The organism is Deltaproteobacteria bacterium (assembly GCA_017302835.1).
In the GTDB taxonomy this organism is placed as follows: Bacteria; Bdellovibrionota; Bdellovibrionia; order Bdellovibrionales; family Bdellovibrionaceae; genus UBA2316.
In genome coordinates this window covers 115343-173013 of the sequence record JAFLCC010000005.1, presented here as the reverse complement: position 1 = coordinate 173013, position 57671 = coordinate 115343, and the positions used below count along the sequence as shown (strand labels likewise).

48 protein-coding genes (2 of these 48 running past the window's edge) are annotated in these 57671 nt (G+C 37.6%); 24 read left to right on the top strand and 24 right to left on the bottom strand.

Features of this window, described 5'->3' with window-relative positions:
• Positions 1-264: the final stretch of a hypothetical protein gene (locus tag J0M15_07385; protein ID MBN8536860.1), read on the top strand. Its footprint begins 615 nt before the window's first position; the window shows 264 of its 879 coding nt (coding positions 616-879); its start codon lies off the left edge, out of view; it ends in the stop codon at positions 262-264.
• On the opposite strand, the gene J0M15_07380 is transcribed toward J0M15_07385, so the two are convergent.
• The 4 genes from J0M15_07380 to J0M15_07365 form a co-directional block, all read right to left on the bottom strand.
• Positions 239-2512 carry an aconitate hydratase gene (locus J0M15_07380; GenBank protein MBN8536859.1) on the bottom strand — a complete coding sequence of 758 codons (2274 nt, stop codon included), beginning with the start codon at positions 2510-2512 and terminating at the stop codon, positions 239-241. The genes J0M15_07385 and J0M15_07380 overlap by 26 nt on opposite strands.
• Positions 2513-2599: 87 nt before the next feature.
• Complete coding sequence (locus tag J0M15_07375) at positions 2600-3766, bottom strand: DNA topoisomerase VI (GenBank protein ID MBN8536858.1); 1167 nt, start codon at positions 3764-3766, stop codon at positions 2600-2602.
• Between the two features lie 9 nt (positions 3767-3775).
• Positions 3776-5608 carry a DNA topoisomerase VI subunit B gene (locus tag J0M15_07370; GenBank protein MBN8536857.1) on the bottom strand — a complete coding sequence of 611 codons (1833 nt, stop codon included), beginning with the start codon at positions 5606-5608 and terminating at the stop codon, positions 3776-3778.
• A 145-nt stretch (positions 5609-5753) separates the two neighbouring features.
• A complete protein-coding gene (locus tag J0M15_07365) occupies positions 5754-6047 on the bottom strand; it encodes an HNH endonuclease (protein MBN8536856.1) in 294 nt (97 codons plus the stop codon).
• Between the two features lie 323 nt (positions 6048-6370).
• On the opposite strand from J0M15_07365, the gene J0M15_07360 reads away from it, so the two are divergent.
• Complete coding sequence (locus J0M15_07360; protein MBN8536855.1) at positions 6371-7090, top strand: hypothetical protein; 720 nt, start codon at positions 6371-6373, stop codon at positions 7088-7090.
• A 225-nt stretch (positions 7091-7315) separates the two neighbouring features.
• Positions 7316-8470 (top strand): Crp/Fnr family transcriptional regulator, encoded by a 1155-nt coding sequence (locus J0M15_07355; GenBank protein ID MBN8536854.1) that lies wholly within the window; start codon positions 7316-7318, stop codon positions 8468-8470.
• 38 nt (positions 8471-8508) lie between these two features.
• On the opposite strand, the gene J0M15_07350 is transcribed toward J0M15_07355, so the two are convergent.
• Positions 8509-9417: a LysR family transcriptional regulator gene (locus J0M15_07350; GenBank protein MBN8536853.1), complete on the bottom strand. Its 909-nt coding sequence runs from the start codon at positions 9415-9417 to the stop codon at positions 8509-8511.
• 94 nt (positions 9418-9511) lie between these two features.
• On the opposite strand from J0M15_07350, the gene J0M15_07345 reads away from it, so the two are divergent.
• A complete protein-coding gene (locus tag J0M15_07345; GenBank protein ID MBN8536852.1) occupies positions 9512-10228 on the top strand; it encodes a hypothetical protein in 717 nt (238 codons plus the stop codon).
• A gap of 5 nt (positions 10229-10233) precedes the next feature.
• Here J0M15_07345 and J0M15_07340 read toward each other — a convergent pair whose 3' ends face one another.
• A complete protein-coding gene (locus J0M15_07340) occupies positions 10234-11715 on the bottom strand; it encodes a YdiU family protein (protein ID MBN8536851.1) in 1482 nt (493 codons plus the stop codon).
• Positions 11716-11926: 211 nt separating this feature from the next.
• Between J0M15_07340 and J0M15_07335 the strand changes: the two genes are divergently transcribed.
• The 3 genes from J0M15_07335 (at position 11927) to J0M15_07325 (ending at position 14732) form a co-directional block, all read left to right on the top strand.
• Positions 11927-13159 (top strand): cation:dicarboxylase symporter family transporter, encoded by a 1233-nt coding sequence (locus tag J0M15_07335; GenBank protein ID MBN8536850.1) that lies wholly within the window; start codon positions 11927-11929, stop codon positions 13157-13159.
• A 96-nt stretch (positions 13160-13255) separates the two neighbouring features.
• Positions 13256-14332: a GHKL domain-containing protein gene (locus J0M15_07330; protein MBN8536849.1), complete on the top strand. Its 1077-nt coding sequence runs from the start codon at positions 13256-13258 to the stop codon at positions 14330-14332.
• Complete coding sequence (locus tag J0M15_07325; protein ID MBN8536848.1) at positions 14316-14732, top strand: response regulator; 417 nt, start codon at positions 14316-14318, stop codon at positions 14730-14732. Before J0M15_07330 ends, J0M15_07325 begins: the two co-directional genes overlap by 17 nt.
• On the opposite strand, the gene J0M15_07320 is transcribed toward J0M15_07325, so the two are convergent.
• The 3 genes from J0M15_07320 to J0M15_07310 form a co-directional block, all read right to left on the bottom strand.
• A complete protein-coding gene (locus tag J0M15_07320) occupies positions 14729-16087 on the bottom strand; it encodes an MFS transporter (GenBank protein MBN8536847.1) in 1359 nt (452 codons plus the stop codon). The two genes, J0M15_07325 and J0M15_07320, sit on opposite strands and share 4 nt — an antisense overlap.
• Positions 16088-16143: 56 nt before the next feature.
• On the bottom strand, positions 16144-17487 hold the full coding sequence (locus J0M15_07315; GenBank protein MBN8536846.1) for an OmpA family protein: 1344 nt from the start codon (positions 17485-17487) through the stop codon (positions 16144-16146).
• A 193-nt stretch (positions 17488-17680) separates the two neighbouring features.
• Positions 17681-18796 (bottom strand): hypothetical protein, encoded by a 1116-nt coding sequence (locus J0M15_07310; GenBank protein MBN8536845.1) that lies wholly within the window; start codon positions 18794-18796, stop codon positions 17681-17683.
• Positions 18797-18956: 160 nt separating this feature from the next.
• On the opposite strand from J0M15_07310, the gene J0M15_07305 reads away from it, so the two are divergent.
• The 8 genes from J0M15_07305 (at position 18957) to J0M15_07270 (ending at position 26832) form a co-directional block, all read left to right on the top strand.
• Positions 18957-20003 (top strand): helix-turn-helix transcriptional regulator, encoded by a 1047-nt coding sequence (locus tag J0M15_07305; protein MBN8536844.1) that lies wholly within the window; start codon positions 18957-18959, stop codon positions 20001-20003.
• Between the two features lie 97 nt (positions 20004-20100).
• Entirely contained in the window at positions 20101-20295 is a 195-nt protein-coding gene (locus J0M15_07300) for a cold shock domain-containing protein (protein ID MBN8536843.1), read from the top strand.
• 289 nt (positions 20296-20584) lie between these two features.
• The gene (locus tag J0M15_07295; protein ID MBN8536842.1) at positions 20585-21535 is read left to right on the top strand and encodes a hypothetical protein; all 951 of its coding nucleotides are present in this window, start codon (positions 20585-20587) and stop codon (positions 21533-21535) included.
• A 383-nt stretch (positions 21536-21918) separates the two neighbouring features.
• On the top strand, positions 21919-22383 hold the full coding sequence (locus J0M15_07290) for a hypothetical protein (GenBank protein ID MBN8536841.1): 465 nt from the start codon (positions 21919-21921) through the stop codon (positions 22381-22383).
• Between the two features lie 126 nt (positions 22384-22509).
• Positions 22510-23643, top strand: a complete 1134-nt coding sequence (locus J0M15_07285; GenBank protein MBN8536840.1) for a hypothetical protein — start codon at positions 22510-22512, stop codon at positions 23641-23643.
• Positions 23644-23709: 66 nt separating this feature from the next.
• Positions 23710-24516: a MotA/TolQ/ExbB proton channel family protein gene (locus tag J0M15_07280; GenBank protein ID MBN8536839.1), complete on the top strand. Its 807-nt coding sequence runs from the start codon at positions 23710-23712 to the stop codon at positions 24514-24516.
• A complete protein-coding gene (locus J0M15_07275) occupies positions 24491-25582 on the top strand; it encodes a hypothetical protein (protein MBN8536838.1) in 1092 nt (363 codons plus the stop codon). The genes J0M15_07280 and J0M15_07275 overlap by 26 nt, the downstream gene beginning before the upstream one ends.
• A complete protein-coding gene (locus tag J0M15_07270; protein ID MBN8536837.1) occupies positions 25579-26832 on the top strand; it encodes a hypothetical protein in 1254 nt (417 codons plus the stop codon). Before J0M15_07275 ends, J0M15_07270 begins: the two co-directional genes overlap by 4 nt.
• A 35-nt stretch (positions 26833-26867) precedes the next feature.
• On the opposite strand, the gene J0M15_07265 is transcribed toward J0M15_07270, so the two are convergent.
• A complete protein-coding gene (locus tag J0M15_07265) occupies positions 26868-28583 on the bottom strand; it encodes a hypothetical protein (protein MBN8536836.1) in 1716 nt (571 codons plus the stop codon).
• Positions 28584-28881: 298 nt separating this feature from the next.
• On the opposite strand from J0M15_07265, the gene J0M15_07260 reads away from it, so the two are divergent.
• Positions 28882-29262: a hypothetical protein gene (locus J0M15_07260; GenBank protein MBN8536835.1), complete on the top strand. Its 381-nt coding sequence runs from the start codon at positions 28882-28884 to the stop codon at positions 29260-29262.
• A 4-nt stretch (positions 29263-29266) separates the two neighbouring features.
• On the opposite strand, the gene J0M15_07255 is transcribed toward J0M15_07260, so the two are convergent.
• The 5 genes from J0M15_07255 to J0M15_07235 are packed head-to-tail and all read right to left on the bottom strand — an operon-like array spanning position 29267 to position 36652.
• A complete protein-coding gene (locus J0M15_07255; GenBank protein MBN8536834.1) occupies positions 29267-30514 on the bottom strand; it encodes a phenylacetate--CoA ligase family protein in 1248 nt (415 codons plus the stop codon).
• 7 nt (positions 30515-30521) lie between these two features.
• Positions 30522-33068 carry a hypothetical protein gene (locus J0M15_07250; GenBank protein MBN8536833.1) on the bottom strand — a complete coding sequence of 849 codons (2547 nt, stop codon included), beginning with the start codon at positions 33066-33068 and terminating at the stop codon, positions 30522-30524.
• Positions 33065-34255 carry an acyl-protein synthase gene (locus J0M15_07245; protein MBN8536832.1) on the bottom strand — a complete coding sequence of 397 codons (1191 nt, stop codon included), beginning with the start codon at positions 34253-34255 and terminating at the stop codon, positions 33065-33067. Before J0M15_07245 ends, J0M15_07250 begins: the two co-directional genes overlap by 4 nt.
• A complete protein-coding gene (locus J0M15_07240; protein ID MBN8536831.1) occupies positions 34245-35441 on the bottom strand; it encodes a GNAT family N-acetyltransferase in 1197 nt (398 codons plus the stop codon). The genes J0M15_07245 and J0M15_07240 overlap by 11 nt, the downstream gene beginning before the upstream one ends.
• Positions 35438-36652: an MFS transporter gene (locus J0M15_07235; GenBank protein ID MBN8536830.1), complete on the bottom strand. Its 1215-nt coding sequence runs from the start codon at positions 36650-36652 to the stop codon at positions 35438-35440. The genes J0M15_07240 and J0M15_07235 overlap by 4 nt, the downstream gene beginning before the upstream one ends.
• A gap of 130 nt (positions 36653-36782) precedes the next feature.
• Between J0M15_07235 and lipB the strand changes: the two genes are divergently transcribed.
• The 3 genes from lipB (at position 36783) to J0M15_07220 (ending at position 38583) form a co-directional block, all read left to right on the top strand.
• Positions 36783-37460, top strand: a complete 678-nt coding sequence (lipB, locus tag J0M15_07230) for a lipoyl(octanoyl) transferase LipB (protein MBN8536829.1) — start codon at positions 36783-36785, stop codon at positions 37458-37460.
• An 11-nt stretch (positions 37461-37471) separates the two neighbouring features.
• Positions 37472-38293 (top strand): hypothetical protein, encoded by an 822-nt coding sequence (locus J0M15_07225; protein MBN8536828.1) that lies wholly within the window; start codon positions 37472-37474, stop codon positions 38291-38293.
• A 62-nt stretch (positions 38294-38355) separates the two neighbouring features.
• Positions 38356-38583, top strand: a complete 228-nt coding sequence (locus tag J0M15_07220) for a hypothetical protein (protein ID MBN8536827.1) — start codon at positions 38356-38358, stop codon at positions 38581-38583.
• Positions 38584-38678: 95 nt separating this feature from the next.
• On the opposite strand, the gene J0M15_07215 is transcribed toward J0M15_07220, so the two are convergent.
• The 3 genes from J0M15_07215 to J0M15_07205 form a co-directional block, all read right to left on the bottom strand.
• The gene (locus J0M15_07215; GenBank protein MBN8536826.1) at positions 38679-39254 is read right to left on the bottom strand and encodes a prepilin-type N-terminal cleavage/methylation domain-containing protein; all 576 of its coding nucleotides are present in this window, start codon (positions 39252-39254) and stop codon (positions 38679-38681) included.
• Between the two features lie 210 nt (positions 39255-39464).
• Positions 39465-41810, bottom strand: a complete 2346-nt coding sequence (locus J0M15_07210; protein MBN8536825.1) for a hypothetical protein — start codon at positions 41808-41810, stop codon at positions 39465-39467.
• A 46-nt stretch (positions 41811-41856) separates the two neighbouring features.
• Positions 41857-42228: a DUF1304 domain-containing protein gene (locus J0M15_07205; protein MBN8536824.1), complete on the bottom strand. Its 372-nt coding sequence runs from the start codon at positions 42226-42228 to the stop codon at positions 41857-41859.
• Positions 42229-42783: 555 nt separating this feature from the next.
• On the opposite strand from J0M15_07205, the gene J0M15_07200 reads away from it, so the two are divergent.
• Positions 42784-44613 (top strand): thioredoxin family protein, encoded by a 1830-nt coding sequence (locus tag J0M15_07200; GenBank protein ID MBN8536823.1) that lies wholly within the window; start codon positions 42784-42786, stop codon positions 44611-44613.
• Between the two features lie 83 nt (positions 44614-44696).
• On the opposite strand, the gene dnaK is transcribed toward J0M15_07200, so the two are convergent.
• From dnaK to J0M15_07175, 5 genes are all read right to left on the bottom strand, one after another.
• Positions 44697-46637, bottom strand: coding sequence for a molecular chaperone DnaK (gene dnaK / locus J0M15_07195; GenBank protein ID MBN8536822.1), 1941 nt, complete (start codon positions 46635-46637; stop codon positions 44697-44699).
• Between the two features lie 113 nt (positions 46638-46750).
• Entirely contained in the window at positions 46751-47872 is a 1122-nt protein-coding gene (gene dnaJ, locus J0M15_07190) for a molecular chaperone DnaJ (GenBank protein ID MBN8536821.1), read from the bottom strand.
• 136 nt (positions 47873-48008) lie between these two features.
• Positions 48009-48557, bottom strand: coding sequence for a TlpA family protein disulfide reductase (locus J0M15_07185; protein ID MBN8536820.1), 549 nt, complete (start codon positions 48555-48557; stop codon positions 48009-48011).
• A 44-nt stretch (positions 48558-48601) separates the two neighbouring features.
• Entirely contained in the window at positions 48602-49273 is a 672-nt protein-coding gene (locus J0M15_07180) for a hypothetical protein (GenBank protein ID MBN8536819.1), read from the bottom strand.
• A gap of 107 nt (positions 49274-49380) precedes the next feature.
• The gene (locus J0M15_07175) at positions 49381-50724 is read right to left on the bottom strand and encodes a GGDEF domain-containing protein (protein MBN8536818.1); all 1344 of its coding nucleotides are present in this window, start codon (positions 50722-50724) and stop codon (positions 49381-49383) included.
• Between the two features lie 182 nt (positions 50725-50906).
• Here J0M15_07175 and J0M15_07170 point away from each other — a divergent pair, with 182 nt between their 5' ends.
• The 4 genes from J0M15_07170 to J0M15_07155 all read left to right on the top strand — a co-directional run bounded on the left by J0M15_07170 (position 50907) and on the right by J0M15_07155 (position 56890).
• On the top strand, positions 50907-51260 hold the full coding sequence (locus J0M15_07170; protein MBN8536817.1) for an ATP-dependent Clp protease adaptor ClpS: 354 nt from the start codon (positions 50907-50909) through the stop codon (positions 51258-51260).
• Between the two features lie 26 nt (positions 51261-51286).
• Complete coding sequence (gene clpA, locus J0M15_07165) at positions 51287-53629, top strand: ATP-dependent Clp protease ATP-binding subunit ClpA (GenBank protein ID MBN8536816.1); 2343 nt, start codon at positions 51287-51289, stop codon at positions 53627-53629.
• Positions 53630-53751: 122 nt separating this feature from the next.
• Positions 53752-54645, top strand: coding sequence for a protease HtpX (htpX, locus tag J0M15_07160; protein MBN8536815.1), 894 nt, complete (start codon positions 53752-53754; stop codon positions 54643-54645).
• A 7-nt stretch (positions 54646-54652) separates the two neighbouring features.
• Positions 54653-56890 carry a lytic transglycosylase domain-containing protein gene (locus J0M15_07155; GenBank protein ID MBN8536814.1) on the top strand — a complete coding sequence of 746 codons (2238 nt, stop codon included), beginning with the start codon at positions 54653-54655 and terminating at the stop codon, positions 56888-56890.
• A gap of 190 nt (positions 56891-57080) precedes the next feature.
• Here J0M15_07155 and J0M15_07150 read toward each other — a convergent pair whose 3' ends face one another.
• Positions 57081-57671, bottom strand: partial view of an AAA family ATPase gene (locus tag J0M15_07150; protein ID MBN8536813.1) — the end only. It continues 2802 nt past the right edge of the window; only the last 591 of its 3393 coding nucleotides appear in the window; its start codon lies beyond the right edge, outside the window — the gene reads right to left on this strand; its stop codon occupies positions 57081-57083.

Below are 57671 nucleotides of genomic sequence, written 5' to 3'. Positions count from 1 at the left end.
TTACAAATGGAGTTAGTCACGGGAGCGGCCCAAAGCTATCAAGTACAACTAGACGATGGCTCTTTCTCCACGCGAACAGAGGAAATAACGACAACCTGGTTTATTACAGATGGATCATTGAAATACTATCGTTCAAACGCCCAAGATACAAACGAGTTCACCGCCCCAGAAGCTCTTAATAGCCAACGAAAAAGCTTTCTCTTTTCAGTCACTAGAGACTCCCGAGGGGGTGTCAGTGTTAAGAGAGTGTGTGGCGGCTGCTGATTAAATTCAAGGCGCTTCCAGCTTTAAACCATTTAATTTGTTCATCGTTATAAGTGTGTTTGAGATCAATGGACTCTTGCTTCCCATCCTTATGCTGAATGACTAGTTTAACAGGTTTTCCTGGAGACATCGAATTCAATTCAACAAGATCCAAGGAATCGTCCTCGCGAAGCTTGTCATAGTCTGCAGTATTCATAAAATGAAGAGCTAGCACTCCTTGTTTCTTCAAATTAGTCTCATGAATTCGAGCAAAGGATTTGGCAATAACGGCAGTACAACCTAGAAACCGAGGCGACATGGCCGCATGTTCTCGAGAGGAGCCTTCTCCATAATTTTCATCGCCAACAATAATCCATCCTCTTCCTTGCTTTTGATAATTTCTAGCAATTTTAGCAAACTCAATTCCTGTCTCGTTAGTTAATTGATTTTTCCCCTTACCTATCTCTCCAGTGAAAGCATTATCCGCTCCTAAGAGCATATTGTTTGAAATATTATCCAGATGCCCACGGTATTTTAACCAAGGCCCTCCGGGAGAAATATGATCCGTGGTGCATTTGCCCTTGGCTTTAGCTAAAATAAGCTGCTGAGAATAATCCTGACCATTCCATTTGGTAAAAGGTTTTAGTAATTGCAGCCTGTCAGAACTGGGTGCCACTTTCACATCGGCACTTTTACCAAGAGGTTTCTGGTACCCATGCGTGTCCGCTACAAAACCTTTAGAGGGAAGCTCCGGAGCTTCTGGAGCGATGAGTTTGACTTTACCTTTGGGGCCAACCAACTCGTCTGTTAAGGGATTAAAATCAATTCTACCGGCTAATCCCAAGGCCATTACCACCTCTGGAGAGGCAATAAAAGCTAAGGTCTCGGCATTAGCATCGTTTCTCCCTCTGAAGTTTCGATTGAAGGAAGTCACAATAGTGTTTTTCTCTCCCGACTTCACATCATCCCGTTTCCATTGCCCGATACAAGGTCCACAGGCATTTGCTAAAACCGTAGCACCCACATCATTAAAAGTTTTCATTTGTCCATCACGCTCGATGGTGTTTTGAATTTGTGTCGACCCAGGAGTTACTAGGAAGGGCTGATTCATCTTGATCCCCACTCCCATCGCTTGCTGGGCCACAAAAGCCGACCTGCCAATATCCTCATAGGAAGAGTTGGTACAGGAGCCAATCAAAGCTGAAGAAATTTTTGTAGGCCATCCCTTCTCCTTCGCTTCCTTGGCCAAGGCCGAAATAGGCCGAGCTAAATCAGGCGTGTGAGGACCCACCAAGTGGGGTTCCAAAGTTGATAAATCGATTTCATAGACTTCATCAAAATATTTTTTCGGATCAGCAACCACTTCACTATCAGCCATTAAAATATTTTTATTTTGATCAGCCACTAATGCCAATTCAGTTCTGTTCGTCATCTTGAGATAAGCAGACATTTTTTCATCGTAAGGAAATACCGAACACGTGGCTCCCAACTCGGCTCCCATATTAGCAATCGTTGCTTTTCCAGTGCAGGAAATAGAAGTGGCTCCTTCACCAAAATACTCAACTATTTTATCGGTTCCACCTTTCACTGTTAACATCCCACAAAGTTTTAAAATCACATCTTTTGCCGAGGTCCAGCCCTTCATTTTCCCCTTAAGATGAATCCCAATTAATTGAGGGTTTTTTACTTCCCAAGCAAGACCTGCCATCACATCCGAAGCATCAGAGCCCCCAACTCCCACGGCACACATTCCCAAACCACCCGCATTGGGTGTATGAGAATCGGTTCCAATCATCAAACCACCAGGGAAAGCGTAGTTTTCTAGAAGAACTTGATGAATGATCCCAGCGCCTGGTTTCCAAAATCCAATATTGTATCGTGATGAAGAGGACGCTAGAAAGTTATAAACCTCTTCATTGGCACTCATGGCTGAGTTCATGTCTTTTTCTTTTCCTACATGGGCCTGAATTAAATGATCACAATGAACCGTCGTTGGAACCGCCGCTTCTTCTTTGCCCGCAAGCATGAATTGCAAGATCGCCATTTGCGCAGTGGCATCTTGCATCGCCACTCTGTCTGGTCTGAGCAACAAGAAACTAGACCCTCGAACCAACTCTTGATTTTGTGGGTCATCTAAATGGCCATAGAGAATTTTTTCAGCCAAAGTGAGAGGTCGATTTAGCCTTTTACGAACCACTTTCAATCTGTCATTTATATTTTGATAAACGCTTTTCACTAATTCGGGAGTTGTTTCAATTTTTGAAGACATTTTAAAAACCTTTCTTTTAATTAAACTATTCTATTTATATAAATATATTTAAACCTATATTTTAATTTAAATCTAAACATAACTTATTTAAACATAGGATCTATTTTTTATCTTTTCCAAAATGATCTTTTCCGTTTTAATGGGATCTTTAGGGTCCACCGAAAAAAAACTTTGTTGTTCACAACGAATTTTTGCACTCATCAACCATTTTAAAATATCAGAAAGCCCCTTATTTTTTCGGTCAGTAAAGAAGGGGTCATTTTCTAAAGCATCCTTAGCTTTTTTCAAAGCCCTAGCTTCGACAGGATCTGATTCCTTTACATTGTAACAAAATAAATCATATTTTTTGACATCCTCTGGCAACACTCCAAGGAACTTCACTTCAGGTGCAGAAAAATCGGCATTTCGAATAAGAGAGGCTGCTGATCCCGCCTTCAAGGTTCTAAAAATATTTTGCAGAGTGTAGGCATCCAGATCCCCAAAAAAGTACATGGGTACTTCCAACTCGTCTTGGATCAGTTTACACCAACCCCGCACTCCGTTGGAGGGAACCCCCTGAGCGCCAATCAATATACAATTGTTACGTCGCGTGAAACCCATGGTGTGCAAGGTATTCGCGGTACCTTCTGATTCGACAATCAAGGCAAAATCGATCTTCTTACGGGCGCGCAGTTTTAAAGATTGAGGTTTGTTTTTGGGTAAATACGGAGAAGTACCTAGGCTTGATAAATCAATAGTTGCCTTTGAGCCATCAGGCATCACTTCTTCCACAATCAGTTGATTGGAGTAAGTTTGCCCACCGCGGTCATTGGCAAAACAGTTCAGCTCTTCACGGTAAATTTGCATCATATCACCAATAAAATCGATAATAGAATCGGACTCTGTTTGGTCTTCAAAATCTAAGGGTTTATATTTCTTATCCCCTTTAATTAAACCTTTACAGATATAGTACAATTCTCTTTTAGTATTCACGGCGCCAATATCTAAATTTCTTAATAAAATTTCCAACATAAAAACAACGCGTGCTAACTTTTGTACGGAGGAAACATTTAATTCGGTTCGAACACGTTTATCACCTGGAGTTAGATAACCTACCTTGGAATTGTAAAAGGAATTATCTAACGATGTCTTCACCGCCTCCAAATAAGGTCTCTTTGAATTTTCCAAATCGCGAAGCATTTTGTCGGCAAGAATTTGGGCTTCCTTGGGAATATTTATCTTTAAATCTCGAACTCTAATTAAACCTGTTGCCATAAAAATTCCTTACTTCTTCGCCGTTGTTTGAGTTGTCGTCGCCACTGTCGCCACTGTCGCCGTCGTCGCTGTGGTTGCCGTCGTTGTTGCTGAGGTTGCGGTAGTTTTTGTGGTACTCGCTTGGGTGCCCGTAGATTTCGTAGTGCCAGCATCTATGTTTTCTTCGGAAAACATTAATTGTTCGCTGCCTTCTGGGTTACCTTCGTCGTCTCCACCGGTTAATTTAGCTTCCTTTTGCTTCTGAGCTTTTAATTTTGTCTGTGCCACTTCAAGTTCTTCGATGGCCTCTTGAGAGTCCCTACCTAAAATTTTTCTTAAACCCTCTTCAGCTCTTTTTCTTCTCGCTTCACTGGCGCCAGTGATCACGGCCAATTTCTCAACAAGAATCGGACCAAATTGCTCGATATGAGCCAACTTTCTTTCCAGATCGGCTTCTTTAAATTCTTTATTGATATGCCGAGATAATTTCTGGCCTGCCTGTTGCGCCGCCTTTCTGATTTCATCCACAAGTTCTTCAGAAGCATCTATAGTTTCTTTTGAGGCATTTTTAAATTTAATAAATGGCGAAACCACACTCACTGCAAAAATATAAGGTCCAATGGGTAAAGAATCTTTAGGTTGCTGCAATCCATAGGATTTCCAATTAACTGATTCGATAGCGCCTGTGATCGCACATCCTGACTTATCAAATTGCAAAGGAACTCGGTTTGCAAATCTCAATAGCTGAACCGGAGTGTCCATATCCCCGACTCGATCAATAAATCGAGCGAGGGCAACCTCTACCACGACGGGTTTAAAATCACAAATTTGCGGTTTCCTCGTAACCACCGAAAAAAAGTCAACCTTTCCCAATCTTAATATACTTTTAGATAAGGCCTCTTCCCCAACCGTTAATACTGATTTCGTCGATGGAGCCATGAGCTCGGAATTTTGAATCGCTGTAAAAATCAATTTAAAGCTATCTTCAGACAAAGATGAAATTGATTTTTCAAGTAAATTCTTAGGCAAGCCCTTGCTCACAAAATCAGATAAACTCTGATCTGAGACTCGCGAAAATCCGGTCTTTAAAAACTTGGATAGGGTCATTTTCCCAAAAAGAGTGGCGTAGGTGATAAACTCGCCCAATTTAAAAGTATGTGGATGGGGCAAGGTGGCCATGGGAACTTCGGGCACCTCTGTCGTCACACGTTCAATGCTCACCCAATCGTTATCTAATAATTTGTATTTTATCGTTAGATGAGGGTTCACCAACACCGTTCCCTCGATATAAGTTATCAAACCTCCATCCCCATTAAGCTGGATTCTACCATCCATTGCAAACTCAACACGAACGCCATTGGGCTTATTCCAATCAATGCTCTCTTTATTTTTTATCAATCCCGTATTTGATTTGATATCCACATCAACTTGGGCCTTGATGGCTTTTCTCATATTTTTAGTTTTTGAAACAACAACAACCCCACGGGCATTGGTCATTTGAGCCCAAGTTGTCGCTGCGGATATTCCAATACCCTGTTGACCTCGGGAACATTGCCCTTTTCCAAATTTGGAAGAAGCTAAATACTCACCAAAAACCTTAGCTAGATCATCGGGCTCAATCCCTGGTCCATTGTCCTCGACAACGATCCTGATTAAATCCGTATTTTTTGTAGATCCCGTTCCTATTTTAGTAATCTCTAAGGAGATCTCAGGCAATATTCCCTCTTGTTCGCAGGCATCTAAGGAGTTATCTACAGCCTCTTTGAGGGTTGTTAAAACGGCCTTTAAGGGCGATGAAAAGCCCACTTGCTGCAAGTTCTTAGCAAAGTACTCGGCGGTACTGCTTTTAGTAATTTTACTCACAAATCATTTCCTTTTTTTAATCAAACTTAATCCAATTGATAATAAACAAGGAAATTTAATAAGATGGCAAGGGCAAATTATAATTTAGCCTCATCCTTTGGCGTTATAAACGCGCTATGTTAGTTTTTGGTTCGACAGGTAAGACCTACTTTAATGACCGTTTCATTTCTTCCAACGTGATCTCAAAACTCGTCTTATGACTCTTACTCGAATTACAATCTTTACAACATGGCACGCAGTTTTTTTTGGTTGATTTTCCACCACGAGAAATGGGAATCACATGATCCATAGTGATCAGTTTTGGAGAAACTTTTTTTTTGCAATAATAACAAATTCCTGGACCTACTTGTTGTTTCCACCACTGACTTTTCTTCAGCTCGTAGGCTTTTGCTTTTTCCCTTTTCTGATGTTCTTCCGACGCCTTTTCAAAATATTCCATGACCAGTTATTACCACCAATAAAGAAAAAAGAAAAGACCTCGCATCTAAAACATCGGTTTTAGTGTCATAACTAAAAACCCGATGTTTTAAAGAAATCCAAAAAAACAGCTTCCCTTCGTTACCTCAGAGGACGGCGTCGGATTGGCAAATCCACCTTATTGAAAAAATCTACGAAAAGCACAAGTCTAATTGTTTTTATTTTTCAGGTGCTTTGGATGAAAAAACATCCCGAACTATCCAAAGATGGGTTCTGGAATGGTCAAAACTATAACCTCAAACTCAGCTCATAAAATATAGCAAAAATAATCTTAACTGGAAAGTTTTGTTCGAAGACATTGCTTTATTAGCTAAAGGCACTAAAAGCCCTTTGATCATCCTATTAGATGAGATTCAATGGTTAGCAAAATCACAATCTGGTTTTGTGAGTTTGTTTAAAGAAAGCTGGCTGGAACTTGAAAAACACTCTCAGCTTAAATTTATTTTATGTGGTTCTTCAAATAAATTTTTTGTCGAGAACTCTGGTGGTGAAGAGAAAATATTACGTGGGTTAGTTACCCATAGTGAGTTATGGTTAGAAGACCTGAATTTACATGATCTTCACAAAAACTTTGCTCCCCATTGGTCCCTCGAAGAGGTTTGTCTTGGCTCTATCTTACTAGGTGGAATTCCCTATTACTGGCAACAAATTCCCGAAGACAGATCTTTCATTCAATCAATAAACGAATTATTCTTCAGTCCTAACACTATTTTTTTAAATGAGGTCGATGAAATACTTAATTTAGAATTTAATAAAGCAGGCCTAAAAACCGTCAAATTAATTCTAAATTCGATTGGAATTCACCCAGCGACAACAACCCAAATTACAGAAAAAACCCGACTTCCGTTAACAACAGTCACTGATACCATCGAAAAATACTTTAAAATAAAAATCAGCAGCTTATTTTCAATACCCTTATTCATTCTGAAAATGGGCTTTCTATCCTCAATTATTCAACCTCTTTTGAAAAATCTAGAAAATATATTATTACCAATTGCCCACTAACAGAAAAACTCAAAATAATGGCAAAAAGTAATAAAATTAAAGTCATTAGCCTAATGTCTCTATAGGAAGCACCTTAACGCTGTATAAGAAGTATAGTTGTTACTTTTTCAAATTCAGATAGGGGCAGCAGGACGATAGGCCAGACAAATTATGTCTCCAACAATTTTCCCCTAAAAAGATTCAAGTACATGAATTCAATTTCCGAAGTTATTTGCAGAGGGAATAATGAATCAGAAAGTATATAAAAAAGGCGAGTTTATCTTTAAAGAGTCGGACAAAATTACCAACGTTGTCTTTGTTCAATCAGGGAGCGTCAATGTTTGTCTCTTAAGAGGGAAAAAAACTCTAGATATCTACCAAGTAGGTTCGCAATCAATTCTGGGAGAATCCTTTTTTAATGGACAAACAACACATATTTATTCCGCTCAAGCCAGGGCTGAAACCAAAACTCTTGAAGTTCCAATTGACACGATTAAAGCTCAATTCGAGGCAGGACCCCAATTATTTAAAATGGCAATAAAGAGTCTTACCGACAGACTCAAGTCTTCCTTTATGGAAATAAAATCCTTACGTTTAGAAAAAGATGCTCAACCCTGCGCTGAAGATCAAGTGGCTAAGGTTTTTGGTTCGATTTTTCATACCATAAATCACAAAGGCACTAAAAGAAAAGATGGACAGTTTGAGGTCTCTTGGCAAATGCTTCGCCAATATAGCCAGCGTGTTTTTGGAGAATCCTTTAAACGACTGGAACAAGCCTGTAATCTTTTAGTCAAACTTAAAATGGCCAGTTATGAGATTGGAAAACCTCCAGAGAGTCCAGAAGGACCTGATGAAATTCAAAATTTTATTGTCTCTGATCTATTACCGATTGAAAGTTTTTTTGAATTTTACCAATATTACTATTTTAAAAATGGTAAAACTGAAATGCTAAAACCAGATGACTTCACGATGTCCTTGGTCGAAGTATTTCTAAACATTGCAAAAACTAAAGAAGCGGATCGTTTTGGTGTTGTTAGTTTAGAATTCTCTCCCCTAATGGATTTAGTCAAAGATGAGACCGGAATCCAGTTAAATAATGACCATTTCGCAAGGCTTGAGCAAAAAGGCTGCATGACTAAAAGACGAACCGTTGCGAATGTGGTTAAGCTTGAGTTCGAAGTTAAAGAATTATCAAATTTACTCTTCGCTTGGAAAATATTAAAGGAAATAGAAAAGTGGAATGAGAAAGGTTTTGTCGACCCCAATGAGAAGATAGAAAAAATAGAAAAGAAACTCAAAAAACTAGAGGGGCAATGCCCCCAATGCTCTGCGGGCACGGCACCTCAACAGAAATTTTGCGTCGAATGTGGCCATCAACTTATTCCCGCTAAGGCTGGTTGATCTGCAGGGATTCCTCAGCCTATTCCCCTTCAACAGCTTTATCCTTTTTCTTGTTGAGATAGTGCCTGATAAAAAGTTTCGATCAATATTTTATTCGTAGAATTTTTTTTGTAGTAATAAACCAAATCCATTTCATAGCTTAAATCTTTAATATGAATCCGATTCATCCGTCCTGAACGTACCTGTTTTTTCACACTATGAGCTGGTAAGAATCCTAATCCAATTCCTGATTCGATGACTCTCTTCAGAGTTCCTACGTTTGAAGATTCAAAGATCACTGAAAGTTTCTTTCCAGAGGCCATCATCTTCTGAGTTAACAAGGCATCAAAATAAGGATATTCACCTGAAAAATGAACAATAGGATAATCACAAAGTTCAGAAATAGTCATTTGCTGTGGGATATTGGAACCTTTTCCTGAAGAAACTAACCACATTTCTTCTTTATTCAAAAACTTGGCCTCAACATCACTGTCCATGTTAACATTAAATTCTTTTTTCACCTCAGGTAGGATAATCACATCGATCGATCCCCGTTGAAAGGATCTCAACAACTCCTCACCTTTATTGTAATCAATTTTAACCATCAGATCTGGGTTATGCCTTAAAAGTCTTCCTATAATGGGACTCATCATGTGAAGCCCCAGAGAGTTTAAGCTACCAATAACTAAGTTTCCCTTTAGCTCGGCACCCATAGACCTAATGGCAATTTCAGCTTGTTGGACATGGTGAAGAATCTTTCGAGAATGTTCATAAAGAATTTCCCCCTGTGGGGTTGGCTTGATTTGCCTAACACCTCGCACAAGCAATTCGACCCCTAATTCTTCTTCCAGATTTCTAATCTGCTGACTAACTGCTGGCTGAGTGAGGAAAAGTTTGTCAGCAGCTGCTGTCATACTGCCTTCACTTATAACAGTTACAAAGGTGGTAAGTTGATATAAATTCATCATTTTGAGATTCCTCCTTGAGCTGGGAAGAAAAAAAACATTATAATGTAACAACATACTCAATAAATAAAATAGAACAATAAAATAAGGGGACTTAATGAGAGGCAACATTTTATTTCTAGTTAGTTTTCTGATAACAAGCTCCCACTTCGTCATGGCCAAGCAATTTAAGAATGCATATATTTCATTTGAGATTCCAGAGCGCTGGGAATGCCAATTAGAAGCTACGGAATGGGTTTGCCGAAGTAAAGAGACCAATGAATCTAAGGAGGCCATTATTATCTTAACAGCGAAAGAAGTCGGCCCCTCTGACAGTCTTTCCATTTATGAAGGGCACCTGAAATCACCTATTGCTGCGACTTTAAAAACAGGCGGAACCGTGCAAAGCATGGTCGTAACCGCCCCCCAACAAAAACAGATCAATAATTTAATTTGGATTGATGGGTTCCATTTAAGTAGCGAAATCCAAAATTACTACACACGGTATTTAGCCACGATAAAAGAAAAGATTGCTGTTTTGGTTACTTTCAGTGCTCATAAAGATTATTATTCTAAGTATGCTACCGATTTATTTAACGCCATTAATTCACTCAATGTGATTGCTACAAAAAATTCCATTTCCGATCCAAGCATTAAAGGTCCCGGCGGCTCCCTAGGGGCCATCAATACAGGACAAGGTGGCGGAAATGACTATGGCATTGAGCCCACCTCCCCCCAAGAAAACAAAAAGAGTAAACTCCTATTCCTGGCAATAGCCCTCGTTCTTGGTGGAATCGGCGTCTTTTTATTATTCAGAATGAAGAAGAAAAAATAGTACTTTCATGTCCCACAATAGGTTCTATAATGAGGATCTATTTTCTCAGGGGCCTTTTCGTACCTTTCAAAACCAACACCTTCATTAAAGGGAGTTTTTAAGACTTCCCATAATTTGAAAAAATGGTTTAAGTCTTTTTTATACACAGCCGACTCGATCGCCTCTTCAACAAGATGATTTCTGGGGATATAGCAAGGATTTACCCTTTTCATCTCATTGGATTTTTCCAACACCGATTTGTTTGTTAACATCACCACTTTTTTCCATTCACCATACCAGTTCTGAAACGAAGAAAGCTCCTTCGCGAAAGATCCTAATAAAAATTGAAAGGCTGTTGGGTCTATTAAACTCTGCGATAACCTTCGAAATGAAAGAGTTAGATCTGCTTTGCAAGAATACATTAAATGATAAAACTGCTGAATCAAAGAATCATGGCTTTTTTCACTAGGGTCAAATCCAAATTTTTGATTTTGAATATGGCGCCAATAAAACTCATAGGTTTGATCAAAATCATCAATTAGTGGTTTTACCATTTCTACACTTCTTCTTAAATCTGGATCCACTAAAGGTAATAAACACTCTGCAAATCGAGCTAAATTCCATTGAATGACTCGTGGTTGATTCCCAAAGGAATATCTTCCTGATTGGTCAATAGAACTAAAAACGGTGTCAGGATCATAAACATCCATAAACGCACAAGGACCAAAGTCAATGGTTTCACCACTAATTAAAATATTGTCCGTATTCATAACTCCATGAATGAATCCGACTCCCATCCACTGAGAGATCAAAGAGGCCTGGAGCTGACAAACTTTTTTTATTAATTGAAAATAAGGATTCTCTCCATTTTGAATTTCAACTTTAAAATGCCTTTCAATAGCATAATCAGCCAAGATTTTTAATGATTCAAAATCATTTTTATTTGCAAAATATTCGAAAGTTCCAATTCGAATGTGACTTTTTGCTACGCGTGTGGAAATTCCACCGGGTAATGCTGTTTCTCTTTGGACCGTTTCACCGGTATCTACAACGCCTAAGGTTCGTGTCGTTGGAATTCCCAAATAATAAAGCGCTTCAGAAATCAGAAATTCCCTTAATGCCGGTCCAAGTGCTGATCGTCCGTCTCCACGTCGAGAAAATTTAGAAGGACCTGATCCCTTTAATTGGATATCATAACGGTTTCCTTTAGAATCAATGTGCTCTCCAAGTAAGAGCGCTCTGCCATCTCCTAATTGAGAAACAAAGTTTCCGAATTGATGTCCAGCATAGGCCAAAGCTAGGGAATGAGCGCCTTTAGGTAACAAATTTCCAGAAAAAATCTCAGTCACTTTTTTAAATTCTTCAGAGCTTTTATTTAATTCTAATTGATCAACTAATTGGGAGTTAAGAACAAGTATCTTTGGAGCCTTGACGGGCGTTAGGAATTGAGAATCAAAGAAAATCTGAGGCAGCTTAAAGTAGGAATTGTCAAAATAAAAAAGACTCATATATTATAAGCTAAATCATATAGCTCTTTGATTCTATTTTCAATCTTCATTCCAACTATATTCAATTGACCAACAATAATTCCGCAACCTAGAATGAGCCTGTCCACAAAAGGTCATCTGCTTCGATTAAGTCAATCAAATATATTGTGATGCCTTTCATTCAATATTAAGTTAGGCTTTGCTTGGGCCATTTTTTTTAGGGAGATTCTGGATGAAGAAAAAAAGTAAATCTTCGAAGTTAACAATTTGGATCTTAGTTTCTTTAGTATTTGGGTTTCTGATTGGGATTTGGTTTCCAGAAATAGGTCATGGACTAAAGCCATTGAGAACCGTCTTTTTAAATGGAGTGAAGTGCATCATAGCACCCTTGATTTTTTCTTCCATTGTTGTTGGAATTTGTTCTGCAGGAAGTTTAAGCGGGTTGGGAAAATTGGGCCTCAGAGCCATTATTTGGTTCGAAATTGCCACGACCGTGGCCTTAACGGTTGGGCTTGTTTTTGTTAATTCTTTTCGCCCCGGAGATGGACTCTCTATTGGTTCCGTTGTGGACCCAAAAATTATTCAGGCAAGTCAAAATAAAATGTCCTTTGCTGGATTTATTGAACATCTTTTGCCCACAAATTTTGCCGAAGCCGTGGTCAAAGGAGATGTTCTTCAATTAGTTATCTTTTCAATAATGTTTGGCATGGCGGTCTTGATGGCCGGGGAAAAATCAAAGCCGGTATTGCATTTTTGTGAAGGGTTAAATCATGTCATGTTTAAGTTCACAGAAATCGTCATGAATTTAGCACCCATAGGTGTCGGTGCCGCGATGGCAAGTGCCATTGCCGAACATGGAATTTCAGTTTTGTTGCCAATGGCAAAACTGGTGGGGGTTTTATATTTGGCACTGATATTTTTTGTACTGGTTACCCTGTTGCCAGCTTTAATCTGGGCTCGTGTTAAAATTAAAGAATTTTTAACTGAATTAAGGCCCAGTTTGATTTTAGCTTTCGCAACAACTTCCAGTGAATCTGCTTATCCAGATGCTTTAAAATCATTAGAAAAAATGGGTGTTTCCAATCGTATTGCCAGTTTTGTGTTACCCTTAGGCTATAGTTTTAACTTGGACGGCTCCACTTTATATTTAGCCATGGCATCTGTCTTTATTTCCCAAGCCGCAGGAATAGAACTGAGTCTGCAAACTCAGCTCACTATGATGCTCATGTTAATGCTGACTACAAAGGGAGTTGCTGCCGTACCCAGAGCCTCTATGGTGGTGCTATCAGCGACCCTAACTTCCTTCGGCTTACCTCTAGAAGGTTTAGTTCTTATTATGGGTGTGGATGAGTTTATGGACATGGCAAGAACGACTGTGAACCTACTTGGAAACTGCGTTGCCACAACTGTTGTCTCTAGATGGGAAGGAGAAAAGTTATCCCCCCAGTTTCAACATGGATCTTAATTTATCCAAATTTCTTCATTACTTTCTGGTACATTGCATTTTCCATTGAATATCCCCTACGAGCAAAGGAGCATCGCATCTGTTAGGTAAGGGAAAATGTCAATAGCAAGCTTTTTGAACTTATGGAGTCTTTCTGAACCTCCATCTCTTTGGTTGTGGATCACTGTAATCACTCTTTCCTATATGGTTGTCTTGATGATTTTGGGATGGATCAGCTTTGATCAAAGAAGGATTGCAGAGCTTGAGTTCCAGGCTCACCGCAGAAGACTCGAAGACTTGGTTTCTGCACGAACACAGGAGCTACAAGATCAAAATTTTAAACTAGAAAAAACCATTGAAGAAATCAACCGTCTACAACAAACGATGGTGGCTCAGGAAAAGTTAGCTTCTTTGGGTCGTCTTTCTGCCGGCATTGCCCACGAGATCAAAAATCCTATCAACATGATTGTCAACTCTTCCAAAATTATTTCAAACTTTGTTCGCGATGATTTGAACGATTATTTACAAAAAATTTTGGACCATCCAAGTCCCATGATCTTGGAACTCTTTAACGAAGATATTATGGATATTAAAATTGCCTGTGACCTCATTGCTCAAAATGGAGATCGTGCGGATTCCATTATTAAGAGCATGTTAACTCAAGTTCGCAATGGTATTTCGGTTACCGAAAAGGTCAATCTCAACCAACTTATTGAAGAAAGTCTCGATTTTGTCATTCACTCAGCTCAATTTGCCCGCTTCCTTGATCTGAAAATTGTCAAAAATTTTACAACCTTGCCAACGGCACTTATGGTGAGGCAGGACGTGTTCAGAGTTTTTGTAAATATCTTTGAAAATGCCTTCTATGCGATGGCTGAAAAGAAAAAAAAAGAATTGATGACCTCCTATCAACCTGAACTGATTGTTCTTATTGAGCCAACCCGCACCGGCTCGCATATTTTAATTCGCGATAATGGAACAGGGATAGCCACCGAGAATTTGGCGAAAGTCTGCGAACCGTTCTTTACCACCAAACCGGCGGGTGAAGGGACAGGGTTGGGGTTAGCTATGGTTCATGATCTTATTCTCGCTCAAAAGGGAGAGATGAAAATCAATTCAGAACTTGGAAAATTCACTGAAGTGATGATAAACCTTCCCCTTCCTCTGGAGATCGAAAATGTCAAGTATAACTAGATTAGCTTTTGTTGATGATGAAATTGGAATGCAGCAAATATTTCGGATTTTCTTTAAGAAGGCCGTCAGAGAAGGTCTTTATGAAATTTGGTATTTCACTTCTGGAGAAGAGTGTCTCGAGTTTTTGAGAAAGGATAGAGATTCTCAGATGATCGTACTTACCGATATCAACATGCCAGGAATGGATGGTTTTTCACTATTGGGACTCATTAAGAGTGAATTTCCAAAGATGCAAGTAGTGATGGTGAGCGCCTATTCATCCCAAGATATTATTGAAAAAGCATTCCTACAAGGGGCAAAGGGTTACCTCACGAAACCCATCGATGTTCAAGTTGTTAAAGATAAAATATCCGAGCTTAAAAAGGCAAATGAGAACGAAACTAAAAAAGGAAAGAATTAAGGACTTTTTTTTGTTAATCGCCTGCAGAAGAAAATCCCAAGGGTAAAACTCATCACGACTATGAAAAATGGATAATAGAGACCGCTCAGAGAACTAAAAGCATCAAGTGGATTTGCATTTGTGATAGCTAATAATCCAATCAACGGGACCATTCCACCAAAAATTCCGTTTCCAATATGATAGGGAAAGGACACAGATGTGTAACGGATTCGAATCGGGAAAAGATCGATCAGGAAAGCAGCCAGTGGACCATAAACAAGGCTCACGATAAAGTTTTGAAGAAATTGAAGTCCGATCAGAAAAAGAAAGGCCGAAGTTATCAAATTTCCAGTAACGGGATCAACGGCATGACTTCCTCCGATAGAAAACATAGCTAGATAAATGGGAAAAAGACCCAACAGCGCCAGAAAAAAACCAATAAGTATAATACGCATTCTTCCATAACGATCGCTAAGATGCCCAAATATCACGAAAAATGGAACTGAAAGCACTGATGAAATCAAGAGTATAAGATTCACATCTTGAAATTTTATTTTCAGAATTCGCTCCATAAAATAAAATGAATAAAAATTAGCTGTGTACCAGAGCACTCCTTGCCCAGCCACCACGCAAATAAGTGCCAGAAACATGTTCATGCGATTTACTGGATCAGAAAAACTTTCCAAAATGGGATTAGAGGACGTCTTTCCTTGAAGGTGAAGCTGGACAAATGCAGGAGATTCATTCAAATGCCGACGAATATAATAGGAAAAAACAACAAGAAGTATACTCAATAAATAGGGAATTCTCCAACCCCAATCAATGAATTGCTGCACTCCTAAAATTTTCTGAGTGATGAGATTCACAAGAATGGCTAGGGCCAAACCTACCGTTGCTGTGGACTGAATAAATCCTGTAACGAGTCCACGTTGGTTCTCTGCTGCGTTCTCAGCAACATAAACTGCCGCCCCTGCATATTCACCACCAATTGCCAAACCCTGAAGCAAACGAAGTAGACACAGCATCACCAGCGCCGAGGGGCCTATTTGAGTCACCGTTGGTAAAATCCCAATGGCTGCCGTCGCACCTCCCATCAGACCGAGGGTGATCATAAATGTAGATTTACGTCCTATGGCATCTCCGATCCACCCAAAAACTAAAGAGCCTAATGGGCGAACTGCCAGACCGATGGCAAAGGTAACCAACATAGCAATAAGTGAAAAAAAAGAAGACGCTTGAGGAAAAAAATTCTGGGACATGACCGTTAGAAGAGTTCCAAATAAATGAAAATCATACCATTCGATCAAAGTCCCAAAAGAGGAGGCTAAAACTACAAACCGTAAACGATTAGTTGGTGCAGGGTTCTTGTCGTACATGTCCACCAGCCTAGACCATATCGAAATTTATTCAAGGAGATATAAAATTGTGAAACTTATTTATTTTCATTAGCAGTTATAATGACATCGACCCGCCTATTTTGTGCCCGACCTTCTGCCGTTTTATTTGTAGCAATAGGTTTTGAATCACCGTAACCTGCTGAAGTAATGTTGTTTGGGTCAACGTTGTTATTTGCGATAAGATAACTTTGAACTGATTCTGCACGTTTCGCAGAAAGAATATCATTAAGTTTTTTACCGCCACGAGAATCTGTGTGCCCTTCAATTTCAATTTGTTTGGCGTTGAGATCACTGATGACTTTCTGTACTTTTGCCAATAAGCCGAAGTTAGCAGAATCAATAGCTGCTTTATTGTTGGCAAATGATAATCCTTTGAGTCGCAACAAGAGTTTATCTCCTTGTTTGTAAACCTCGGCTTCAGTGCTATTAAATTCTTTTCTTGCCTTTTCGAACTCTTTATCAAGCCAAACTTGTGATTCTAGCTTACTGTTTCTTTGCGCTGCATTTGCAAGATTACTGTCTGAATTTGCTAAAGCCGTTTCACTTTTTTTAAGTAGTTTTTTTGATTTTATTGCCGCTAATTCATTAGTTTCAATTTGTTTAGCTAATTCTTCTGGCTTTTTTGTTGAGGAGCCTTTTGCGTCACGAACCATTTTTAGTAGCCTATTAGCCGAAATCACGGCCTCTTCGGAGGCTTTATTAACAGCCAATGTATCGTGACGTTGATTTTCAATGATGGCTTCACTTTCAGAATATTTTTTTGAAGTGACGCTTAAAGTTTCCGGTGTCAATTTCTCTGCACCCTCTTTTACCGCCTCACTCATCGTATCTTTGGCAGCTCCCAATTTATCTTTTTTTATTGATTTTAGCTCAAGGTCTCTATAGCTAGCTTCAATTTGTCCTCTTTTTCTATCCACGTTGGCCGTATCGTTATCTTCAACTTGCTCAGTTAGTGATTTGAAATTTTTATCCGCAGTTTCAAATTCTTTTTGAAACAAGCTGTAGGCTTTTGCATCTATAGCATCTTGCCTCGCTTCGATAGGGCCCTTAAGAAGCACATTGGAAACCTTTGCCATTTCTGTCGCCTTATCTAAGTTAGCTTGGGCTAGAGCTAAGCTATGTAAAATATCTTTTTGCTTTTTATTCTCTGCTCTTTGCTCTACAGCTTTTTTTCTTGCTGCTTTTGCCTCTTCAAAGTATTTTGGCGATAAGATATTTACCTGATTCCTTTGTGCCTGATCGATATTGTTATCAATTCGAACAAGTTCAGACTGAGGGTCCGTCGAACTGTTAAACTCGTTGACTTTCAAATCGGAGGTACACGAAGCAAGAAACAAAGTAGCAACTCCCATAGACAATACGAACCTAAGATAAAACATAGATGATTCCTTTTTTAAAATGTTGTGTTTGACAAAAAGTCTAAGCAGTCAAACTTCAGTACAAGCAACATTCGGTCCACATCAAAGTCCATACCAAGGCTAAAGAAATTATTTTTATGATGTCAATGCGCCATCTTTCCCCTTACGGTTAAAAATTCCTCGTTTATAAACTGTAAATATTATTTAATTTTTGTTACCCTAGTTTTACGGATTGACTATTGAGTGAAATTTTTTTCGCGATCAGTTCTTTGCGAACTCCGTTTCTAGAGGGAGCTTCGGGCCAGCCAATCCTAAACCCTAAAGTTGGTTTTTTAAGATCAATGTGATAACTGGTTGAAAAGTTCTCAGTAATGTGAATCAAGGTTTTTTGTTGTTTTTTTTTGAAGGAAAAAGCAGAGGGATCATTCCAATAACCAAGAGCAATTAATGGGTTTCCAATAGGCTGAAAGGAAACTCCATTTTTATTTGTTTCTAACCAAATTTCCTGGAAGCACTGTCCAAGTTGGAAGCACTCTTCAACGGACAGGTCGTTTCCTTGTAAGAAACAAATTCGTTCACAACAAGTCACACTGTCCTGAATTATTTTTTTAACTGGGTGTCGATGAAAGCCAAGTTTTAAAAGAAATTGGAGGACTGGAAATTGTTTCAGAAGTTTTAGAATTGCTTGATCAGCAGGTGAGATCCCAAGTTGATATTCAGGAATTTTATCTGAACCACTGGATTGGCTTTGTGAAAAAGATATTTCTGAAAGCATGCTATTAAAAAGACGAGAGTGTTGCCACCTAATATTTTCTAGATTAAAGAGATCAGTTGCTAATTGGTTTTTCTCTTCTTTGAATGTAAATAAATGGGTGCTTTTATATTTTTTGGTGATCCCAGCAATTGCTTGTTCAAGCTCTATCGAAATGGGTGTTTGCTTGTACTTTTGTCGATCGGTTTTTCTTAAAAGGATATCTTCCTCGGTATAGGGGCTGTAGGTGTTTCTATTTCGACGAAACTGCAAGATCACAGTGCTATCCCAATTTGAGTTTTGTTTCTGGATTTCCATTGAATCACAAACGTAACCATCTCCATGGGCCATTTGGGTAAGGTTCAGAGTAAGGCACCCCAATGACATGACAGACGCCAGCCCCATGATGTCCATCAACGATGGGTGTTGGCGATAACATGGATCAATTGAAAGATAAAGTATTAGGTGATCGGCCTCTTCGCTATAATGTGCTATCCAAGGTTGTGCATTCCCTCCAGAAGCAGCCCAGCGAGCTATTGTTAACCACTTTTGTACTATGCTTTGTGAATTTAATTCCATAGAGTTCAGGATAATAAGCTTGGACTTATCTTCATAGTCCTGTCGCTATCTTTGAATCTGAAAGACTATGAAATAGAAACAAAAAATATTCCAAGTGGTGACAAATTAAAATAGATGATTTAGTTTTGGCATGGAATTTTGGTAAAATGGAGACGCACTCATGGAGATAGAAACAAAACGAGATTACTTGTTCCATCATAATGTCACCGGTAGACTGCAAAAAAACCTTCGATTAAATTATGAACAACTAAGCTGGGAGGTTATAAAACAAGTCCGCGGAAAAATGAGTCAAAGAAAGCTAAGTGAAAAACTCAATTTTTCATTTAATCAAGTGGGAAAGTGGGAAAGTGGAGCGACTCTTATCAAATGGAAAGAATTTATGGAATTGTGCCAGGCTTTGGAAATCCCCCTAGAAACTTTTTTCTGTTATTTCTTTGGGCATCAAGATCTTATTTTCGATGAAAGAACCACATTAAAAACTTTAGTCACCAAGTTAAATTTGAGTTCTAGCCAGGAACCCCCAATGAGAACTCTCGCAAGAAAATGGTTGTCAGGAACGCATCACCCTTCTTTTTCCCAAGTTCTGAGTGTCATGGGAATTAAATCCCCCGTTTTATTTGGATGGCTATCCCAGATTGTTGATTGTCATCAGATTTCTTGTATCAAAGAAAGCTATCATCTGTTTTTACAAAACATGGAGGCTGTCCTGGAAACACCTCTTGTCGTTTTTGTCAATGCAGCTCTTCAGATAGAGAGCTATCAAAAGCTCGAGTTTCATGATGAAAAGCTTCTTGCTGAACATGCTGCATGCTCTGTATCTGAGCTTAAACAAGCCTTAAATGTGATGCTCAAGTTCGATCTGATCTATTTTGATGGAAGGAAATATATTCCTTCTGTGTTTGATTTTGGTTTTTCGAGTTTAAGACATCCGAAAATACGAGGTTTAACTAAATGGGCGACTTGCCTTGCCGCCACAAGGTATCCCGACAAACCAATCACTATGGATCCCCAGCGGGTTCGCAATCCTTCCCGTTCTTCTGTCAGAGTGACAGCCATGTCTGCAAGCGCAGCTCAAAAAATATCAGATCTTATTGTCAGTTTTCACAATCAAATCGATGAAATCGTCAATAGGGACCGAGAGCCAAAGGACAATGTCCAAGTTCTTCTTATTCATAGTTTTGCTTCAAATATTAACTCACCGGAATAAGTGGAGCCCAATGTTATTTAAAGATCTTCCATCTGATTAAAATTGTGTTACAATATGCTCACAGATTTAACTGTAATTTTTTAAAATAGGAGATTTCGTGCAAAAGGGTACTGTAAAGTTTTTTAATGTAGAGAAGGGTTTTGGATTTATCACTCCAGATAATGGAGCTGATTTGTTTTTTCATATGTCTGAAATCAATGGAGAACAGCCAAAAGACGGCGCCAAAGTCCAGTTTGAAGTTGGACAAGGCAAAAAGGGTCCCTGCGCTAAGCAAGTAACTGTCATAAAATAATTAACATTTTTTTAAGTTCAGATGGGGATTAGTTCTTTTTAATAATCCCCATCTTTGTCTTTGATTAACTTCACATTTTCCAGATTTAATATCTCACAGATTTCATATCTCACAGACAAGTATTTAGCCCTGAATGGTAATTATTTGATCACATGTACTTTTTTGTCTTAATTTCTTAATTCCCTTTGTTTTTCTATAAGATAAACCTAAAGTCCTACGTAGTTTGTATACTAACAAGTCAATATCTAGAGCTCTAGTGATTTTTATGAGCTCTGGCTTGGAATGAATGATGAAGGAAATTATAAATGGGGGCAACTATATGATTCGTTCCATTTTGATAATTTCCTGTCTTGTGTTCTCATTTCAAAACTGCACTCAACCAGGAAGCATTAGTCTTAAAAATGCAGATTCAGAGGCTCCGGCAGGAGACCCATCGCCAGAAAGTCCCAATAACATAGCCTCTGATGACACCGGTGAAACCGCGGGTACAGTGCGACCCTCCCCTCCTCCCGCTCCAACTCCTACTCCTGCTCCTATTATGGAAACTATAAAAAATTGTGAACTTTTATCAAAAAATGCAGCCCTTCTAGAAAATAATATGGATCTGGTTTTTGAAAATACTAAAATTGAATCAGGCAGAAATATCGTTTGTGAGTTCGCACCTGATGATAAAGATATTTACTCTGGAAATCTAAGTATTCGAGATGGTTACTTAAGAGCACGATACACACAGTTAAAGAAATTAACCCTACCTCCAAATGTTGTTATTTGCGATCTTGAGGTGAGTGGGCCTGAAAAAAGCTTCAGATATGATGACATCTTCTTTTTGAACTTCAATGGGAAGGTTCTCGCTTCAAATCATAAATCTGAAATTAAGAAATTTCTTCCTCATGAAAATATAAACCTACTTTCAATAGAAAAAAATCTTGATTTTTTCACCTACGATTGGCTAAAAATTCGCAACTCCCCTTTTAGAAATGAAGCGAATGATTTTTGTCTTGGCTTTGAAGAAAACTTATCCCGTTGCCAATGGCCAATAACGGAACAAAAAGGAACAATACAATTGCAATTTCATCCTGAAATTCTTATTCGTATTGCGGCTTCCAGAGCCACCAACAACCAAGAACTAGAGATGGTTATCACCGGTGACAACAATCCTGATGTCGATTGTTATCATGACCGACTTGATCTAAATGTAAAAGTAAAATACTACATAAAATCACCAAACAACGGAATGTAATCTCTAGAATTTAGTCCTTTGAAAAAATAAAAAAAAATTACTTCTCAAAATCTAATACGTTGAATCTGAATCTCAAATTATGTCTTTTTTACCGCACAAAATGGCAACACTATTAGAACTTCAAGTTTTACTTTATGATCCCTAGAAATTAACAAAATCGTTTCGAAGTGCTCTGAAGGGAAACTTTTCGCAGGCGGTGACATTTATTGCTTAACTGTCTAAATCAAAACAGATGAAACTCCTATTGAACTATTGTATAGTTCAAGTTCTTGAAGGATTACTTAGTAATCAAAAAATATAAAATATGAGAATTAAATTTTATATTTTTTTAAAGATTGCTAGGGATAAAACCCTTTTTAAACTTTAAATAAGGAGATCTTTTTATGAATTTCATTAAAAAAACTATTTGTTACGCATTATTTTTCTCAGGTCTTAATGCAAGCGCTATTACGAACAAAACTGTTACAGACTTCGTAAATACCCTTGAGGATTATGCTCATACCACAGGATTCACAAGTACTGTGAAAGTTATTCGTGGGGAAAATGGTATGAGTTTAGCCATTGAAAAAAGAAAAGGTTCTGATGACTGGTTCAGCATAAAGTTTTATCGAGAAAATGAGCAATCACCTTTTACACTTGAGTTTTCAGCTAAAAAACAACACGAAAACCTTCTATCTCAAATATTAACTCACATTGGAGCCTATAGTTCTGATAACAGAAACAACATATCTAAAGTATATGAAGAAGGAATGGTAAGGTACACTCTTAATGCAAATAGAAATAATGAACCATATTTATGGGCTGTTGCCAGCGGTTTTGTAAAAGACCTGTTTATGGCAGTAAAATGACTTTATCATGCTCGCTTTAGCTATTTTTCCCCTGTAATAAAAATTCGACTCATTCTCGACAGTGGAAATATTTAAAAAAGTAGACTACGCCTTTATTTCAAAAAAAAGAGAATATAGAGAATTTATATGACAAAGGTGAATTCATTTTTAATTACAATATCGCTTATGTCGACGCTGAGCTCGGTAGCCTTGGCTCAAGTTCAGCGTTGCATTTTGCATTATACGGAACATGAACGCATTTTATTGCAACAAACTAAGGACTATTTTTCCTCTTTAATTAATGTAGATTTGCTTAAGTATCGTAACCAGGAAGTAAGACAGGTGGCTACTGGTATTAAATATGGCGGGATACAGAATCTAGTGCCAAATGCGGCGATTGATGCCTTGATAGCAAAATATGGAATTCGAGGATGGACGACCAGGGAAATCACGGATGAACTAAATGAGCAGACTTTCAAGACTCTAGAAGCTTATCGTCCTAACGATAAAACAGATAAGCGATTTGATTTTTTACCTAGTAAAGATCTTGCTGATCTGGTTCTTCGATCCATCGATAGGCATCCTGTCGTTTCTGAACGCTCGGCCGATCAATATCAACAGAAGGGTTCTGAGATAGGCTACTGTTTTGGTCGTGGTTGCTATGTGGATCTGATGCTGATGAGGCTAGGACTAGATCGTGACTCTATCAAAAAAATCTGGGCCGTCGGGCCGATGGGAACAGGAAAAATTATTTGGCAATTCCACATTGGGCATTTAGTAAGGCTCCCTGACAACAGCTGGGTGGCTATCGACAATGTCCCCAGCAGCTATAGAGTTCTTGATGCCCGCAGCTGGGGAGAACATTTCAAAAACAAAAATAAAGATGGTGAATTACGACTTTACATTACAGACAGCGATAAATTCACTCCCACCTTGGGCGCTTATGATCCCGTAAATTTGGGATTAAACGCGAACCGTACTAGCGATTGGTATAAAGGATATTTTCAAGATCTCATGGATTGGTTCCGCGACTCCAGTGATCATGAGATCGCTGAATTCCTGGGAATTAGTGCTTTACCGTCACGTCCAATTCCTATGAACCCCACTCCGGAACAAATCGCCCAGTCAGAAGTCGAAGAGTATCTTTATTCGCAATTACCTCCACGATCTGTTCCTAATAAAAATACAGGTCCAACTCCTGGCAACAACAATGTTAAAGGCAATCGGTTTTCAGGTATCCTTAATTACATTAACCGAATTAAGCAACGTTTTCATTTTTGAAAATCTATACGACTCTACTTAGAAATCTAGACTTCAGTTTTTAAAATCATTTCCGAAATGTTTTTTATGAAGAGCACCTGGACTGGCATTTTAATTTGCGGATTGGTAATATATTTCGGAGTGGTTCATTCGGCTGGAAATCCAGCTATCTTACTCAACTCCCATGCACTTATATTAGTTTTAGGGGGAACCATTGGAATTGCTTATTTAACCTATTCAGCTAAAAGACTAAATCAAGTATATAACTATATTGTTTTTGGTTTTCTTTTTAAAACAAAAAAAAATGAAAGCTCCGTGATTCACGATATATTTGCAATGATAGATGCTTATTATGAGTTGGTTCCAAGGTTTTCGCCAACAGGTGATCTCTTTCCTTTTTTAAAAGATGCCATGAATCTCCTTGAAAATCCAGAATATGATGCGACCACCTTGCAAGAGATACTTGTTGATCGGCGTAATTCGGTCAAAAGGCTATATCTAGAAGACGCAAAAATTCTGAACAATATTGCTAAATACCCTCCCCATTTAGGTCTTCTGGGTGCGGCATCTGGAATGATTGGCATGATGTCAGGGCTTGGAAAAGTGGGAATTGAAAGTATTGGCGCCTCCATGGCGGTGGCTTTGACGGCCACTCTATGGGGAGTAGGACTTAACAATTTCGTCTTTCTTCCGCTCGCAGACAATTCCACTAAAGCCGCAGAAGATGACTTGTTCCTCCGAGATATTATCATTGAGACCTGTATCCAAATGAAAAAAGGATACTCACACAAAAAGGTCATCACTAACTGCCGCAATAAATTGTCCATGATGGATCATTATGAAGTATCGAGAATATTGAGCTCGTCAAATGGCCAAACAAAAAATGCTTCCTAGGCCAACTATGAAAAAGGAAAAACAAGCCACATCAGATGATACCATACTAATAGAAACCACATCAGAAGAATTTGTCGCCAAACATCAAAAGTTAACTGAGGAGGATCATTCAGGCGGAAGCCATTCGGGAACAGAAATGGGATGGCTGGTCAGTTATGCTGATATGATGACCCTACTTTTTGGACTATTTGTACTTCTTTATGTTTTGAAATCTGATAAAACAAAGGATGCAGATGAAACCATGAGACAGATTTCAAATAAATTTTTTTCTTATCAAGACCCTCGTTCCTCTCTTAAGAAGAATGACGTCGTATCACCTCCTGAAAATACAACTGAAAAAATAACGTTGGAAAAGCTAGAGTCCGAAAAAGTAGAATTAAAAACTCAAATTGAAAAAATAGCAGAAGAAAAAAATAAGTCCGATGTACAAATAGCTGATCAAAAAAAGGCACTTCAAGAACAACAAGAAAAAATTGAAACTCTAAAAGAAAAAATTTCAGCCCTGAGTTCTGAACAAAAAAAGAAAGAAAGAGAAATTACCAGTGCCGCTGAAGTTTCAACGACAAAACTTAATGAAAAATTTAATAATGAATTAGAACAAGTGAAAGCAGAGCTAGAACGGGTAAAAAATGAATTAGAACAGGCAAAAAACCAGAATGCAGAACTCATGTCAAAACAAATCACTCAGCAAAACTACGTTTCCACATTGGTCACATGGGATACCGAAAAACATGATTTAGATTTGGAAATTTATTTTGACAAAAATAAGGTCTTTAATTTCAAGAGAAGAAAAATTAATGGACTTCCTGGAAATTTTGAAATTGATAGTCGCTTTGGTCCAGGAATTGAAATGTGGAAAGCTGAAAACTACAAGCCAGGAAAATATATTGCTCGAATTGTTTTATTTAACAAAAATGGGAACATTAATCCAGCAAAAGTAAAACTGACGATATTTTCCCAATCTGATATTTACAAAAGTGAAGAGTTTCAGATAAAAGGTGTAGGCATTCCCAAATTAGTTCCTTTTACAATTGATGAAAAGGGAAAGATTCAGGTCTTGCAATGAAAAAAATCCAGGTAATTTTTGTTTTTTTCTTTTTTAAACTAACTACTAGTATCGCAGCCACCCAAACTTACACGATTCAATGGCAATCCAGTCAAGGGACTCTAACGACAACAACAGGAACCCTTAGCATTGCTAATGAAAATGGAAAAAGAGCAATCTTTATTCAAACGAAAGCACCCATCGCTTTTCAGCAAGCCAACTATAGTGAAGAAGGTGATTCAACGAAACTTGTTGAATTTCCAAAAGATAATTTAGACAAATCTCTGCTTTTGTTATCTCAAAGCACGGGACAAATTCTTTTTAAAACAAATGATCAAACATCCTTGTTCAATTTTAAAATGATTGGGCAACCACCAACTTTTATAGTGGACGAAAGCTGCGAAAAATTAAAAGTGAAATACAAATTGTCCGGTCCCAAAACAACTAGTTACCCAGGATCTTTATCATGTACACTAAAGAACAATGAGGTCGTCTCCGTAATTTTTTCATCAACCACAGACGCTAACTGGCTGGGATCATCTATTCGCATCTCTGAAGGAAAAGGTGATCGGTGGAAACTTTTTTCAGGTTCAGACGTAACAGCTCAAGAACACTGGGCTTTATCCTGGGGACAATTGGATCAAAGAAATACGGTTAAGTTAAGTTTCAAACAGAATCAAACCGCCGTTCCCTCTGAAAATCAACTCTTGAAATTCAGGGTTGGCCTTGATTACAATTCAGGATCTGCTTCAAAATCAACTTCAGATAAAAGTTCATTTTCAGAATTCAGACTACCTCTACATGCAGAACTCTCTCTTGGGGAATCCAATATTTATTTCGTCTTTAATGGTTATCTTCCGTTAACTAATCAAAAAAAATTAAATGAACGGGAAGCCACAATCAGCTCCTACGAAATCGCAAGTGGGTATCGATGGAAAAGAAATAACTTTCAGTTATCTTCAGAATTAGGATACTTATTTCACACCTTGAGTTTAGCAGGTATTGGCGTTAGTTCCAGTTATGCGGCTCCCTTCATTGGTGGACAAGCTCAATACACTTTTCAAAAAACGATTTACTCTTTAGACTTACAATACTCAAATACCTCTTCAGATGGAACTTTTACTGAGAAAATTATGAAATTCACAATAAATCCTTCCTTCTTAAAGGGGCGAACAAGAATTTACTTTCAAACTAACTCCATTACTTCTTCAAAAAACAATATCGACTTGTTCCTGAATCGAAATGGAATGGGTATTGCCTATGACTTTTAAATTAGAATAAAATTCCTCTAGTTTAGCTCCCATTATTAGTTCAAACAAGATTCATCTCTGCATAATACAAATGACTGATCTTCCTTTAGCCTATACCTTTTGAATGTTTCTGGATTTCCAACAATTCGCGGCGAACCTAACAAAATGTAGGGATTAATATCCTGCCTACGAAGGTACTTTCCATCATTTTGTAATTCGTACAATTCATTTTTTTTCAAATCATAAACATATTTATCAGATACTCCGGAATCGAATTGAACATTATTAAAACTTGACCACATTTGACTAAGGGAACCATATCCAAATTTCTGAGGTCCAATAAACTTTTCTAATATAGGTAAACTGCTTAAATCTACAGACAATAGAGAATCTCCAATTACATCTGTAGGAAAAGGTTCCCCACTCAAAGCCCAATCGCTGACCCATGCCTGTATTAAATTTTTATTTCTAACTATTTTTACCATTGAGGATTTTCCACTCCACCCATCATTTTTTTTAGCCAAGCTTATGGAGCCAGTGCTTGGATTTTTATAGGAAATTCCAATCTCTTTGGAGGCTATTAAGTTTATTGGACTTCCATCCTCAAAATAGACAAGTGCCCAGTTTATCGGTGGATCCGTCGAAACCCTTCCAGGAAAGCTAATCCCACCTTGAGCTCTGATGGCGGCTAAGGTATAGTTTTTGCTAATGCCTGAATCCTCCACTATTCTTTTTTGCGCAATGATCATGGCAACAAGATCATCGTCTCGATTGGTTGATTGAAGTACTGCGGAATGTGTGTAATTATCAAAAATTAGGGGACTTATAAAGCCAGTTAGTCGATTTGAATTTACCAAGCTTAATATTCTTGCTGGATTGGTCAAAAGATTCCAAGATTGAGCTTGAAAGGTTGCATTCGCTGTACAAACGCAATGACCACCTGGATCAGTTTTTGTGGTAGAGATCACATTATTCCCCTGCGCATCTTTGACAAGAGCACAAGGAGAAGTAGTAACTCCAGGGAGAAAAATAGTATCGTACTTTCCGGTTGTTTCATTGACAACAACATTTTCAGCAAAACAAAAAGCATCCCTCCCTGTCTTTTCAACAAAAAGCGCACTCGTTAAGGATGTTGGAGTAAATAATTGATTTGCTGCTACCCTTTCCCATTTATAAAAGATATCCCCACTTCCAACAGGTTTTTCATTATTAAGTTTTTTTTGAAGAGCTGTTTGATCTTCGCTATCGTCTCCATATACCAAGGCATTGGTCTCATTGATAAGAACTAACGATCGAACCATGAAAATTAAACTAAATCTAATTTTCGTTTCATCAATTGTTGTTAGAATAATTTCCTTTTGATCGTAACCTAAATATCCCATTTTAGGTTTATACAAAAAAATCAAAGAACTTGGATCGAAAGAGAGATCATTATTGAAACTTGTTTTTACACTCAGATCTCCTATTTCATTTAGTTTAATATCTTTAATAACCGTCAATTCTTCCTGATTACCCAAGGAAAAAGAAAATCCATTAGGGTATTTATTTATATCGAACTCGATCACCTTCGTGTTTGAAGGAAGAGTTGGGCGTCCAGGAACAGGCGCTGGATAGGGTATTGGAGCATCATCATTTTTTGGCTCAGCATTTAACTCTAAAACTGACGGGGCAGTAGAAGCCAATTCGTCTATTGACACCTTTCCACAATTTTGAGCAGAAAAAGTTAAACAGAAAATGATCACAGAAAAAAAAGCCAACCGCTTTAAACCCATATCCCCCCCTTAAGAAATAGCTCACCCATTCGCCCTTCGATCTATGCTATCATCAATTACTTCAAATTAAAGAAAATTTTCGAAGGTATCAAAAGCTGAGACTAATTGATTGGTCTTCCTAGTCCTTTTTGATACATTGTTAAGAGAACTCGTCTTAAATTGAAACAAGTCCTAAAACCTAAGTTTGATGGAGAAAATCAATCGCTGCCAACAAACATTGCCATTGTGCGGTAAAATTAGAACTTGTTTTACTAGGAAGAAAAAGAGCTTAGATTCTCATTAAGATTAGGAGAAATTTATGTTTTCAATAGAGATGAACGATTCAAATCAAATTCAAGTTCAATCAAGAAAATTTCAATATACTTATTCTGTTGATGGCACTTTGGCTAACCCCCTGGAGGCCACCTACGCAGCTCTTTCAGGCTGTGCAGGTGTCTATGCGCTGAAGGCCAGTCGAAAAATAGGAAAATCAACAATAGGTATGAAAATTAATTGTAAATCCGTAGTGAAACCTGAGAACCCTTCTCTACCAGCCAAATGGATGACTGAAGTGAGTTTTCCCCAAGGATGGAATCAAGAGGAAAAGTCGATTGTTTTGTCTGCAATCAAAGAATGCGCCGTGAAAGAACTTATAAACAAAGGTCATCAAATTGATTTTGTTACTGAAGAAAAAGTATAGAAACTTAAGTTTTTCTTTCGTCGATCAAGCGTTTTAGTTTTCCTGTTCGGGGGTTAGTTTCTAATTCGGTTATATCTACAAATTCAATTTTGAGAGGATGAATCTGTTTTTCATGTGCCAACTCTTTTAAAAAAGAACGTTCCGCTTCAATTCTTGATTTTAAGTGCTCCATCTCTGCCGTGTCTCTACTTGTTGTTGCTACTTTGATGACCAATTGATCTTTATTCTGAAAATGTTTGGTGATTAACTGAAAGCCTTTCACATTAAATCCACTATGAGAATGGGACAGTAAGGCCGAAATATCTTCATAGTAAACGGTAGCAGGACCGATCCTGGCCCCTTCTTCAGAACGTCCAAGAATTTTAAATTTTCGATAATCTGTTGGGGACTCTAGCCACATGGCCCTATCCCCAACAGGGTACCTGATGATTGGCATTAAAGACCTTGTGAGATTTGTTAGATAAAGTTTTCCTGGTTTTTCAATTTCATTAATTGGTTTCAACGTTTCCTCGTCGATAATCTCCATCACTGTAAAATCAGAAAACACACGGTGTTCTTGAGGCGCGCAGGTCCTATCTGCATATCCTAATAAGCCTCCATCTACACTTGCATATCCTATAGACTGAATTTGCACTTCAGGAAATACACTTAAAATAAATTCTTTTTGATCGGCATACATGCTTTCTCCACCGAATAGAATTTTCTTGGGAGGATGTAAATTATTTTTTTCAGCGTGCTCAGCCAGTTTGACCATCGTCGTCGGAACTCCTGCCCACACATTAAGCTTAAAGGCATTTATTGTTGTTACAATGTGATCAAAATCAGCCCCTCCGCTCAGAGGGAAATGAACCACAGAAGATAAAGACTTCTCTATAGATTTGGTAATAAATAAAAAGGACGCATACAAATCACCGGCATAAAACAAATGGGCGATTTTATCTCCTTTGGTCAATCCACCTTTTCTCATGCCCTCGCCAAAAGCTTGCGTGAATAATTCCCATTCATCGATAGAAAAAAAAGAAAACTTGGGATTTCCTGAAGTTCCACCGCTTTTAAAAACAATCCCATCAGTTTGTTCTTCGGTCAGAATTTGATTATTCTCTATGGTGTTATGGTGCCAAAAATCATGACTTTCAATTAAGGGCAGATCTTCGATGGGTGTATTATTCGAAATACCCTTATAAAGCTCTTTATAAAAAGGCGATTTGTTTCGAGCTAATTCAATTAATTCGGTCAAACTAAAAACTTTCATAGGCTCCTCACCTTACCCGCTGATCAATCACATGCAGTAATTTTCCACTGGCTGATGATTTTAAAAAATCAGCTGAGTCTACAAACGAAAAATCGAGAAGCATTGTTTTTTCTTCCTGAACTGTCTCTTGTAAATCTTTATAGTTTCTAATAAGCATGGAAAGTACTTGATCTTGCTCTAGCTGACTTTTTTTATTTATTTTACAAGTCAATCTATCTAAACCACATTGATTATCAATAAGGATCTGGAATTCCTGATCATAGTTTAAATGATCCGCCAAAATTTGTTGGAACTTGCTAAAACTATAAAAACAGCTCGAGGCTCTAAAAATATCACCGGACCTACCTAAAAGTTCAAAACGAGGCGATTTTCTTCCACAAGGACATTCCTCGTCAATCCATTTTCCAACATCCCCGATATCATAACGTAGGAGCGTTTGACCTTCTCTGCCCAAGGTGGAAAATACGAGCCTTCCCACTTCTCCTTTTTCAACAGGCTCCTCTTTATCCAATTTATAAATTTCTAAAAAATGAAGGCTTTGATGTAAATGATGAATGCGTGGACCTGAAGAAGCACACTGGTAGCCCAAGGGACCCATATCCACACTTCCATAACTTGCCGATAAGAACGTTTTCACACCAAATTCTTCCTGCCAATGTTTCTTCTGAAGCTCGGATAAATGCTCTCCACCGAAATATATTTTTTCTATTACTTGATTGGTTTTAAATAATTCTTTATTGGCCTCAAAAAGCAACATCAAATAGGATGGCATTCCCAGCAAAACATTAATTTTATTTTTAACAATTACTTCCCCAACAAACTTAAAATCCATATGGGCCGACATAGGAAATTGAACCGCTTGAAGCTTTTCTAAAATTGTATAAAAACTTAAAAAACCTCCATATAGACCTCCACCAAAAAACAAATTGATACATTTATCTTTTAGTGGAACTAAACCTGCAGCTAAAAGCCCTTTAGCTGCCAAATCCATTTGTCTGTGGTAATCGTGATAAGTAAAATAAGAAATTTTAGGTTCACCACTACTTCCTCCACTTTTAAAAAATAATTCAGTTCCAGATGGAATTTTCTGTTGTTGAAAATCCATCTTTGTCATGAGTCTTTCAGGAAGATAGGAAAACTTAATTTCATTTCGCTCTAAATCACTTAATGTCCCATAGGTTTTTAACTGAACCAAATCACTCTTCAGACTTGTTTTTTTCATGTACCTCAAGAGGGCCGCATAACCATCATGGGGCTCCCCCATATAGCTTCCATGCATATCTCCCAGGGGCCTAATCCGATTCACTCCCGCCTGATAAAGTCCTTGAGAAAGCTCTTTGAGTTCACTCAGTTCACATTTTAGCCCAACGGTTTGCAAGTAGGATCGCAAAGGTCGAAACACTTCCCATAATTGAGATCTTGAAATGGGTTTCAGCCAAACCGTTCGAAATAAAGGTGAGGCTCTAAGTGCTGGCCGCATGTCCACCAACACTCTCCATCGATCTTTTTCATCTCTGATCACCTTGGCCCATTCAGATTTTAATGCTTGTTCGGTCTCGACGACCAAAGACGTTTTCTGAATTTCGGCAGATTCCATGGCAGAAGGGATTAACAATCTATAATTGCCGGCAACTTGGCCCATTTCTTCGCTTATTTTCAAACCTATTTCCTGAAGCTCAACAAAACTCGCATTTTCCACATAGACACACTGAGGGCTTGAGCAAGCTTGTTGGCTGTAGATTAAAATATCTTTTACCAAATCCGGAATAAATGAAGGATTCAATTTAGATTGACTGCTAATATAAGAAAAAGAAATCCGATGACCCCACTCTATAAATCTCACTTTAGAGGAACAAAGTGATTTGATTTCAGCAATGGCTTCTTCACCTCCCCAAGCCACAACCCCGTCAGCCTCGCTAAATATTTTCTGCATTCTCTCTTTTTCTTGGGAAGAAATTTTAAGGATGATCAATCTCTTTTTAAAAATGACTGCTAATTCGTTAGCGAAAAAGAAATCAAACAAGGTGGAAGTAAACTGACTGGAATGTTGGCTCAATTTTAATAAATTAACATTTCCAGTGAGTAATCCTTCAAAAGCACTCAGCACAGGAAGAGCGGAATCATTGGAAGGTAAAATCTGAACCAAAAACCCTAATGGGCTATAGGATTCAAAAACATCATTTTCCTGGGGAACTCGTGTGGACAAAAAGGGATCATCCCGGCCTACCTCGCGGGACATTTTAATCCTTAATTCACTTTCTTTTAAAAAGTCGCTGATTCCAGACAAAACACCGAGGGCTTCGGTTTCTGAAGACTCTCCTGAGGACACCAAAATATTCAACAGTTTTTCTCTCATCAAATGATTTTGCAATAAATCTTTAGAAAAGCGATCACAGCAATGATAAAACGTTTCAATGTCAAAATCAGAATTTAGACCTTCATAAACTGATTTATTCAGTGTTGTTAATTTATTCTGAAATAAGTCTTCATTATCAATCCATTCTCCTTGCCACCAATGTGGATTCAATTGTTTCAGTTGTTTTAGTTGATTCATATAAAACCTCTTAATAGTTCTGCAGCCGCGATGGCGCAACTTTTATTTTTGGTCAACCCGGCTCGACCCAATATCTCGAACCAATCCGTATTTAACCCACAATCACAGTCCGATCCTTTATGAAGAATTGCTAAATCTCCCATCAAAACAGAATTAGCAGGAACCGAAGTGATATAAGGAGAAATAAATTGCAGAAATCCTTCTTGGTTGTAACCAACATTTTTTAAATGATACAAATCCCTAATTAAGACTCTCGAATAGATCGGCACATGGAAATGATGATTCTTACATTCTATATAGGGAATGCAGTGTTCGACACTGCCAAAGCCATCTCTTAATCTTTCATTGGGAATACCGAGTTGATCTTCTACCATTTTATAGAACTCAGTTTTATCAATGGCCTTATCTGCAAAGCCTTTCCATCCACCACCCAAAAATACCAAGGACTGCGGAGAAAGCTTAAGGGGTTTCATTTGCAAGTCCCTCATTCTTTGAATCGTAAAATAAAAAAAGGACGGAAATCCCAATATCCTAACGGGCAAACCTTCATAAGCAAATTTTTGCAAGGCCCTGATACAGCCATATAAATCAAAATCATGACCGTTCTTGCCATTCCATTTCAAAGCGTATTCTATAGAATTGACAGGTGCAAATTGAGTCAAAAAGTTATCGGTATAGGCCGTTCCTAACTTTGAATCTGCTTCGGTTTGATAGCTGTAAAGCAAGTAGTTTGCCTTTTCTTCAGTTACCCACCCGTAGTATTGAAAGATAAATTTCACCATTTGTTGTGCCGATTCCAAACTCCATTTATCAAAGAAGATCTGAGATTTTTGTCCTGTGGTACCAGAAGAAGTCAGGTGTAAAAAAACCTCATCTTCTTCAATCGACTTCACTTCATGAAATTTAAAAAAATCAGCTGGAATAAAAGGAATTTTTTCCAAGGAGCCATCCCATGCTTTGATGTCAAAATTATTTTGTTGTAAAAATTCTTTAAAAAAAGACGAACGATCATAATGCCAAGAAAAAACTTCTTTCATTGCTAAAACAAATTCTAAACCCTCATTCTGGTTATCTTGATATGGATTTTCTTGAGTGCAGATTTGAAACACTTTCTTTAATTGTTCCCTATCTGGTGGAAAAAGGTCTGGCTTTTTTGCTGAGTTCTTTTCTGTTAAACTATTTTTCACTGAAAACCCCCAAAACTTCTAAATGCATTTTTTTCCATAATTGAATGTACTGGTCGATATAGGGTTTAAAAGATTTTTCAATTTGTATCCCTCGAAAATTCAATGGTTCCATGGATCTAGAAAGTAACACTAAATCCATAAATTGATCCTTGTACTCCAGCATCGCAGGATAAATGGCAGAAGGTAGAAAATTTAAATCCAGCAATGTCTCTAGGGATAAAATGCTGTCCATGGCCATTAAAATTTCAATATAAGAAACACCAAAATCATGCAACTGCTGCATTAAGGGGCGAAGCCTTCCCGCCATGGTGTAAAAGGGTTCTGTCGCTGTGATTAAGGCACAATAGCCATCGGATTCACTTAAGTATCCATATATATCTACTTCGCCATTTTTGGCACTTAATAACAAATTAGGTGTGTGAAAGGGAAAAAATTGATCAAAGGGATCTGTGAATTGAGAGCTAAACTTTCTTTTTACATATTCTGGAGCGTGGATAATTTCGAATTCCAAATACTCTCCTGAAGGTTTAGGACGAACCATTTTTAAAAGTTTCGGTGCTTTATGCATTGAGGGAATAAATTTATCGACCGCAGAAAAAATAGGTCCCAGTAACTCAGGAGCTTCTTCAACCGGAATTCTTTTTTTTAAAACTTCGGGATTATGTTTTGCCATCAAGGTGAGAGTCTCGTAATTAGATAAGCGATGAGCATTTGGAAAAATTCCTAATGGAATATAATTATTTTTAATAAATGCCAACTGCGGTCCCACACTCAAAGTTCTTGTCGTCGCATAAATGGAGTTTACTAATTTTTGATGTTCAAGTAATAAATCAGATCCATAGTTAATCATCTTTGAGGCCAGGCCTTTATTTTGATAATCTGGATGGACGACAATGCCTTCGGCCCTAGCAATTCGGTACTGAGGATCCACTTCAAATACAGCAGATCCACATAGGAGATGATTTTTTTCATCAAAAATAACCAACCACAGGTTGTTATCGTTTAACAAAATTTCCTTCATCACCTTACGATCTGTGCCCAAAGTTAAAGGGTAATTTCCACCATAAATGGTAAAATACAGCGTGAGTAAATTTTGAATGTCTCCTACTTCCGCTGATCTCATTCGCAAGTCCTCACTGAGAAGTATTGAATCGCCTTTTTTCATGATTGAATCGCCTTTTTTCATTTAAAAACATCCTTTCCCCATTTTTGAAATGGAAAGTAAGCAAGCAAGACCATCACCATAAGACCCACGGAACTTAAGATTCCCAACTTTTCAACACGTATATAGGTTTGAAGAAAAGCCAACATGGTTAAGGAAAATGGCACACTGGCCGTGCTGATCAAATTGGTTAAGCTCATGACATTAGGAACATCCTCTGGCAAAGGTCTCTCCTGAAATAAATGAATAATCAATACATTCACCAGACCTAAGCTGACACCCATCATCAGCAAAAAAAATAAATTCAATATTAATTTATCTTGAAAATTGAAAAGCACATAACTCGAAGAAAAGAATAGTAACAAGCCCCAGACCCATAGTAACTCTTTTTTCTTTATGGTAAAAAGACTCAGTAGGATACCGCCAAGTACAATTCCCGTTCCAAAAACAACTTCCATATAAGCCAATGAGTTAAAAGAATTATTAAAAATATTTTTAGCCATCACAGGTAACAAAACCTGAAGAGGGCTTAAAAATAAATTCATAAATAAAAATACCCAAAGCATGGTCGCAATCAGTTTGTTTTTTCTTAAGCTCGCCATCAAGGAGACAGGCTTTAAAGAGATAGTTTTCGAAGAAATCTTGTTTTTTTCTTTTTCATTGGATTTAAAAAACTTTGTTAACCGAAAAGCACAGCCACCTGAAATCAAATAAGATAAAAATGAAGTGAAAAATAAACCTTTGATTCCAAATCGATTAAAACAAATGAGTCCAAAAATAGGACCTATCATGGTCGTCAAAGAAGTAATTGTTGTCAACCTTGCCGTTAACCTTTGAATCTGATCTTCTTCCTCTAGTTCTATCGGCAAGGTCAAAATGGCTGGATTAAAAAATGCTGAAAAGATATTTGCCGTGAAAATAATAGAAATAATCAGATACAAACTAGTTGTAGATGGAGTTTCTGAAAAAAAATAGGCACTCACTCCAAATAAAATAGCCCTCCAAAAATCAGAAAGGACAATGGTCCTTAAAGCTCCTATTTTTTGGATCCAACGCCCTGAAAAACCGGCTAAAAGTAAATGAGGGAGTCCTCCAACGACCAGATACCAGGTTAACCACCCTTCTCCGTACTGAGTGGTAATAAACCAAATCAATCCCAGACTCGTCATTCTGTCTGATAACTGCGCTAGGAGTTGACTCATAATCATGAGCCATTCAAATTGCTTTTTTGCCATCTTACGAAACTACCCGAATTAGCAATGATTATATATTGTCTTTCATTTGCACAGTATTATTTTCATATATTTACAAATACTGAAATTTTGACTACAAATACTTATGATCGAGGATACTTTTTTACCCAAATTGATGAATAAATCTTCACATATCCAATTTGAAAACTGGGGAACTATAGACTATCAAGAAAGCTTAACTAAACAACTCGAAAGGGTTGAATCTATAAGTCAAAATCCTGATACAAGTTTCATTATATTCTGCAAGCATCCAGAAATCGTTACCTTAGGCCGCTCGACCAAACCTGGGGATGTCTTTGCCTGGGACGGGGAAACCATCGAAGTAAGCCGTGGGGGCCGAGCCACCTACCATGGCCCTAGCCAATTAGTTATCTATCCCCTGCTCAGTTTAAAAACCAAAAGAACAGCCATACCAACCCAAGATGTGGTCGCTTTTTTACGCGTCCTAGAAAACTCAATTATTGAATTTTTAGCGCTGTATCACCTCTCTGCCGTGGGGAAGTCCTTGCAGCATGATTTGTTAGAAGAAAAAGAACAAACAGGCGTTTGGATCAACAACCAAAAAATAGCCTCATTGGGAATCGCAGTTAAGAAATGGGTTACTTATCATGGGGCCGCCATTAACATTTATAAAGATATCCATGCCTATAGAGGAATGAATCCCTGTGGTTTTAATAGGTCCATCATGACTAGTTTAGAAGAGCAAACAAACCTACCTCTTTCTGAAGAAAAAATACTCAATGAATTAAAAACAATATTTTTAAAAAATTTTAAAAACCAGACTGACTAAAGTAGGACGAAATGAAAACGGAAATCAAAAAAAATAAAATTTATACAGGCTCCTACAAGGTAACCACCTATGATGCTGATCCTTTTGGTTATGCCAAACCCTCTTCCCTCATGAACTACATGCAAGATGCCTCGGGGATGCATGCTTTTGAGTGGGGTTTATCCGTATTTGATCTCTTCACTGAAGGAAAATCCTGGGTCATTTCAAGATATCATCTAAAAATCTATAATCGGCCTCCCATTGGCAAAGAAATCATCATCAAAACCTGGCCTTCCACCTTGCAAAATCTCTTTATCCTTAGGGAGTTTGAAGCTTCTACCAATGACCATCAGATAATTGCTAAAGCCACCATTTCCGTCGCCATGATTGATACAAAAACCAAGAAGCCCATTCCTTTGAAAAGGACCGAATCACTAGAAAATACAGCTACCCCTACTCAAGACTCAGCATCCACTCATTTTTCAGAAAATCTTTTTACTCCTATGCGTGCTATTGCTGATGACTTTGCACCTTTACCAAAAGTTTCGAATCTTACTAGGGAACTTGTTCTGCCTGTGATGCTTAGGGATTTAGACGTTAACGGGCATGTCAACCATGTGGTCTATGCCCAATGGGCCTTGGAAGCGGTACCAACAATAACATGGAAAACCCACCATCTGACGTCGATAGAAATTAACTTTAAGGCGGAAGTTCTCCATGGCAATCAAATCATTTCAAAAATCGAAGCTAGTCCTCACTCCGAAAAAAACGAAATCGTTTTTTTTCATCAAATATTTCACAAAGAAAACGGCTCCGAACTCACGCGCCTCAGAACCATCTGGAGTTTGAAATAAGAATCTAGACCTCTATCCCGCAAACAAAGTTGATTAAACTCTAATTGCGGAATAGAGATTTTATGTACACATATACCGTATGCGAGATAAAATTTTCCGAAAACCCCATTAATACGTCTATTATTCCAGAAATAAAACGAAAACTTGAGCTCATGCCATTTAAAAAATCGGACACCATTGAAACCTTTTTGATAGCGCCCTTTGGGGCAGATCAGGCACTAAAACAGGCTCAATTTTTTCACCATATTTTGAGCCTGAAAGAAATGCTCCATGGGAATAGCATGGAATGATCTATTGATAAATTTGTAAAAAACTTAAACAGGCATAGTCAAATGCTTGCCTGTTTTAAGAAGTAAAGTAAAAATTAGCAAATGTAAGTTTAGACTTACATTCCAACTGCACGATGATTCATGTTTCTAGCTTGATTAATAGTAAAAATATCACCGTTGTTATCAGCATTGTTGGGGGCTGCCGCATTATTTGTAGGATTCCCCCAGGCTGCAGCTGTAAATACTTGAGCACCAGCAGCACTATTGCAAGCTGTTCCACTAACTGCCGAAGTTGGCTCTCCAAATGCCCAAAAATAGGTCGCAGGAGACCCAGGGGGATTTGCTACTGAAACCATATCATTAGTTGCAGCCACCCCATCAACCGAATTGGCTACAGGGTTTGTGCAACCAGGCATATCATTATCAAAACCCGCATTATATCTTAAATTGGTTCCCGAAGCATCAGCCCCAATTGCTCCCAAGTTTGTTGAATATCCATTAAACTCTGTGAAAAAGGACGCTTCCCCTTGATATATAGCATTTAAGTGAGTCTTAGCTTCCGATTGACGAGCTTTTGCCATAAATTTTTGGTATTGAGGAATACCGATTGTAGCTAAGATTCCTATAATGGCTACAACAACCATCAGCTCCACTAGCGAGAAACCTTTTTGATTTAAGTTTGATTTTTTCATTTTGTAGTTCCCTTTCATTCCTTTATAAAATTAAGTTTGTTGTTTTCATATTTTCATGGTTTCATATTTTTCAGCTGCATTCAAGTATTACAATTAATATGTATCAAGTAGGTACAATTCTAATATTTTTTCTCAGACCTTAGTACTTACATCGAGCTTCTTAAGTTCTAAAACTCAAAAAAACTTAAATTCCTAGTTCACTTTAACCTGCTACTTATACTTCCACCAAGAGTATTCTGGTTCTGGTGGCAAATACTTTAAGAACTCAATAAGTGCGAGTTTGTCAGAATCTGAAAGATCTGTACCCCATTCGTGTCCCCCATTCGAATTCCCTGAAAGTCCTGTATCAAAACAGATTTCTTTATCTATTTTATTTTTTAAATCGCATTTATTATTATTTCGGTTCCAATCTTTTTCTGGAGCTCCGATAAATTTGGGATCAAAGTTCATGGACTTTACATTAAAATATTTTGGCCTTTTTACAGACGGCTTCAGCAATTCCCAAAGTGTGGGTACTGATCCATTATGCAGAAAGGGACCTGTCGCCCAGACTCCAGAAAGATGCCTTGCTTTATAACCCATTCCTGGTTTCATATCACCATAGTTATTATTAAAGTCACCCTGCTTTGAAAAACCGTTATAGGTATCACGAAAAAATTCATTGCCTCGGATATTATAGAACTCCATTTCCTTTTGCTGTTCCTGAGTTATTTGATGATCTTTATAGTACTTAGCTTTAATGCCTCCCACTCCATTATAAATGCTTTCTTCAAAGGGAATTAAATGTTTTAACACGGGATCTCTAATTGGTTTAATAGGGTTGAGAGCTGCAAATGGATCCGTATTGGGGCTGCAATCATATTCTTGATTGTTTTTATAATCTCTACATTTTCCATCTCTAGAACTTAGAGGGAACATATGATATTCACGCAGTACCTGGGAAGGCCCGACAAATTTATTGCTCTCATGACAGTGCATGCACTTACTAGAATAGATTTGGATACCTCGAGGTAGCAGATCAGGATTTATCCTTACAGCAGAATCCCGAGAATCTTTAAAAACTTCTTTCCATTCAGGAACTTTAATTTGATGAACCAAATGTTCTAATTTATTTAAATTATGAACATTCACTGTCGATGATAAATCTTTATCCAGAATGATCGCCCCTAAACCGAGAGACTGTCCCACATTCCTCATAATAACTGAATTCGAATTTCCATTGTAGTGCAAGTTGGCCATATACTTTAATCCCCATATCCATGGCAAAGAAACCGGGGCCGTGATATCCACTGGATTAGATCCCCGTAAGACAAGATTTCCAATACGCCCAAAAGCATCCGTCCGATTAAATCCAGAAGGTGTTTCTGTTGTAGAAGGGTCGATCCCGACTGACAATTTCGCAAAATATTCCATCCTCTTTTCCAAATGAGAATTCTGAATGTCTTCGTCTGTTAGATTGTAAGTGAGTTTAAGTAACTTCACTAAGCTTCTCTTGATCGCCGCAATTCCTTCAAACAACCTGCTATTGTCACCTTTTTTTGCCTTTAAAAGAGTGATTCCTGCTGATACTTTTTTAAATATCATCCCGTTATCAATTATTAAATTATAGGCATTTGCTGCTAAATGACTGGTTTTTCCTAAAGCAGAGGACTCGCCTTCCTCTTTTGCCAAATGCGCAAAAACGTTTGTTGCCTTCGCAAAATCTTTAACAAAGCCATCACTCAACTGGGCCGCATCTTTTTTAGGTTGAAGATGCTTAAATACAGAAGGATTCGAGCTTTTAATATTTGTTAAAAACTCTTCCAATACCTCTTTTTTCGTAAGCATCAAGACTGTCGAACCAGCCATATCCTTAAAAAATCCCCTCACATTGACCATCGATGGGGCCCCTTGAACTGGTAAGAGCTTACCACCAAAACTAATCGAACCAGAGTGGCAGAGGGCACAATTAGTTCCGACCATTCTAATTGATTTAATACCATTAAATTCTTTAATAATCTTATTTTCTGGAGTCAATTCTAGCTTTGTATTTTCATTGTCATAGGCAGCAAAGGCATCGGCTGAATTTGAAACATCCTTGGTTTGATTCATATAAGAATCATCAACAGGGAAATTACTCCAAGAAGCCGTTAAACCGGAATAAGGAATTAAATATTTTACTCTGCGAGGTATCTGATTCACTTTCTTAAATGAAAATTCCTCGTTCGTTTTTAAAATTCCAAATTTTTTGTCCAACTGTTCATGAAAAAATTGATTATAGACTCCTTTTAAATTTTCACCGTAAATTTGATCTTCTGGAAAAACAGCTGACTTTAAATTCATGAACCATTCATAGGGGTACACATCGGCCCCTTCTGAAAGATGCTCAAAATCGGCCCAATCACCTTTGCTTAATCCTGAAGGAATTTCAATTTCCCTTTGTTGCGTTAGGCTTGCCGCCGCATTGGAATTACTTGGATTCCGACTTGAATTTAACTCTGCTTTTTGCTGAGTTAAACAACTTGTAAAAAGAAGGCCCACAGAAAAAATCGGTAACTGGATAAACAACTTTCTCATTAATATCTCCAAATTCTTTAATCATTATTCTATATTCTTTTCAAAATTAAAATTGAAACTTAATTAAAACCCAAACCAAAGGAATGGCTGCGGGCAAGGATTGCAGATAAAATATTTTTTTAGAAACAGTTAAGGCTCCGACAACTCCAGCTAAAAAGATACAACTCAAGAAAAATATCTGAACTTGGTTTGCCCATTGGATATCAGAAATGAACAAGGACCAAATCAAACCAGCAGCTAAAAACCCGTTATAAAGGCCCTGGTTAAAAGCCATATTTTTTGTTTGTTGCGCCAGAGAGGCGCTAAGCCCAAAAGCCTTTAAGGTTCTGGGCTTCTCCCAAAGAAACATTTCCATGTACATAAAGTAGATATGTAAAAATCCAGGAATCAAAATGAAAATTTTAAACACCCAATCCATGGCTTAAGTTTAAGCTATCAAAGAGATATTTTTAAATTATATTTATTGAATATAGACTTTCGTAGTTAAATCCTTGGACCTTAGCACAGACCCTTTTAAGGGAATTAGATTGTTCGTAATTTCGAAAAGAATGAGACGCAAGCTCAAAATGAAGTAAATCAATTTTCTGAGTCGAAATTAAAAGCATTAGCCACTGAAGAGTTCCAAGTGGATTATGTGGAAGTGCCAGAGGAAAAAATAATCTCAAATGTCGATAATTTTCTTAACCTTTATTCAAAAAAGATGAGTGTTGAAGCTAAAGATTCGCCTCTAAGGTTCTAGTAAAATTATAAAAAACTCATGTCTATCATTTTATTAAATGTATTTTGCTGATTAAGTGGTGGCGAATTATTTAGGTAAACCTATGTACTCAAGGATTTTTTTATTGACTTTGGGGTCTTCAATAGCTGCAGTCATTTTGAAGCGTGAAGCGAAAAGGCGAAAAATATCATTTGCCTCCACTCTCCTTTTTGCATAATTTGGCGCCAGGCCTTTTAGCGAACATAAGGAGCACCCGTGAAGTTAATTTTAAATATCAATCTACTTTCGTCTCTTCTATTTTTTTTCTTTAGTTCGATGGGAATATCGGAGTCTACTAACTCGTTAGATTTTAGCTATTCTATAGTAAAAACAAAAGAAAAAGCTATATATGAATTATCGGTGACTCCTCCAAAAAATCATCATATCAATGAAAAAGCCCCTCATCGAGTTGCTATTAGAAAAGGCAAAGGTATTGACCCTTCCTCCGTTCAAGTTCTGTCACCAGATCAATTCCAAACCTCCGAATCACTTCTCAAAATTCATCTAGATGTATCATTATTTAACAAGAATACTTGTTCCATTGAATTAAAGATTTATCTCTGTGATAATGCCAATACCTACTGTGTTCCCAAAGAAAAATTTATTTCCTGCGAACCTCTGGCTGAAACAAAAACTACAGAAGAAATCAAAAATTATTCTGACCCAAATTATTTAAAAAAATCAGATGAAGGTTCTAAAGAAAGTATTTTAAATTCTACCCCTATTTCTTCGCCTAAAAATTTAATGTTTTTAACTGATCCAAAGTTAGCATTACTCAAAGCAAGAACTGAAAACAAACCTCTATTCATAGACTTTTATGGCAATTGGTGTCCTCCCTGCAATGTTTTAGACGAAACCGTTTTTAGTCATCCCACTTTTAAAACCTACCAACAAAAAATGGTATTTTTAAAGCTGGATGCAGATTTGTCTGCGTCATGGGAATTAAAATCAAAATTTCAAGTAAAAGGTTACCCAACCATTATTTTTACAACCCCTCAACTTGAAGAAATTCAAAGAATTACTGGAAACCTGGAACCCCAAAACTTTTTTTCTAAAATGAATTTTGTTATTCATAATAAAAACCAAAGCATCACAAATTTAACCAATGATTTTCAGAAATCAAAAACACCCACTAACGCTTGGAACTTATTAAATTTGTATTTAAATCAAGAAAACTACATCGAAGCTTTTAAACTGGTTCCCTATGCCATCCAAAAGAAAAAACTCACAGTCAAAGAGCAAGATACGCTTAATTATTTGTCATTGAAAGTAGGCTTTTCTTCTCTCAATAGAAATTCTTCTATGGAAACGGGCCCTGAATTCATCGACTATATTAAAAGTTCCTTAGAGGCCTTTCCTTTTGAAGAAACTTGGTATGATAAGTTAAATATGTTAGAAACGATTGCTGAAACAACCAAGAATGAAGACTTAAAAAAATGGACTTACCGCCAAACTTTAACTATCACTCATAAGTTATTATCTCAAAAAACTGACAAAAATAGCTTTTTAACTAAAGCTGATCTCCTTTTTCTGCGAGCTGATTCTTTTGAAAAGCTAGGAGCCAAAACAGAAGCTCAATACCTATACAAACAAGCTAGCTTAGAAATAGAAAGGAAAATAAAAAAATTAAACTTAAATATTCAAACAAACAAAGGCTTTAACTTAGATCGCGTTTATGCCATTTATAAATCAGGTGATTTTCAACAAGCCAACTCACTGTACAAAGGACTCATTCAAATTTATCCAAATGAATTTACCTTTTACTATAATCACGCCCAAGTTCTAAAAGAACTTAACCTCAAGGAAGAGTCTTTGGCTCAAGCCAAAAAAGCATTGGAATTTTCCTATGGCGATAACAAATTAAGAGCCGCCCACTTAACCGCCGACCTCTTAAAAACATTAAATCAAAAACCAGAGGCAATTAAACTTCTCGATTCTATTATTCCAAACACTCTTTTGCCAGAAGATAAATCCATACGGACCCATCGCTACTACAAAAAATTAGTCGATTTAAAATCGGAGATTAAACTAAGTGTCGCTAATTAAAAAAATGGACAGTTTTTGAGACTGTCCATTTTTCAATAAATTCCATTATCCTTTAATTCGTTTTGTGTAATCTTTCCCTTATATCAATTCACATCTTTATAATCAGCATCAATCACATCATCGCCATCTTTCTTCCCAGCACCTGCGGTTTCTGAACCGGCAGCACCGGTGGCCCCATGAGAACCCTGAGCTCCACCAGCATCGCTGCCAGGTGTAGCACCAGCTCCTTGTTTGTACATCTCGCTTGACAACTTATGCGTGGCTTCTTGCAACTTGCTAAAAACCGCTTTCATTTCTCCATAAGCTGATGACTTATTTTCAACTGTTTTCTTGGCCTCAGCTAGAACCGTTTCAATGGATTTCTTTTCTGCGTCGGATACCTTAGAACCAGCCTCTTTAATCATTTTTTCAGTTTGATAGACTAAATTTTCCAAATCATTTCTTTGTTTAGCGGCTTCTACTTTTTCCTTATCCTCATCCGCACGAAGTTCAGCTTCTCTGACAGCTTTTTTGATTTCTTCTTCAGTTAAACCACTTTGTGCAGTGATTTTAATTTGTTGAGATTTTCCTGAAGATAAGTCCTTCGCAGAAACACTCAAAATACCATTGGCATCGATATCAAAAGTAACTTCTACTTGTGGAACCCCTCGTGGAGCGGGTGGAATGCCAGTTAATTCAAAGCGCCCTAAAGATTTATTATCCGTGGACATTTTTCTTTCACCTTGAAGAACATGAATCTCAACACCTGGCTGATTATCTGCTGCCGTCGAAAATACCTGAGACTTCTTCGTTGGAATGGTCGTATTTCTTTCGATAAGAGCTGTCATCACGCCACCCAAAGTTTCAATTCCCAAAGACAAAGGAGTTACATCCAACAACAACACATCTTTCACATCACCAGAAAGAACACCACCCTGAACAGCCGCGCCGATAGCCACAACTTCATCAGGATTCACTGTCCTGTTTGGCTCTTTACCGAAAAAGTCTTTCACCGATTTTTGAATTGCAGGAATTCGAGTAGATCCACCGACCAGAACAACCTCGTCAATTTCAGAAGTCTTAAGACCCGCATCTTGAAGGGCTTTCTTACAAGGTTCAATGGATTTTTGGACTAAGTCATCAACCATTTGCTCAAATTTAGCCCTCGAAAGCTTCATTTGTAAATGCTTAGGACCTGTTTGATCCATGGTTATAAAAGGCAAGTTGATATCTGTCTCTTGTGAAGATGATAACTCGATCTTAGCCTTTTCAGCTGCTTCTTTCAAACGCTGCAAAGCCATTTTATCATTTTTCAAATCGATACCTTGATCTTTTTTAAACTCAGCAACCATCCATTCTAAAATACGAGTATCAAAGTTATCTCCACCCAGGTGCGTGTCCCCGTTGGTAGATCTCACTTCCACAACTCCATCACCAACTTCAAGGATCGAGATATCAAAAGTCCCTCCACCAAAATCGTAGATGGCAATTTTTTCATTTTTCTTCTTATCTAAACCATAAGCCAAGGCCGCAGCTGTGGGCTCATTGATAATTCTTTTAATTTCGAGCCCTGCGATCTTTCCAGCATCTTTGGTGGCTTGTCTTTGGGCATCGTTGAAGTAGGCAGGAACCGTAACAACAGCCTCTTTAACCTCTTCACCTAAATAATCTTCAGCAACCTTTTTTAATTTAGCTAAAACAGCAGCTCCAATTTCTTCAGGAGAAATTAATTTATCGCGAACTTTGAAAGCGCAATCATTCCCTTTTTCAACTACATTATAGGGAACCAATTTGGTCTCTTCTTGAACCTCAGAAAATCTTCTTCCGATAAATCTTTTTGCAGAATAAATTGTATTCTCTGGATTCGTAACTGCCTGACGCTTCGCTATTTGGCCAGCAAGTCTTTCGTTATCTTTCGTGTAGGCCACCACCGAAGGTGTCGTTCTAGCTCCTTCTTCATTGACTAAAACCTTAGCCTCGCCACCTTCCATAATCGCCACGCACGAATTGGTCGTCCCAAGATCTATGCCTATAATTTTTCCCATACTTTTCTCCATTGTTTAGTTAAACCTTCTAAAAACAATCTGAGCCTGTATTCCTTTTGGTCAAGGTCCATAATCAAAAAAGAATCTCTATTGTGCTGATATTTTGTGCTAATTTACTTTTTCTTTGCGAAAAAACCACTTTTAGTATCATGAGCCTCGATATGATACAATTTAGCAATTTCTTTAAGATGTTTTTCTTCTTCGGATGAGATTTTTTTAGGGTATTCAGCTTCGAGATGGAAATACATATCTCCTCGACGTTGCGACCTAATGGAGGGAAATCCATGCTCACGAAGTTTCACCTGACTCCCAGGTTGTGAAGCCTTAGGTATTTCAATTTTCTCTTTAGAAGTTAACGTTGAAACTTCCACTTCTCCTCCTAAAAGCAATAACACATAAGGGACTTTTAAAATGGAATGCAAATCATTTCCATGACGTTCATAATTTTCCTGTTCCTTAACTCTCACTTCTACATACAAATCGCCTGGAGGCCCACCCTTGAAGCCCCCCTCTCCTTCAGAGGAAATTCTTAAGCGAGTCCCGTTATCTACACCCGCGGGTATTGTCACCTGGATTTTTTTTGATTTCGAACTTCTGCCGGTACCTTTACAAGTTCTGCATGGTTTTTTAATTAAAGTTCCTTCACCCCGGCATTGAGGACAAGGCGTTTGCATGGAAAAAAAACCCTGCCGTGAAATGACCTGGCCAGCTCCAGCACACATAGAGCAGGTCTCTGCATGACTTCCTTTTTCAGCTCCACTACCATGGCATTCTTTACAGCCCACTTCTGTTTCAAATTCGATTTCTTTTTCAAATCCCGTAATCACTTCTTTTAAACTTATTTCAACTATATACCTTAAATCAGAACCTTTGCGCGGCTCATTTCTGGAACGTCGCGATCGACCTCCGCTGTTCATGCCAAAAATGTCGCCAAAAATATCACCAAAATTAGAGAAAATATCTTCTACATTCTCAAATCCAGGATGTGAGCCTCTTCCTCCGGTTTGTTTAAAAGCGGCATGACCAAAACGGTCATATTGAGATCGTTTCTCTGGAGTTCCTAAAATATCATAGGCCTCAGCCGCTTCCTTAAACTTTTCTTCAGCCTCTTTATTATCTGGATTCCTATCTGGATGGTATTGCATCGCCATTTTACGATAAGACTTTTTAATCGTCTCAGTATCTGCATCACGAGAAACACCTAAAATTTCATAATAATCACGATTTGTGGACATGCCGACACCTCTCCCGATTCAAAATCAAAACGCCTATGAAACTATGCGAATAAAACTCTTTCTGTCAAGAAAGCTCTGAATTAAAGAGCTCCAGAAAGCACTTATTGCTAAAGAAGAGACGTTAATTTCAAGGAGATTAATCTAGACTGCTAAAATAGCTCAAGGAATCAGCTGTATTCCAATTTATAGTTCCAGATATCCTTTTCACCATTTCACCTTTCGAATTAAAGATAAAAGATTCTGGCAGCTTTATAATATGAAAACTTTTCAACCATTTTTCATTATTATCCCAAACTTGATAAAATGGTTCCTTGTTAAATTCTGGAAATGACTTTATGAAAGCCCTAATATCTTCCTTATTTTTGTCTCCTGAAACAGCCAATACAATAACATGATTATTTTTTTTTGTTAATTCAATTAAGGATGGTACCTCTTCAATACAGGGCGCACACCAACTGGCCCAAAAATTAAGAATAATAATTTTTCCCTTGAACTCGGAAGGCGACAAGCCCCCCCCATCCATCAATTTTATTTTTTCTTGTGGAAGAGTTAAAGAGACTTCATCATTTACTTTCTGTGTTTCTTTCTGAAGAATCTTACTTTCGCCTAAATAGAAATAAACTCCAAGGAAGCTTATAAGCATGACTACAACCACAGACAAAATAGCTTTTAAGTGAGCCCCCATTTTAACCGCCTCTTATTTTTATAAATTTCAACTACTTAAAAAATCTATTTTTTTTCATAAAAATTTTTAACTTTGTTATCTAACTTTTGTTTAAGATTACGAGTGACTTCATCTTCTGGAAATTTTTCAACAAGATACTGATAAATTGATTCAGCCAAGGCCTTCATACCTACTTCGTTATACAAACCACCAGCTAAACTAAACACCCACTTTGGAGCGCCATTTTGACCGGCTCTGGTTAATAAATCAGCAGCTTTTTTAAAGTCTTTCTCTTCAAAAATAGCTTGATACCCAGCCTGGTAAAGAATTTTCCATTTATTTGGAAAATTCTTTACCACTTTATCAAAGAGAATGGATGCCCCTTTGGCATCGCTAATGGTCACGGAAACAGTTAGCGGACCTGTTGTCGCCATTTCATAAAATTTTGGATCTAAATCAATAGCTACATTCAATAATTGAAAATGCCAACTTGATGTATTATCGGGACAAAGATGAGCCTCTGCAATTTTAAATTCATTGTAAGCATCTACTTCTTGGAGAAACCGTATCCAAAGCAAATCAACTAATTGTTCATTATTACCAAAGGTAAAATATTTTGCATTTTCGTTAATACAAAGTAAATGCCCCCCGTCTGCAGAAAATGTTTTCTTTGATATGTCTACATTGATAAAATATATCAAAATAACACAAAGTGTGACTAGCAGTTTACTTAACATTGGTTCCCACATTTTATAAAATTAAAAAACTCTAGAATATTAATCACCATTCAATATCAATAATTAATAAAATTCAATATTGAAAGTAAATCTAAAAGCGGAATAAATCATTTTATTTGTTTCACATTGGTACAGGTTAAAACAGTGACTCGGTCCCGGCCATTGGTCTTGCTTTGATATAAGGCTTCGTCGGCTTTTTTGTAAAAATCACGGACCGAGTAAAATCCTGGGTTCCAATTGCTGATTCCAAAACTCATTGTGATTTTAATTTGATGACCATCGTAGGGAATAAGGGTCTGACGAATTTCTTGAGAGATTTTTTGTGCCAGTTTTTCTGTCTCTTCTAAAGTCTGATTCGGGGCCAAGATGGCGAATTCTTCGCCTCCAACGCGAGAGACTAATATTTCCTTATTCTGAAATCCTTTCAGAATTTTTCCAACCTGAATAAGAACAGCATCTCCACCCAAATGGCCATAGGTGTCGTTAATTTTTTTAAAAAAATCGATATCTAAGATCATTAAATTTAACTTTTCATAATGACTTGTATATTCGTCTAATTTCTCACGAAAGAATCGAGAATTATGTAACTTCGTGAGATCGTCAAAGATGGATAATCGTTCTAAAGTCATGTTTTGCAGAAGTAACTTCATTTGATCTGCCAGTGTCACCACCTGATCATGATCAAAATTTTCAGATTTGTCTTCAGAAGGGAAAGGGATAAAAACCTCGAAGGAATCCTTGCTTTGAGCATCAATGGGAATAATAACTAGTGAGTACAAGTTAGGATAAAAAGTTTTCAGCACTTCTTGTAGCTCTTGCCCTTTGTAATATGAATATTTTTTTACGGGATGAAGCCAGTGGATCCATTGAACTAATGGATCATAGGAGGAGGTAAAACCAATTTGCTTTGAATTGATAACTTTAAGAATTTCACCTTCAGACGTTTTCAAAAAACCAATTCCAATACCAAAATGATTCAATAGATGTTTTGCAAATTCTTCCATGATCTTCTTTGATTCTTTAACTAGCCTGGTGTTCTGAAGAAGCTGAATCAAGGAATCCATTTCTTCAATTTTTTTGTCTTTGAGGGTCATTTCTCTGCGGTATTTTTTATGTAAATCTTCTTCAATGGTTAAGTCCTTAAAAAAGAAAAGTTTCAATTCATTTTCTAAGGGCGTCACCGAATATTGACCAAGTCCTTTTTCATTATTTTTGGACTTAAAATTAACAACTTTTATGGTGGTAGGATCTTTAATTTGAGTAAAATAAGGTAGATGAAGCGGCACCTCATCAAAGCTTAAAAATATTTTTCCCAAATCCATCTTATCAATAACTCTCGCTGGAGACAATCCAGCAAAAAGATAAAAGGCGGAATTACCATATTTAATAAAACCTTTAGAATCATAAACAATAACTATATCAAAAGAGTTATCAAATATTGAAAAATCCATTGAATCCTCGCCTGGTGTCTTATCGTCCCTTTTTTTCAATAGGTGAGGGTAATCGTTAAATATTAAAAAAAATCGAAAAATTAAACTCTTATGTTTCTTTCTCTGTTAATTCTATCTACAAATCCTTCTATTTTAGTCTGGTTCTTATAGACAAGATTCGAGTCGAACTCATATTATGGGTTATGAAGACAATTTTTTCACAAAACGATAAAAACTTACCTTACTCTCCAGAAGGCGATGGGTCGGTTCAAATTATCCCAAAGTCTGTTCCAAAGACAGACACCCCCAAAATGTTTTCAGTCATCTTAATCAATGATGATTACACGCCCATGGATTTTGTGGTTTTAATTCTAAAAAAGTTTTTTAATAAAACGGAAGAAGAATCAATTAAAGTCATGCTGGATGTCCATCAAAAAGGGGCAGGGGTTGCCGGTGTATTTACTTTAGAAATTGGTGAGATGAAGGTCATGCAAACGAATCAATTTGCTCAGATGAATCAATACCCCTTAAAAAGTACCCTCGAAGAGGTTACTTAGTCACCGCTGAAGGAAAGAGGTTTCTGATGATGTCAAAAGAATTAGAAAGAAAGCTGGCAGAAGCTACCGACATGGCCAAAAAAAATAGGCACGAGTTTGTGACTTTGGAACACATCCTCTATTCTCTTTGTGGATCGGCAAAAGCTGTAGATATCATCCAATCCTGCGGAGGAGACGCTCCCAAATTAAAACAAACTTTGTTAGAATATCTGAAAAAAAATTGCCCCTTGGTTTCTCAGGAGCAACTAGATAGTTATGGAGGTTTTGACGTTTGGACCCCCGAGTTCACCCTAGCCTGTCACCGCTTGATTCAACGGTCGGCTCTGCAGGTAAAAAATGCGGGGAAAAATAAAATAAACGAAGGAACCTTATTGGTATCCTTATTCTATGAGCAGGAATCCCATGCCGTTTTTGCCTTAAGCCAGCAAGGAATCAGTCAATTTGATATTATCAATTACATTTCTCATGGAATTCCCAAAGAATCCACAGAAACAAATTCGGATGAGTCCGCAAAAAAAGACTTTGATGGAGAACCTCAAGATGAGTCTAAAATCAACGTCTTAGTCCAATTTTGTGTTAATTTAAACGAAAAGGCGCTAGCTGGAAAAATTGATCCCTTGATTGGTCGAGAAGAAATCTTGGAAAGATTAACCCAAGTACTGATGCGACGAAGTAAAAACAACCCCTTACTTATTGGCGAACCTGGTGTCGGAAAAACAGCCATCATTGAGGGTTTGGCAAAGAATATTGTCGAAGGAAAAGTTCCCTCAGTTTTAAAAAATAAAATCATCTATTCTCTGGATATGGGATCTTTATTAGCAGGAACCAAATTTCGCGGTGATTTTGAAAATCGAATTAAAACCATCTTAAAGGAAGTCAAAAAGAAGCCAAATATCATCTTGTTCATCGATGAAATTCATACTCTGGTCGGTGCAGGAGCCACTAGTGGTGGCAGCATGGATGCCTCGAACTTATTAAAACCTGCCCTTGCTAGTGGTGAAATTTCGTGTATAGGTTCGACTACTCATGTTGAATTTCGGCAGCACTTTGAAAAGGATCGCGCCCTGAATCGTCGTTTTCAAAAATTAGATGTGCCAGAACCATCCACCGCTGATACGGTTGAAATTCTGAAGGGGATAGCTCCCCAATATGAAAGGTTTCATGGAGTCAAGTATTCTGTTGCCGCATTAAAAGCGGCGGTAGATTTATCGATAAAACACATCAATAATAAATTGCTCCCCGATAAGGCTATTGATGTGATTGATGAATGTGGAAGTTTCCTGCGGCTTAAAAAGGCGTCAGTAGAGACTTCAATAGAAACTTCTGCCGAAACTATTAATGTGGAACCAGAAAATATTGAAGAAGTGATTGCTAAAATGACGGGTTTACCTGTCGCGCAAATTTCTTCAAACGAAAAAAGTCAGCTGAAAGATTTAGACAAAAAATTAAAGGCTCTTATTTTTGGACAGGACGAAGCCATCGATAAATTGGTTGCCAGCATCAAATTATCGCGTAGTGGTTTGGCTCGTCAAAACAAACCCATTGGCTCTTACCTTTTTGCGGGTCCAACAGGGGTTGGCAAGACCGAGGTTTGTAAACAATTAGCTCAGCTGATGGGTGTTCCCTTTGTTCGGTTTGACATGAGTGAGTATATGGAAAAGCACTCCGTAGCAAGACTCGTTGGTGCCCCCCCAGGCTACGTAGGCTATGAAGATGGTGGGCTTCTTACTGAAGCCGTCACCAAGCAACCCTACTCGGTTATCCTGATGGACGAAATTGAAAAGGCTCACTCAGATATCACTTACACTTTACTCCAAGTGATGGATGCGGGGAGATTAACAGACAGTCAAGGAAGGGTTGCTGATTTCAAAAATGTTATTTTGATTTTAACGACCAATGCGGGAGCCTTTGAGGTCTCTAAGGGAAGTATTGGGATTGTTGATGACAACCGAACCCACATTAGCCAAGAAGCTATTAAAAAAACCTTTGCCCCTGAATTTATAAATAGACTAGATTCTGTTGTTTATTTTAAAGATTTGTCTGAAGAAATCATTTTTAAAGTAGCAAATAAGTTTGTCGATGAACTCAAGATGAATCTTGCTGAGAAGAAGGTAGAACTGCTTATTTCCAATGAGGCCTTAAGGTGGTTGATGAAAAAGGGCTATGACCGTGCCTATGGAGCACGGCCCATGGCCAGAGCTGTCGACGAATTTTTAAAAAAGCCCCTTGTCGACGAGTTGCTTTTTGGGCGACTCATGGACGGCGGAAAAGTTATCATCGAATTAGAGAGCTCTGCCCTCAAATTTAATTTTAGCCAGGGAACGGGAAGCTTACTTTCTTTAAAAAATAAGCCTGAGACTGTCTCTTGACATATTGACTTTTTTAAAAAGATCTTCAGATTCTGTGCTAGTGATAGATTAGTTGGTGTTTTTTTGTTGATGACTTATTTAACTTTTTAACTGTTTAACTTTTTTAACTGGGAGATTTCGTTATGCAAATGATAAAGCGAATTGGACTTTTTTTACTGACAAACATATTGGTCGTCGTCACCGTCGGGATAGCTTGGTCTTTAATTTCTCATTTTTTAGGATTAAAAGCGGTTAATTCCAATATGGTTGGGTTACTAATTTGGTGTTCTTTGTTTGGTTTTACCGGGGCTTTTGTTTCTTTACTCATGTCAAAAATGATGGCTAAATGGATGCTCGGTTTAAGAATCATCGATCCCCGCACGAGTGACCCCACTTTTTCTGGCTTGGTTTATCGAATTCATGAGTTAGCCAAAAGGGCAGGGCTACCCAAGCCACCTGAAGTAGCTATTTATGACTCTGAAGATGTCAATGCTTTTGCCACTGGACCCAGCAAATCTAATTCTTTAGTTGCTGTTTCAACAGGACTCTTACGAAGCATGAATGAAAATGAGGTCGATGGAGTTCTGGGTCATGAGATTGCCCATATTGCCAACGGAGATATGGTCACCATGACTTTAATTACTGGAGTCGTAAATACTTTTGCAATGTTCTTTTCTCGTATCCTAGCGAACTTAATATCCAGTCAAGTAGATGAAAAATTTCGTTATGTTGTTCATATTGTTGTCGTCATTCTTGGGGATATCCTATTTACTATTTTAGGCTCTATGGTGGTAAATTATTATTCAAGACGTAGAGAGTTTAGAGCCGACCTGGGAGGAGCCCAATTTTCTTCAAGAAGTAATATGGTTGCGGCCCTAAGACGGTTACAACAAGTCCACGAAATTCCTTCTGAAGATAGAGACATGCTCGCCACCATGAAAATATCAAATAGGCATAAAGGCGGCCTGATGGCTTTATTTATGACCCATCCAGCACTTGAGGACAGAATTAAAGCTTTAGAAAAAGCTAGAATTTAAAGGCAAATTGTCGGTGTTTTTATTTTCATTAGCCTTCTCGTTGATTTTTATTTGTTTCAATTTGGTGAGCTTGGTCTCCTGTACTTCGAATAGAAATTTAACTTCACAGATCCATGCAGAAATGGATGAAAAATACCCACCATCGACCTACCCTGAATGGTTGGATCTAGATCCTCAGGGTCTTGAATTGATCTACCCAACAAGAGTCAAAGAGAATGAAAAACTATGGATCAGTTTTAGACTCTTTGACTTATTGAAGGACTCAAATATTGAAAAAGCCTGTCAGTATTTACTGGCAACAACATCGATAACCTCACCTTCAAAGTCATTGAATCTAAATCTATTCAAATCAGGGGCTCATTTTGTTTCATTAAATAATTATTTCGTTTTAAATGAACAATTATTTTGCTCTGAATTAACGACAAAAAATCTTAATGACGTGACTATGCCTATTCCTTTTTCTAATATTGAAAATCGGCTTTTCAAGGAGTCCATTGCAAAACTAAATTATAAAAAAGGAGTTTTAACTAACGACCTATCTCTAAGAATTTTAAACGGCATTGAACTCGCTAACCTCGAAAAAAATCGAATTGAAAAGCTTAATTTTTACAAAGCCCTCTCCATCGATGCAAATAAATCTACAGACCCTGCTCTGAAAAATTTATTTAATTCGGCTTTTCAAAAAGAATTTCCACAATTTCTACCCTTAGAAAACTCTAATCGAATCAGCATCGCTCAAGATTTAATAAAAGATCGAGAGTTCAAACAAGCCAAGGCCCATTTAGATTATTTGATTCAATTACCGTCTTTAGAAAAAGAAAATGTATTTAAAACTTATAAAATATTATTTCGAATTGAAAAATCCACCCAGGATAAATCGAGTCAAGAAAAAGTACTAAACCTTTGGTGGAAATGGCTGCAAACAAGTCAAAAGAAAAAAGAAATTACTGTAGTTCAGTATAACAATTGGTTTTCCGAACTCTTAGTCCTGCGTGCCCGCTGGTATTGGACAGAAGGAAATCCTGAAAAGGCAATCCAGTTACTGACTCGATTTGAAAAAAATTTAACCGACCCCGCCAAAAAGGAAGAGCTATATTATACGCTGGCCCGAATTTATGAGGAGAAAAAGAACTATGATCTCTCCAAAAAATTCTTTGAAAAAAGTTTTCATGTTGCCAACCTGAAAAATCAATTTTTTGAAAAAACCCTCTGGAGTTTAGCTTGGCTTGAATACAAAAATAAGAATTATTTAGCCGCGCAAAATCAACTTGAACTGTTACTGTCCAAAATAAAAAACAATTCGGATAGTAAGTACCTTTACTGGCTAGCCCGATGCTATTCTCTGCAAGGAAAAAAGGAATCCTATATCAGCACCATCAACTTGTTAAGGATTAAAGAGCCTTTAAGCTTTTACACCTTGCTGACTTTCAGAGATGAAAAAGAACCCCTCAATTTACTTCCGCGCCATACCAAAAATGAAAAAACTGAAAATTTAAATGAAGTGCTAAAAAATATTTTATCCCCTGAAGATTTGATTAATATGCGCTGGCATCTTAGCTTTAAACAAACTTCTGTTATCAAAGAGTGGGCACAAATCGTTTTCGAATTAGATAAGAGCCATTATTTAACCTCTCTCATTCTCTATGCAAGAGCTGGAATGCACTCAAACCTTATTAACTCCATCAATCAATTAAGCTCAGAACAAAAAAATGATTTACTCACCAAAAATCCAGAATTTCTTTTCCCAAAGCCCTATGGCGGATTCGTTACTGAATACTCAGCAAAAAGAAATATTTTACCCAGTTTAGTCTATTCCATCATGAGGCAGGAGTCAGCCTTTGATCCTTATGCTCGAAGTTCTGTCGATGCCCTTGGCCTCTTGCAGTTAATGCCCGCCATGGGAAAAAAAATAGCTCGTGAAGAGGGGATTCCCTTCAATCGCGACTTTGATTTATTTAAGGAAGAAACTAATATCGCTCTTGGGACTAAGGAATTGAGCCGTCTTTTACAAAGCAATGAAAATAAATACATCCCCACTATCGCTGGTTATAATGCCTCTTCCGCAGCCTTCCAAGGCTGGATTAAATCAAGATACCGAAGTGATGTTGTCGAGTTTATTGAAGAAATTCCCTACGAAGAAACCAAAACCTACATCAAATTGATTCTCCGAAATATGATTTTTTATGATCGCCTTTACTTTAAAGATCAAAATTTTTTATTCCCAGAATATCTGCTTTCTTTATAATTGTTAGGGACAATATTTTTACTATATACATATATCCTGTCTATTATCATGATAATGGACAGGATATATGTATATAAAAAGAACCCTCGCTTTGGATAAGCTTAAAAAAAGCATTTTTTTGTTGGGACCAAGACAAACTGGTAAGTCCAGCTTGTTGAAGCTTTCAGAAATTGGGTTCAGTCTAAGCTATTCAAAAAAGAGGTTTTTCCAGATCTGCTTCAGATACTCCATTTCTATATAGCCATTGTTTTCGAGCCGTTGAGTTTTCAAAAACAGATTGGTACATCAATGGATTCTCTTTGATGGTCTCAACACTTGTACGAAGCATCGCTTGCAGATTCAAATTGATAACAGAAGCAATTAAATCCGCTTCCCATTTAAATCCATCCATGGTGTCTTTTTCACGATCGGGAATATGTCCTTGAAGTCCTGAATGATCCCTTGCGATCACTTTAAAAATCAGCAAACCATCAGCATCATATTCCGCTTTAACAGAATAAGCATCATTGTGAGTCAGAAAAAGTTCTGCATATGATTCCAAGTCCTTCAGTTCGAAACGATATTTTTCTTTTAGTCTTGTTACACTTTCTCCTTTCATAACACGGTTCATTTGTATCGTAGGAGCTAATTCATTATAAATTGTTGACATCTTTGAACGTCTACTTTCACCACGTGATTGAATAAAGAAAGTTGGAACTTCTTCTTTATTGCTCAAATGAATTTGATGCTCGCTGTCTGAACGGGCCACTGCTTGGCTCATGAACTCATAGTAAATTTTATT

Excerpts from the sequence above, each read along its gene's own strand:
- J0M15_07380 (MBN8536859.1), bottom strand. The coding sequence starts at position 2,512 with ATGTCTTCAAAAATTGAAACAACTCCCGAATTAGTGAAAAGCGTTTAT.
- J0M15_07375 (MBN8536858.1), bottom strand. The coding sequence starts at position 3,766 with ATGGCAACAGGTTTAATTAGAGTTCGAGATTTAAAGATAAATATTCCC.
- J0M15_07365 (MBN8536856.1), bottom strand. The coding sequence starts at position 6,047 with ATGGAATATTTTGAAAAGGCGTCGGAAGAACATCAGAAAAGGGAAAAA.
- J0M15_07355 (MBN8536854.1), top strand. The coding sequence starts at position 7,316 with ATGAATCAGAAAGTATATAAAAAAGGCGAGTTTATCTTTAAAGAGTCG.
- J0M15_07350 (MBN8536853.1), bottom strand. The coding sequence starts at position 9,417 with ATGATGAATTTATATCAACTTACCACCTTTGTAACTGTTATAAGTGAA.
- J0M15_07345 (MBN8536852.1), top strand. The coding sequence starts at position 9,512 with ATGAGAGGCAACATTTTATTTCTAGTTAGTTTTCTGATAACAAGCTCC.
- J0M15_07340 (MBN8536851.1), bottom strand. The coding sequence starts at position 11,715 with ATGAGTCTTTTTTATTTTGACAATTCCTACTTTAAGCTGCCTCAGATT.
- J0M15_07335 (MBN8536850.1), top strand. The coding sequence starts at position 11,927 with ATGAAGAAAAAAAGTAAATCTTCGAAGTTAACAATTTGGATCTTAGTT.
- J0M15_07330 (MBN8536849.1), top strand. The coding sequence starts at position 13,256 with ATGTCAATAGCAAGCTTTTTGAACTTATGGAGTCTTTCTGAACCTCCA.
- J0M15_07325 (MBN8536848.1), top strand. The coding sequence starts at position 14,316 with ATGTCAAGTATAACTAGATTAGCTTTTGTTGATGATGAAATTGGAATG.
- J0M15_07320 (MBN8536847.1), bottom strand. The coding sequence starts at position 16,087 with ATGTACGACAAGAACCCTGCACCAACTAATCGTTTACGGTTTGTAGTT.
- J0M15_07315 (MBN8536846.1), bottom strand. The coding sequence starts at position 17,487 with ATGTTTTATCTTAGGTTCGTATTGTCTATGGGAGTTGCTACTTTGTTT.
- J0M15_07310 (MBN8536845.1), bottom strand. The coding sequence starts at position 18,796 with ATGGAATTAAATTCACAAAGCATAGTACAAAAGTGGTTAACAATAGCT.
- J0M15_07305 (MBN8536844.1), top strand. The coding sequence starts at position 18,957 with ATGGAGATAGAAACAAAACGAGATTACTTGTTCCATCATAATGTCACC.
- J0M15_07295 (MBN8536842.1), top strand. The coding sequence starts at position 20,585 with ATGAAGGAAATTATAAATGGGGGCAACTATATGATTCGTTCCATTTTG.
- J0M15_07290 (MBN8536841.1), top strand. The coding sequence starts at position 21,919 with ATGAATTTCATTAAAAAAACTATTTGTTACGCATTATTTTTCTCAGGT.
- J0M15_07285 (MBN8536840.1), top strand. The coding sequence starts at position 22,510 with ATGACAAAGGTGAATTCATTTTTAATTACAATATCGCTTATGTCGACG.
- J0M15_07280 (MBN8536839.1), top strand. The coding sequence starts at position 23,710 with ATGAAGAGCACCTGGACTGGCATTTTAATTTGCGGATTGGTAATATAT.
- J0M15_07275 (MBN8536838.1), top strand. The coding sequence starts at position 24,491 with ATGGCCAAACAAAAAATGCTTCCTAGGCCAACTATGAAAAAGGAAAAA.
- J0M15_07270 (MBN8536837.1), top strand. The coding sequence starts at position 25,579 with ATGAAAAAAATCCAGGTAATTTTTGTTTTTTTCTTTTTTAAACTAACT.
- J0M15_07265 (MBN8536836.1), bottom strand. The coding sequence starts at position 28,583 with ATGGGTTTAAAGCGGTTGGCTTTTTTTTCTGTGATCATTTTCTGTTTA.
- J0M15_07260 (MBN8536835.1), top strand. The coding sequence starts at position 28,882 with ATGTTTTCAATAGAGATGAACGATTCAAATCAAATTCAAGTTCAATCA.
- J0M15_07255 (MBN8536834.1), bottom strand. The coding sequence starts at position 30,514 with ATGAAAGTTTTTAGTTTGACCGAATTAATTGAATTAGCTCGAAACAAA.
- J0M15_07250 (MBN8536833.1), bottom strand. The coding sequence starts at position 33,068 with ATGAATCAACTAAAACAACTGAAACAATTGAATCCACATTGGTGGCAA.
- J0M15_07240 (MBN8536831.1), bottom strand. The coding sequence starts at position 35,441 with ATGAAAAAAGGCGATTCAATCATGAAAAAAGGCGATTCAATACTTCTC.
- J0M15_07235 (MBN8536830.1), bottom strand. The coding sequence starts at position 36,652 with ATGGCAAAAAAGCAATTTGAATGGCTCATGATTATGAGTCAACTCCTA.
- J0M15_07225 (MBN8536828.1), top strand. The coding sequence starts at position 37,472 with ATGAAAACGGAAATCAAAAAAAATAAAATTTATACAGGCTCCTACAAG.
- J0M15_07220 (MBN8536827.1), top strand. The coding sequence starts at position 38,356 with ATGTACACATATACCGTATGCGAGATAAAATTTTCCGAAAACCCCATT.
- J0M15_07215 (MBN8536826.1), bottom strand. The coding sequence starts at position 39,254 with ATGAAAAAATCAAACTTAAATCAAAAAGGTTTCTCGCTAGTGGAGCTG.
- J0M15_07210 (MBN8536825.1), bottom strand. The coding sequence starts at position 41,810 with ATGAGAAAGTTGTTTATCCAGTTACCGATTTTTTCTGTGGGCCTTCTT.
- J0M15_07205 (MBN8536824.1), bottom strand. The coding sequence starts at position 42,228 with ATGGATTGGGTGTTTAAAATTTTCATTTTGATTCCTGGATTTTTACAT.
- dnaK (MBN8536822.1), bottom strand. The coding sequence starts at position 46,637 with ATGGGAAAAATTATAGGCATAGATCTTGGGACGACCAATTCGTGCGTG.
- dnaJ (MBN8536821.1), bottom strand. The coding sequence starts at position 47,872 with ATGTCCACAAATCGTGATTATTATGAAATTTTAGGTGTTTCTCGTGAT.
- J0M15_07185 (MBN8536820.1), bottom strand. The coding sequence starts at position 48,557 with ATGGGGGCTCACTTAAAAGCTATTTTGTCTGTGGTTGTAGTCATGCTT.
- J0M15_07180 (MBN8536819.1), bottom strand. The coding sequence starts at position 49,273 with ATGTTAAGTAAACTGCTAGTCACACTTTGTGTTATTTTGATATATTTT.
- J0M15_07175 (MBN8536818.1), bottom strand. The coding sequence starts at position 50,724 with ATGGATTTTTCAATATTTGATAACTCTTTTGATATAGTTATTGTTTAT.
- J0M15_07170 (MBN8536817.1), top strand. The coding sequence starts at position 50,907 with ATGAAGACAATTTTTTCACAAAACGATAAAAACTTACCTTACTCTCCA.
- clpA (MBN8536816.1), top strand. The coding sequence starts at position 51,287 with ATGATGTCAAAAGAATTAGAAAGAAAGCTGGCAGAAGCTACCGACATG.
- htpX (MBN8536815.1), top strand. The coding sequence starts at position 53,752 with ATGCAAATGATAAAGCGAATTGGACTTTTTTTACTGACAAACATATTG.